The 56,598-nt window shown below is 44.3% G+C and carries 60 protein-coding genes and 2 riboswitches (2 of these 62 running past the window's edge); of the genes, 23 read left to right on the forward strand and 37 right to left on the reverse strand.

From position 1 onward, the window contains the following. Positions 1-484, forward strand: the final stretch of a protein-coding gene (locus tag ACF8CV_RS01690; RefSeq protein ID WP_086677604.1) for a D-alanyl-D-alanine carboxypeptidase family protein. It extends 686 nt beyond the left edge of the window; only the last 484 of its 1,170 coding nucleotides appear in the window; its start codon lies beyond the left edge, outside the window; the stop codon is at positions 482-484. A 286-nt stretch (positions 485-770) separates the two neighbouring features. Next, entirely contained in the window at positions 771-1,175 is a 405-nt protein-coding gene (locus tag ACF8CV_RS01695; protein WP_140109037.1) for an SPOR domain-containing protein, read from the forward strand. A 44-nt stretch (positions 1,176-1,219) separates the two neighbouring features. On the opposite strand, the gene ACF8CV_RS01700 is transcribed toward ACF8CV_RS01695, so the two are convergent. The 5 genes from ACF8CV_RS01700 to ACF8CV_RS01720 all read right to left on the reverse strand — a co-directional run bounded on the left by ACF8CV_RS01700 (position 1,220) and on the right by ACF8CV_RS01720 (position 4,142). After that, a complete protein-coding gene (locus ACF8CV_RS01700) occupies positions 1,220-1,693 on the reverse strand; it encodes a peroxiredoxin (RefSeq protein WP_005477269.1) in 474 nt (157 codons plus the stop codon). A gap of 94 nt (positions 1,694-1,787) precedes the next feature. Next, on the reverse strand, positions 1,788-2,801 hold the full coding sequence (locus tag ACF8CV_RS01705; RefSeq protein WP_024700052.1) for an adenosine deaminase: 1,014 nt from the start codon (positions 2,799-2,801) through the stop codon (positions 1,788-1,790). A gap of 89 nt (positions 2,802-2,890) precedes the next feature. Then, positions 2,891-2,990, reverse strand: a riboswitch (purine riboswitch). Between the two features lie 297 nt (positions 2,991-3,287). After that, on the reverse strand, positions 3,288-3,428 hold the full coding sequence (locus ACF8CV_RS01710) for a PA3496 family putative envelope integrity protein (protein ID WP_025634044.1): 141 nt from the start codon (positions 3,426-3,428) through the stop codon (positions 3,288-3,290). A gap of 50 nt (positions 3,429-3,478) precedes the next feature. Next, positions 3,479-3,688 carry a hypothetical protein gene (locus tag ACF8CV_RS01715; RefSeq protein WP_021484467.1) on the reverse strand — a complete coding sequence of 70 codons (210 nt, stop codon included), beginning with the start codon at positions 3,686-3,688 and terminating at the stop codon, positions 3,479-3,481. A 241-nt stretch (positions 3,689-3,929) separates the two neighbouring features. Next, positions 3,930-4,142, reverse strand: coding sequence for a cold-shock protein (locus tag ACF8CV_RS01720; RefSeq protein WP_005463371.1), 213 nt, complete (start codon positions 4,140-4,142; stop codon positions 3,930-3,932). Positions 4,143-4,603: 461 nt separating this feature from the next. On the opposite strand from ACF8CV_RS01720, the gene ACF8CV_RS01725 reads away from it, so the two are divergent. Further along, positions 4,604-5,452: a pirin family protein gene (locus ACF8CV_RS01725; protein WP_025634680.1), complete on the forward strand. Its 849-nt coding sequence runs from the start codon at positions 4,604-4,606 to the stop codon at positions 5,450-5,452. A gap of 166 nt (positions 5,453-5,618) precedes the next feature. On the opposite strand, the gene ACF8CV_RS01730 is transcribed toward ACF8CV_RS01725, so the two are convergent. Beyond that, complete coding sequence (locus ACF8CV_RS01730) at positions 5,619-6,467, reverse strand: patatin family protein (RefSeq protein WP_017447337.1); 849 nt, start codon at positions 6,465-6,467, stop codon at positions 5,619-5,621. A gap of 235 nt (positions 6,468-6,702) precedes the next feature. Between ACF8CV_RS01730 and dmeF the strand changes: the two genes are divergently transcribed. After that, positions 6,703-7,617 carry a CDF family Co(II)/Ni(II) efflux transporter DmeF gene (dmeF, locus tag ACF8CV_RS01735; RefSeq protein WP_169609039.1) on the forward strand — a complete coding sequence of 305 codons (915 nt, stop codon included), beginning with the start codon at positions 6,703-6,705 and terminating at the stop codon, positions 7,615-7,617. 2 nt (positions 7,618-7,619) lie between these two features. After that, positions 7,620-8,036, forward strand: coding sequence for a MarR family winged helix-turn-helix transcriptional regulator (locus ACF8CV_RS01740; RefSeq protein ID WP_005463375.1), 417 nt, complete (start codon positions 7,620-7,622; stop codon positions 8,034-8,036). Positions 8,037-8,105: 69 nt separating this feature from the next. On the opposite strand, the gene ACF8CV_RS01745 is transcribed toward ACF8CV_RS01740, so the two are convergent. The 13 genes from ACF8CV_RS01745 to ACF8CV_RS01805 form a co-directional block, all read right to left on the reverse strand. Then, positions 8,106-8,234, reverse strand: coding sequence for a hypothetical protein (locus ACF8CV_RS01745; protein WP_005477316.1), 129 nt, complete (start codon positions 8,232-8,234; stop codon positions 8,106-8,108). Between the two features lie 36 nt (positions 8,235-8,270). Then, on the reverse strand, positions 8,271-8,612 hold the full coding sequence (locus tag ACF8CV_RS01750; RefSeq protein WP_005485142.1) for a hypothetical protein: 342 nt from the start codon (positions 8,610-8,612) through the stop codon (positions 8,271-8,273). A gap of 649 nt (positions 8,613-9,261) precedes the next feature. Next, positions 9,262-9,693, reverse strand: a complete 432-nt coding sequence (locus ACF8CV_RS01755) for a YccF domain-containing protein (RefSeq protein WP_005485025.1) — start codon at positions 9,691-9,693, stop codon at positions 9,262-9,264. A gap of 187 nt (positions 9,694-9,880) precedes the next feature. Beyond that, entirely contained in the window at positions 9,881-11,095 is a 1,215-nt protein-coding gene (locus tag ACF8CV_RS01760; protein WP_169609028.1) for an MFS transporter, read from the reverse strand. Between the two features lie 12 nt (positions 11,096-11,107). Continuing rightward, positions 11,108-11,257: a hypothetical protein gene (locus ACF8CV_RS01765; RefSeq protein WP_005499370.1), complete on the reverse strand. Its 150-nt coding sequence runs from the start codon at positions 11,255-11,257 to the stop codon at positions 11,108-11,110. Positions 11,258-11,411: 154 nt separating this feature from the next. Then, positions 11,412-12,347 (reverse strand): Gfo/Idh/MocA family protein, encoded by a 936-nt coding sequence (locus ACF8CV_RS01770; RefSeq protein ID WP_023585612.1) that lies wholly within the window; start codon positions 12,345-12,347, stop codon positions 11,412-11,414. Positions 12,348-12,468: 121 nt separating this feature from the next. Further along, the gene (locus ACF8CV_RS01775; protein WP_169609026.1) at positions 12,469-14,124 is read right to left on the reverse strand and encodes a phosphoethanolamine transferase; all 1,656 of its coding nucleotides are present in this window, start codon (positions 14,122-14,124) and stop codon (positions 12,469-12,471) included. 21 nt (positions 14,125-14,145) lie between these two features. Continuing rightward, positions 14,146-14,502, reverse strand: coding sequence for a diacylglycerol kinase (locus ACF8CV_RS01780; protein ID WP_005463392.1), 357 nt, complete (start codon positions 14,500-14,502; stop codon positions 14,146-14,148). Positions 14,503-14,679: 177 nt separating this feature from the next. Beyond that, a complete protein-coding gene (locus ACF8CV_RS01785) occupies positions 14,680-15,069 on the reverse strand; it encodes a hypothetical protein (RefSeq protein ID WP_005463395.1) in 390 nt (129 codons plus the stop codon). A gap of 172 nt (positions 15,070-15,241) precedes the next feature. Next, on the reverse strand, positions 15,242-16,528 hold the full coding sequence (locus tag ACF8CV_RS01790; RefSeq protein WP_392415906.1) for an ATP-binding protein: 1,287 nt from the start codon (positions 16,526-16,528) through the stop codon (positions 15,242-15,244). After that, complete coding sequence (locus ACF8CV_RS01795; RefSeq protein ID WP_017447344.1) at positions 16,529-17,242, reverse strand: response regulator; 714 nt, start codon at positions 17,240-17,242, stop codon at positions 16,529-16,531. Positions 17,243-17,418: 176 nt separating this feature from the next. After that, on the reverse strand, positions 17,419-18,138 hold the full coding sequence (locus ACF8CV_RS01800; protein ID WP_005485124.1) for an SDR family oxidoreductase: 720 nt from the start codon (positions 18,136-18,138) through the stop codon (positions 17,419-17,421). A gap of 239 nt (positions 18,139-18,377) precedes the next feature. Further along, positions 18,378-18,674 carry an isoamylase early set domain-containing protein gene (locus tag ACF8CV_RS01805; RefSeq protein ID WP_005477072.1) on the reverse strand — a complete coding sequence of 99 codons (297 nt, stop codon included), beginning with the start codon at positions 18,672-18,674 and terminating at the stop codon, positions 18,378-18,380. A gap of 182 nt (positions 18,675-18,856) precedes the next feature. Between ACF8CV_RS01805 and ACF8CV_RS01810 the strand changes: the two genes are divergently transcribed. Next, entirely contained in the window at positions 18,857-19,231 is a 375-nt protein-coding gene (locus ACF8CV_RS01810) for a hypothetical protein (RefSeq protein WP_015313451.1), read from the forward strand. A gap of 83 nt (positions 19,232-19,314) precedes the next feature. Then, a complete protein-coding gene (locus tag ACF8CV_RS01815) occupies positions 19,315-19,914 on the forward strand; it encodes a thiol:disulfide interchange protein DsbA/DsbL (protein ID WP_005477286.1) in 600 nt (199 codons plus the stop codon). Between the two features lie 52 nt (positions 19,915-19,966). Here the strand turns inward: ACF8CV_RS01815 and ACF8CV_RS01820 are convergent, their stop codons facing one another. The 8 genes from ACF8CV_RS01820 to ACF8CV_RS01855 form a co-directional block, all read right to left on the reverse strand. After that, positions 19,967-20,212, reverse strand: coding sequence for a hypothetical protein (locus tag ACF8CV_RS01820; protein WP_005463406.1), 246 nt, complete (start codon positions 20,210-20,212; stop codon positions 19,967-19,969). Between the two features lie 153 nt (positions 20,213-20,365). Next, positions 20,366-20,812 (reverse strand): DUF3429 domain-containing protein, encoded by a 447-nt coding sequence (locus ACF8CV_RS01825; protein ID WP_138937151.1) that lies wholly within the window; start codon positions 20,810-20,812, stop codon positions 20,366-20,368. Between the two features lie 10 nt (positions 20,813-20,822). After that, the gene (locus ACF8CV_RS01830) at positions 20,823-21,368 is read right to left on the reverse strand and encodes a glutathione peroxidase (protein ID WP_025552514.1); all 546 of its coding nucleotides are present in this window, start codon (positions 21,366-21,368) and stop codon (positions 20,823-20,825) included. Positions 21,369-21,473: 105 nt separating this feature from the next. Further along, positions 21,474-22,130: a 3,4-dihydroxy-2-butanone-4-phosphate synthase gene (gene ribB / locus ACF8CV_RS01835; RefSeq protein WP_005477276.1), complete on the reverse strand. Its 657-nt coding sequence runs from the start codon at positions 22,128-22,130 to the stop codon at positions 21,474-21,476. Positions 22,131-22,243: 113 nt separating this feature from the next. After that, positions 22,244-22,384, reverse strand: a riboswitch (FMN riboswitch). Positions 22,385-22,488: 104 nt separating this feature from the next. Next, the gene (locus ACF8CV_RS01840) at positions 22,489-23,106 is read right to left on the reverse strand and encodes a hypothetical protein (protein ID WP_015313450.1); all 618 of its coding nucleotides are present in this window, start codon (positions 23,104-23,106) and stop codon (positions 22,489-22,491) included. A gap of 117 nt (positions 23,107-23,223) precedes the next feature. Beyond that, positions 23,224-25,077: an MFS transporter gene (locus tag ACF8CV_RS01845; protein ID WP_138937150.1), complete on the reverse strand. Its 1,854-nt coding sequence runs from the start codon at positions 25,075-25,077 to the stop codon at positions 23,224-23,226. Between the two features lie 146 nt (positions 25,078-25,223). Further along, positions 25,224-25,982 (reverse strand): helix-turn-helix transcriptional regulator, encoded by a 759-nt coding sequence (locus ACF8CV_RS01850; RefSeq protein WP_015313448.1) that lies wholly within the window; start codon positions 25,980-25,982, stop codon positions 25,224-25,226. Next, on the reverse strand, positions 25,983-26,621 hold the full coding sequence (locus ACF8CV_RS01855) for an HD domain-containing protein (RefSeq protein ID WP_025626017.1): 639 nt from the start codon (positions 26,619-26,621) through the stop codon (positions 25,983-25,985). Positions 26,622-27,054: 433 nt separating this feature from the next. Between ACF8CV_RS01855 and ACF8CV_RS01860 the strand changes: the two genes are divergently transcribed. After that, a complete protein-coding gene (locus ACF8CV_RS01860; RefSeq protein ID WP_005463425.1) occupies positions 27,055-27,237 on the forward strand; it encodes a hypothetical protein in 183 nt (60 codons plus the stop codon). Between the two features lie 59 nt (positions 27,238-27,296). On the opposite strand, the gene ACF8CV_RS01865 is transcribed toward ACF8CV_RS01860, so the two are convergent. The 5 genes from ACF8CV_RS01865 to ACF8CV_RS01885 all read right to left on the reverse strand — a co-directional run bounded on the left by ACF8CV_RS01865 (position 27,297) and on the right by ACF8CV_RS01885 (position 34,315). Further along, positions 27,297-28,574 carry a cytosine deaminase gene (locus ACF8CV_RS01865; protein ID WP_020838070.1) on the reverse strand — a complete coding sequence of 426 codons (1,278 nt, stop codon included), beginning with the start codon at positions 28,572-28,574 and terminating at the stop codon, positions 27,297-27,299. A 9-nt stretch (positions 28,575-28,583) separates the two neighbouring features. Next, positions 28,584-29,822: a cytosine permease gene (gene codB, locus ACF8CV_RS01870; RefSeq protein WP_025554949.1), complete on the reverse strand. Its 1,239-nt coding sequence runs from the start codon at positions 29,820-29,822 to the stop codon at positions 28,584-28,586. Positions 29,823-30,628: 806 nt separating this feature from the next. Beyond that, positions 30,629-31,975 carry a magnesium transporter gene (locus tag ACF8CV_RS01875; RefSeq protein WP_020838068.1) on the reverse strand — a complete coding sequence of 449 codons (1,347 nt, stop codon included), beginning with the start codon at positions 31,973-31,975 and terminating at the stop codon, positions 30,629-30,631. Between the two features lie 186 nt (positions 31,976-32,161). Further along, a complete protein-coding gene (locus ACF8CV_RS01880; protein WP_025627549.1) occupies positions 32,162-33,484 on the reverse strand; it encodes an AarF/ABC1/UbiB kinase family protein in 1,323 nt (440 codons plus the stop codon). A 159-nt stretch (positions 33,485-33,643) separates the two neighbouring features. After that, a complete protein-coding gene (locus tag ACF8CV_RS01885) occupies positions 33,644-34,315 on the reverse strand; it encodes a pyridoxamine 5'-phosphate oxidase family protein (RefSeq protein WP_025627551.1) in 672 nt (223 codons plus the stop codon). A gap of 110 nt (positions 34,316-34,425) precedes the next feature. On the opposite strand from ACF8CV_RS01885, the gene ACF8CV_RS01890 reads away from it, so the two are divergent. After that, on the forward strand, positions 34,426-35,862 hold the full coding sequence (locus tag ACF8CV_RS01890) for a PLP-dependent aminotransferase family protein (RefSeq protein ID WP_031381390.1): 1,437 nt from the start codon (positions 34,426-34,428) through the stop codon (positions 35,860-35,862). A gap of 2 nt (positions 35,863-35,864) precedes the next feature. Here the strand turns inward: ACF8CV_RS01890 and yjeH are convergent, their stop codons facing one another. Next, positions 35,865-37,127, reverse strand: a complete 1,263-nt coding sequence (gene yjeH, locus ACF8CV_RS01895; RefSeq protein ID WP_020838064.1) for an L-methionine/branched-chain amino acid transporter — start codon at positions 37,125-37,127, stop codon at positions 35,865-35,867. A gap of 212 nt (positions 37,128-37,339) precedes the next feature. Here yjeH and ACF8CV_RS01900 point away from each other — a divergent pair, with 212 nt between their 5' ends. The 4 genes from ACF8CV_RS01900 to ACF8CV_RS01915 all read left to right on the forward strand — a co-directional run bounded on the left by ACF8CV_RS01900 (position 37,340) and on the right by ACF8CV_RS01915 (position 40,131). Next, positions 37,340-37,795: an Lrp/AsnC family transcriptional regulator gene (locus ACF8CV_RS01900; RefSeq protein ID WP_138937148.1), complete on the forward strand. Its 456-nt coding sequence runs from the start codon at positions 37,340-37,342 to the stop codon at positions 37,793-37,795. Between the two features lie 19 nt (positions 37,796-37,814). Further along, a complete protein-coding gene (locus ACF8CV_RS01905; protein ID WP_017447356.1) occupies positions 37,815-38,729 on the forward strand; it encodes a LysR family transcriptional regulator in 915 nt (304 codons plus the stop codon). A 93-nt stretch (positions 38,730-38,822) separates the two neighbouring features. Beyond that, on the forward strand, positions 38,823-39,437 hold the full coding sequence (locus ACF8CV_RS01910) for a LysE family translocator (RefSeq protein ID WP_005463452.1): 615 nt from the start codon (positions 38,823-38,825) through the stop codon (positions 39,435-39,437). A 352-nt stretch (positions 39,438-39,789) separates the two neighbouring features. Continuing rightward, complete coding sequence (locus tag ACF8CV_RS01915; protein ID WP_021484180.1) at positions 39,790-40,131, forward strand: hypothetical protein; 342 nt, start codon at positions 39,790-39,792, stop codon at positions 40,129-40,131. A 118-nt stretch (positions 40,132-40,249) separates the two neighbouring features. Here the strand turns inward: ACF8CV_RS01915 and ACF8CV_RS01920 are convergent, their stop codons facing one another. Both ACF8CV_RS01920 and ACF8CV_RS01925 read right to left on the reverse strand, forming a co-directional pair. Then, entirely contained in the window at positions 40,250-40,477 is a 228-nt protein-coding gene (locus ACF8CV_RS01920; protein ID WP_025985260.1) for a hypothetical protein, read from the reverse strand. A gap of 235 nt (positions 40,478-40,712) precedes the next feature. Next, on the reverse strand, positions 40,713-42,146 hold the full coding sequence (locus tag ACF8CV_RS01925) for a glyceraldehyde-3-phosphate dehydrogenase (RefSeq protein WP_005463456.1): 1,434 nt from the start codon (positions 42,144-42,146) through the stop codon (positions 40,713-40,715). A gap of 613 nt (positions 42,147-42,759) precedes the next feature. Between ACF8CV_RS01925 and ACF8CV_RS01930 the strand changes: the two genes are divergently transcribed. Together ACF8CV_RS01930 and ACF8CV_RS01935 are read left to right on the forward strand one after the other, a co-directional pair. Further along, a complete protein-coding gene (locus tag ACF8CV_RS01930; RefSeq protein WP_069489262.1) occupies positions 42,760-45,396 on the forward strand; it encodes an ATP-binding protein in 2,637 nt (878 codons plus the stop codon). A gap of 58 nt (positions 45,397-45,454) precedes the next feature. Then, the gene (locus ACF8CV_RS01935; protein WP_005477354.1) at positions 45,455-46,432 is read left to right on the forward strand and encodes a Gfo/Idh/MocA family protein; all 978 of its coding nucleotides are present in this window, start codon (positions 45,455-45,457) and stop codon (positions 46,430-46,432) included. Positions 46,433-46,505: 73 nt separating this feature from the next. On the opposite strand, the gene ACF8CV_RS01940 is transcribed toward ACF8CV_RS01935, so the two are convergent. Both ACF8CV_RS01940 and ACF8CV_RS01945 read right to left on the reverse strand, forming a co-directional pair. Then, positions 46,506-47,843: an MATE family efflux transporter gene (locus tag ACF8CV_RS01940; protein ID WP_025610161.1), complete on the reverse strand. Its 1,338-nt coding sequence runs from the start codon at positions 47,841-47,843 to the stop codon at positions 46,506-46,508. Positions 47,844-47,965: 122 nt separating this feature from the next. Beyond that, positions 47,966-48,280, reverse strand: coding sequence for a DUF496 family protein (locus ACF8CV_RS01945; RefSeq protein ID WP_005453573.1), 315 nt, complete (start codon positions 48,278-48,280; stop codon positions 47,966-47,968). A 327-nt stretch (positions 48,281-48,607) separates the two neighbouring features. On the opposite strand from ACF8CV_RS01945, the gene ACF8CV_RS01950 reads away from it, so the two are divergent. The 8 genes from ACF8CV_RS01950 to ACF8CV_RS01985 all read left to right on the forward strand — a co-directional run. Continuing rightward, the gene (locus tag ACF8CV_RS01950) at positions 48,608-48,823 is read left to right on the forward strand and encodes a hypothetical protein (RefSeq protein WP_005477197.1); all 216 of its coding nucleotides are present in this window, start codon (positions 48,608-48,610) and stop codon (positions 48,821-48,823) included. Positions 48,824-48,999: 176 nt separating this feature from the next. Further along, positions 49,000-49,650, forward strand: a complete 651-nt coding sequence (locus ACF8CV_RS01955; protein WP_017447360.1) for a YceH family protein — start codon at positions 49,000-49,002, stop codon at positions 49,648-49,650. Continuing rightward, positions 49,647-49,967 (forward strand): GIY-YIG nuclease family protein, encoded by a 321-nt coding sequence (locus ACF8CV_RS01960; protein ID WP_005463466.1) that lies wholly within the window; start codon positions 49,647-49,649, stop codon positions 49,965-49,967. Before ACF8CV_RS01955 ends, ACF8CV_RS01960 begins: the two co-directional genes overlap by 4 nt. A 350-nt stretch (positions 49,968-50,317) precedes the next feature. Continuing rightward, positions 50,318-51,415, forward strand: a complete 1,098-nt coding sequence (locus tag ACF8CV_RS01965) for an autoinducer 2-binding periplasmic protein LuxP (protein WP_005463467.1) — start codon at positions 50,318-50,320, stop codon at positions 51,413-51,415. Further along, positions 51,415-53,991: a quorum-sensing autoinducer 2 sensor kinase/phosphatase LuxQ gene (luxQ, locus tag ACF8CV_RS01970; RefSeq protein WP_005477121.1), complete on the forward strand. Its 2,577-nt coding sequence runs from the start codon at positions 51,415-51,417 to the stop codon at positions 53,989-53,991. The genes ACF8CV_RS01965 and luxQ overlap by 1 nt, the downstream gene beginning before the upstream one ends. Before the next feature lie 211 nt (positions 53,992-54,202). Continuing rightward, a complete protein-coding gene (locus tag ACF8CV_RS01975; RefSeq protein ID WP_171055842.1) occupies positions 54,203-54,658 on the forward strand; it encodes a MarR family transcriptional regulator in 456 nt (151 codons plus the stop codon). A 38-nt stretch (positions 54,659-54,696) separates the two neighbouring features. Then, positions 54,697-55,752, forward strand: a complete 1,056-nt coding sequence (locus tag ACF8CV_RS01980; protein WP_025525186.1) for an HlyD family secretion protein — start codon at positions 54,697-54,699, stop codon at positions 55,750-55,752. Positions 55,753-55,764: 12 nt separating this feature from the next. Further along, on the forward strand, positions 55,765-56,598 hold the 5' portion of the coding sequence (locus tag ACF8CV_RS01985; RefSeq protein ID WP_138937145.1) for a DUF2955 domain-containing protein. 204 nt of this gene lie beyond the right edge of the window; the window shows 834 of its 1,038 coding nt (coding positions 1-834); the start codon lies at positions 55,765-55,767; its stop codon lies off the right edge, out of view.

Raw genomic sequence — 56,598 nt, forward strand, 5'->3', positions numbered from 1 at the left:
GAAAACGGGCTATACCAGTGGTGCAGGTTACAGTTTGGCGACGTCAGCCACCAATGGCGACATGCGCCTTATCGCAGTTGTTATGGGGGCGAAGAGCCAAAGTGTGCGTGAATCAGAAAGTAAGCAACTTCTTAGTTATGGTTTTCGATTCTACGATACCTTGATGCCAACGGCCGCAGGAACTGATATCGCAAACGCTCGCGTTTGGATGGGGCAAAAGGATGAGTTAAAAGTTGGTGTGAACCGCGATGTTTATCTCACTCTGCCTAAAGGTGACGTAAACAAACTTAAAGCGGAAGTGGAATACAACGGTGATTTACTTGCGCCAATTGCTCAAGATCAGGTAGTTGGTACTTTGCTATACAAAGTGGATGGAAAAGTCGTGAAGGAGACCGAGCTAGTTGCACTCGAACCAGTGGAAGAAGGTGGGATTTTTAAACGTATTATGGATTGGTTTAAGCGACTGGTAGCAAGCTGGTTTTAAAGGTTTTTTATAAAATCAATTTACTAAGGCGGCCTAAATGGTCGCCTTAGTTTTTTGAACAACTCGTAATGTCCAAAGAAGCTAAAACGTGTTGTTATTCTTGCTCTCCCATCGCTTTTTATTAAAAACGACGTCAAAGAATAACGATGCTGTAGCTTTCGATATTGGATGTGATCCCAATCCTCACAAATCGTTGTTAGTCCAAGCCTTCAGTGATGTTTTTGCACAACCATTTGTGCGTGATGGGTATGAGAGAAAACAAACCAGAACAAAAATGGAGTGACACGTGCACAAGATTTTATCTTTGACATTGATTTTTTCGCTCATGGGCTGCGCTATGCCTCATCAACCTATCGATAATGGGCAGTGTGTGGGTGTGATGTCGTCTCAAGATGCATACGGCTACCTGAATCCCAACCACTACACCATGCAGGTACTAGCACTGAAGAAAGAAAAAGATGTGAAAGAATACATTCGCTATATCGACCCTAAACACCCTGTATGGGTTAACTGGAAAAATAGCCGAGGTACACGTTGGTATACGGTGACAGCTGGTGATTTTAAATCGAAGCAAGAAGCCTACAACGCGCTTTCGTCGCTGCCAAACCACGTGAAGCAGTCATCTCCGTTTGTCCTGACTTTTGCAGAGATGCAACGTAAGCAACAAACTAGTGTCGTGAGAATGCGCTAATCGCCTGAAAAAAACGGAAGCTTGAGCTTCCGTTTTGTGTTTTCTTAAAGTGCTGCAAGAATGGTTTCTGCATTACTTACTTCAAATTCACTTGGCTTTTCAACGTTAAGTGTTGTTACTACGCCGTTTTCAATGATCATCGCGTAACGTTGTGAGCGAACGCCGCCAAAACCGCCAGTATCCATTTCCAAGCCTAGCGCTTTAGTAAAGCTAGCATCACCGTCACCTAGCATCAAAATCTCAGAAGCGTTTTGAGCTTCACCCCATGCGTTCATTACGAATGCATCGTTCACCGCCACACAAGCAATTAAATCAACGCCTTTGGCTTTTAATTGATCTGCGAGTACTACGTAGCCTGGTAGGTGAGCTTCTGAGCAAGTTGGAGTGAATGCGCCAGGAACCGCGAATAGCACCACTTTCTTGTTCGCGAACAGTTCGGTCACATCGTGGTTGACCATGCCATCGGCAGTCAGTTCACTTACGGTTGCAGAAGGTAGTGCTTGGCCTTGTTGAATCATGATTTTCTTCCTTTATTAAGTGCTTTGTTGAGCTTTTTCAGTCTAGCGCTTAAGTCCCGTTTTAACCACAGAGGGTTTGTAAGGGTATACCGCATTACATCGATAAATGTTGTGCAACATATTGTTCGACTTGATGACGATATTGAGCCTTCAACTCGTTGTCGATGAAGCTTGCATCGATAGCGTTGAGCGTGAATTTCGCCAGTTCTTCTTTGCTCATTGGATGTGCTTGATTTACTGCAAGGAAGTTATCGGTCATGTAGCCACCAAAGTAAACGGGGTCATCAGAGTTAATGGTTACCGCCACGCCTTTACGCAGAAGTTCTACGATGTTGTGTTGTCCCATTTCATCAAACACGCAAAGTTTGATGTTAGACAGCGGGCAAACGGTCAGTGGCATTTTGGTTTCAATTAGAGATCCCACTAGAGCTTCATCTTCTACGCAGCGAACGCCGTGATCAACGCGGCTCACTTCCAACATTTCAATCGCGTCGGTAATATTTTGCGCAGGTCCTTCTTCTCCGGCATGTGCCACGGTAAGCAAGCCTGCCTCTTTCGCTTGCTGGAAGACACGTAAAAACTTAGCTGGTGGATGGCCTTTTTCTGATGAATCTAGCCCCACACCAATGATTTTATCGCGATGCTTTAAAACAGATTGCAGTGTTTCCATCGCGCTTTCTTCTGACAAATGACGAAGGAAACAAGCGATGATCTGCGATGTGATGCCTAATTTTTCGCGGCCATCTGTCAGCGCTCTAGAAATGCCGTTGAGTACGGTGTCGAAGTCAATGCCACGTTCAGTGTGAGTTTGCGGGTCGAAGAATATCTCGGTATGAATCACATTGTCTGCTTTGCAATGCTCCAAGTATTCCCATGTTAGGTCATAAAAATCTTGCTCTGTGCGTAAAACATTTGCGCCTTGATAATAGAGGTCGAGAAAAGATTGCAGATCTTCAAATTGGTATGCCTCTCTCAATTCGCTTGGTGACGAATAAGGAATATCTATGCCATTGCGCTTGGCAAGTTTAAACATGAGTTCTGGTTCGAGTGAACCTTCGATATGTAAGTGCAGCTCTACTTTTGGAAGACCTTGAATAAATGCGTTCATATTCCACCTTATGTGTATTGTGGATCCAGTTACTCTAAGAATAGGTATAGATAGGAATAAATCGAACGCTATCACAAAGAGTAAGATCCACAGTGATCTCAACTCTTCGTAATCAGCACTTTGCGGGAACTGGTAGAGACCCCCAAACCATATCATTGGGGTTATACGAAGCAAACGCTTGCGATTATACGTAAATTTATCAATATATCTAGACCCGTCAGAAAATGAGAGTGCGATACGTTTTTAGAGCTTGATAGATATCGAGTGGATGTTTGAACTTGGATTGTTTTTCAGCGCACACTAAAGTTGGCTTACAGTGATGAAGCAAAGCGTGAAGCTTAAGATGAAGAAAAATATGGGTGTGGAGAAGGTTATTTTAAGAAGTGTATTTTTTGGCTAAGAGATAGCAAACTGATTGGAAAGCGGAGTGGAAAGGTAGGTGGCGGTTACCTTTGCACAATAAGCTTGAAGAGGTAGGAATCAGAGTTAAAGAACAAACATTTTATCAAACGCTCTTTGCTCCATAATATCTTCGATACGGCGACGCGTTCGTTGTTTTACAGCGGCAGCATTTTCCTCAGATTCTTTCTTTTCCTTATCAATTTGCTTTTTACTTTTTCTAGCCATTGGATATCTTCCAAAATATTGATGAGAATTATTAATGCCTTAAAAAAGCATTATTTGATAATAAAACTTCCTAACTTTGAACCTGAGTCACACAGAATAGTGCCTGAGCAGGTTTTTTCACAATATTGGAAGTCAATCAGATGACTACGATATTGAAGTTTTGGCAATATATGTCGCTTCAGTATATCGCTATTCAATTGATATATTTTAGCTCTCCAAGTGGTTTTAGGTTGATGTAAATTAAATTCAATTTCTAACATTTATTCTCCTGTTTTTTGACGATTTTTTCTTTGTTAAGTAATTGATACCAATGCCTTTGACGGCCTGTTCTTCTTGAGGACATGATTTTTCCTTTAAATAATAAGTTAAGCGGTACTGACCCATTTATTTTGGGTAGCACTAAGCAATGCCTGAAATTAGGCTGAGTTTATGTTGAGAGGATATTTTTTGAAGGAGAGAGATTTGGTGCAGCATGGACATGCTGCACCAAGAAAAGCAGTCTTATAGAGGAGTAACTTCAGTCGCTTGAGGACCTTTTTTACCTTGCTCTACGTTGAAGCTTACTTTCTGACCTTCAGTCAGTGTTTTGAAACCGTCAGCAACGATAGCGTTGAAGTGTACGAATACATCTTGGCCGCCGTTGTCTTGAGATAGGAAACCAAAACCTTTAGTTTCGTTGAACCATTTTACTGAACCAGTTACTTTAGCAGACATAAAAACCTCTGAATTAAAAACATTAATGATAAATTATTGGTGGATCTTTTTTTAAGCTATTGAATGTCAATCAAGAGGAAGTTGTACGCAGGTGTCTGAATGGGGATTCAAGATTTTACTGAGAAGGAACTTAAACTAAATGTAGCATTAACAGCTCTCTTCGAAGAGCCAAGCGCTACTATACACCTTGTTTAAGAAATAGCTACATTTATTTTCAAATAAATTCAAAAACGTTTATGTGATAAGAGAGAACTTATCATCAATCGCCGGGGATTTGGTCAGGATAAAAAATAACCAATAGTGCTTGGTATTGATTTCCTATTGTTCGAAAAACTTGAATAAGTAGCTCGAATCGCTCTGCTCATGATTATTTTTCTCCAAACTAAAATAAAACCATGTCGATAGCCATGAGCTGAAACGCGATTTGCAGACAGCCACCAAGGCGAACGAGGAGAAGAAGTATGAGCACATTCAGAGAAATTCGTCAGTTGATTCCATCGCAACCTACCGCTGACGGTGATGGTGTTAAAATTCGTCGAGTTGCAGGTTTTAACAACGCGAGCTTTTCACCATTTTTAATGATGGATGAGCTGAAATCCGATCAACGTTCTGACTACATTGGTGGCTTTCCTCCTCATCCTCATCGTGGGATTGAAACGCTGACTTATATGCTGAAAGGTCATTTTCAACATCGTGATCACATGAACAATGTCGGCGAATTGCGTTCTGGTGGCGCACAATGGATGGCGGCAGGTCGCGGAGTAATACACAGTGAAATGCCAATTATGCAAGACGGTGAGCTGCATGGTTTTCAGATATGGATTAATCAACCAGCCAAAGACAAAATGAAACCCGCTCAATACCACGATTTTCAACCAGAAACGATCACGGAATTTGACAATGCAAAGACAGGGCTTGTTCGTGTCATTGCTGGTGAGTTGATGATTGCGGGAGAACGAATTGTTGGGCCGTTGACTCAAACTGGTGTTGTGGCAACTGTTGCTGATTGGCGGCCTCGTAGAGGAGCCACGCTTGAGCTAGCTTTGGACGCTGACCATAACATGATGATTTATGCGTACCAAGGCAGTGTCGAGATAAATCAACGCACTGTAAAGCAAGGTGAGATGGCGCTGTTATCAAAAGGAGAGGCCGCAAAGTTTACTGCGGCAGACAACAGTGGGGTCCTGCTCTTTATAGGTGAACCAATCAATGAGCCGGTGGTTCACTATGGCCCATTTGTCATGAACAGTATCGAAGAAATTGAACAAGCGATTCAAGACTACAACTCAGGGCTGTTCGAAACCTATTAAAGCGAACGACAGCGAACAGCCAATTTTGACCGATGTCTTAGTATTACGCTGAATGTATTTGAGCCTGCTTATTGGGCTCGTAGCGAAGCAAATCGATAATCCACTGCCATCGAGTTTGCATTAGCCACCTAGATTAACTTGCGTTTAATCGAGGTGGCTTTTTTCTTTACATTGAATTCCAACGTTCTATGGCTTGTTTGCCAGCCTCAATTCCCAGTTCATATGCTTCTCGCAAAGGTTCTGGTGAGCGGCTTAAGCGTTTTAACTTAAACGTTTCTGGTGGGCACACTTGGATTATCTCAACGCCTGGTGGCGGGTTGTTTATCAGTTCCAATGTTTGGTTGTAACGAACGTCACGTGTCAGCATAGGCTCAATCAGAGCTGGCGTTTCCTTCAGCATACGTTTTGTGATGGCACTGAACTTTGATCTTGGTTTCCGGTAACTGGCGATCTGGCTGCGTAGGACCATGATTTTCGTCGCTCCTCTCTTGATGGCTTCGGCAATTGGCAGGGCATCTGCAACGCCGCCATCCACATATCGAGTGTCATTAAGGAGCACGCCATTACGATAGAGTACGGGCAGGGCGCTGCTGGCCTTCATGGTCTCCGCTAACATATCGACGTCCGGAGTGAGGTATTCTGCTTGTCCAGTATCTTGACGAGTGACGACAAGGAAAAAAGGACGCGGATCAGCAGCGAGCACTTCTTTATCAATGCCTAATTCTTCAAGTGTCACTTGCCACATCCAATCCAAATCCATGACATCACCACCGCGTATGAGCTGGCTGGGGGTGATGAACTCATTTCTTAGGCTGTAATCGAGATAGATTTTTAGGTTTCTGCCCGGCATTTTTGCCAAATAGGCGGCAAGATTACTTGCGCCAGCCGATACGCCCCAAAAGCTGTCGAAGGGAGAAAAGTCCGCAGCTAAAAAATGGTCGAGTATTCCGCAAGAAAATACCCCTCGCATTGCGCCGCCTTCAACAATCAGTGCACGAGAACCTACATGTTCCATCTGCTTATCCGCTTTCTATCTTTTATTTGAGTAACAGCAGCTTAACGTATAAGCGGCTGATTCCCAAACAACGCCGCGTATGTTCATGCGGTGAGGCATCAGATTGGCCAACCTTGAGTGCAGTGATGAACGCCTTTCTTAGTTTTCCATGTTGACTTTGTTTGATAGTCAAACTAAATTTAAATCAAATATTTTGATTATCAAACAAACTAAGCAATAGGGATATGATTTATCTATGGCAATAGCACAACACACGCACGATTTTGTTTCTCATAACCATAAAGGTGAAAAGCGAACTTTTTATGTTCTCATTCTGACGCTTGTCACTATGGTGGTTGAGATTGCTGCGGGCACGCTTTTTGGCTCTATGGCCTTACTCGCCGATGGATGGCACATGGGCACTCATGCTGCGGCATTTTGCATCACCTTGTTCGCTTATCGCTATGCTAAGCAAAATGCGAACAATGAGCGTTTTTCGTTTGGTACCGGGAAGGTCAGTGTTTTAGGTGGTTTTACGAGCGCGATTGCTTTGGGCATGGTGGCGCTAATGATGATGGTGGAATCCGTTCACCGTTTGTTTAACCCTGAGAGTATTCAATTCAACGAAGCGATTATGGTCGCAGTGATTGGTTTGGTGGTTAACTTAGCAAGTATGTTGCTGCTGCATGATCACCATCATCATGATCACGACCACCCACATGATCATAACCATTCGCATGGACACTCGCACGAGCACCAGGACCACAATCTTGCCGCCGCGTATTTTCATGTCTTGGCAGATACCTTAACGTCACTGTTAGCGATCGTCGCACTTATTATTGGTAAGTTTTACGGATGGATTTGGTTAGATGCCATTATGGGGATCGTTGGGGCTTTGGTGATTGGTAAGTGGACTCTCGGTTTGATGAAGCAAACCGCACCAGTCTTATTAGATGAGAATATTAATCACGAGTACCTACAGGCAATCAGAGAGACGCTTCAGCCATACGCAGACGTGCTGGATCTGCATGTTTGGAAGGTGAGCGGACATCATTACTCGGCTGCGATTGTGTTACATAATCACAGTGATAAAACGTTGAGTGAATTTAAGCAATTACTGAGTAAGTTTGATAAGATTCATCACCTTACTCTAGAGTTACAAAATAGCTGACGATGAGCGAACTAGAAAAGTTGAATCAAATGCTGACCGAGTTCTATGACAAGATGTCTTCTTGGGAACAGTCAGTCGTAAAAGAAACCGGTTACTCTTTGGCCCAAGTCCATACCATTGAAGTGTTGGGCGGCCATGGTGCGCTGCGCATGAAAGAACTGGCGGAAAAGTTAGGCATCACGACCGGAACGTTAACGGTACAAATCGAAAAGTTAGTGAATGCGAACTTGATAGAACGTTGCCCTCATCCGGAAGATCGCCGTGCTATCGTTGTGAGGCTCACACCAGAAGGTGAGAAAATTCATCGCCATCATAACCAGTTGCACCTTGATCTTGTGCGTGATCTTACTCGTCATATTGAGCCAGAGCAGCAATCAACCTTTCTATCGTGTTTGGAAAAAATGAACCGGGAATTCTAGGTTTCATCCGAGTTACGGCCAAATAAACAATGAAAAGCAGAACTCGCATCGAGTTCTGCTTTTTTGTATTTATGGGTTTAGAAACCAGCTTTCTAACGGTAACTGAGTAAATGCGTAAGTCACACCAACACAAAATGCAGCGCCCGTAATGCCAATACCAATTGTAGTGGCCAGCAGAAGTAACGTTATCTTAGGCATGATGATTCTCATCCCTCTTGGAGTGTATTTGCGTGCTTAGTTCGAAACAGAGCACACAAACACAATCCAAGCGGTGGCAAGCATAATTAATGGCGTAAAGACTTTTTGAATGGCTGCGCCATCGGTCAAGTTGTAGATCTCAATGGATTCGTTGTAGAAGGCGCGTTTGAAGGCTTTAAACGAAATGTCGTTTTTTACATTGGATTGCTCGTAACGCTGACGCGCAGCATCGGCCATCTGATATTCAAGATCTTGAAGTTCAAACTCTTGGTTAAAAAACGAATCCCAAGCGCAAAGGCGAGCTATTGCCTTAGGTGAACTGTTATCACTTTTTAGTTTTGAGAGACGCTTTGCGTAAGCCGCTTGATATTTATCCACGATATATTCCTGCATGAATAGATGCTGAGTCATTGAATGACTCAGAACATTCTGGTCGGTTGTAAAAGCAAAATTGTGGGATGAAAAGGCGTACTTTTACGTCGGTGGCAGAACTACAAATAAAAATATCAAAGAGCGTTTGTGGTGGGGATGATATGGGGTGGTAGGGGAAGAGGACAAACAAAATAAATTAGTCTACGTCACAATCAATGTTTGTTGATTTATTCAATCCTTAGTGTTCTTTGCCTTTTGATGTGCACATTTTGTAGTTAAAAAAAGATACGACCATAAGTTGTTCTTGGGCCTGAAAAAGTAAGATTCCTGACCAATATTCTTCTGTTTACCGCGTAGATCTCTCCTCAAAGTCGATTACTTTTGGCTACGCTTATAGTTCGGCTTTAAAAATTTGTAAGAGGGAAGTTGAGTTGAGATGTTTGTAGTTGAAGCGTTGAATAACTCAAGTGATGGGCAATAAAGGTAATTGATTATAAAGGATAAATTGGAAGCAGTGCAGAGCTAGGTAAGATATAAACCTAAAGGTGACGGTATGAGCTTACAATCAACCATTATCGAATACGCTGTAGCAATAATAGGCTTACTTTTAACAGGCGTTGCCCTCTGAGCTCGAAAGCTCAGAGGATACATAACCTTAACGATTAATGTTGTAACGAGCGATTGCCGCTTCTTCTGACGTTACAACAGTTTTACCGATAGGCGCGAGGGAAATTACGGCCAGTTTCAGGTGTTGAAGTGCAAACGGAATACCAATAATGGTAACGAAACACGCTGCGGCGGATAGGATATGACCGATTGCCAGCCACAAACCTGCAAACACAAACCAAAGTACGTTGCCGATGACGCCTAGCGGACTCGTGCCAATATCCATTTCATTGGTTAGTTCATCACGCGAAACGGCTTCTTTGCCGAATGGGAAAAACGAAAAGTTACCCATGACGAAACAAGCTCGCCCCCACGGAATCCCGATGATGCTGATGAACGCAAGAATACCGAATAGCCACCACAGCAATCCCATGAATACGCCACCGAATAAAAACCAGATGATGTTGCCAAGTGTTCTCATCTAAAACCCTTTTTGATTTATAACTTTCTACAAAGTATGTCACACAAATCTTAACAGAGGATGAATGGGTGTGCTTTATCTTAAATAAGAAATCATTGATGAGAATACTCATTTGATAAAGGAAAGCGGAGATCATTGGGCTGCTGAAAAAAAGGCTCTCAACGTTAGACGTTAAGAGCCTTTCTGGCTAGGCGGTTGCCAAATTCAAGCGCGATACTGGCTTGTCATTGATCGGTAAGTGAATCAAAGCGGCGAGGAGTGCCAGAACGACGGTTGACCACCAGATTGGATCGTATGAACTGTAGTAATCGTAGATGCGACCACCGACCCAAGCCCCCAAGAAGCTTCCTACTTGGTGAGTAAAGAATACCAAGCCATAAAGTGTTGATAGGTAACGAGCACCAAAGATCTGGCGGACTAATCCAGATGTGAGAGGCACGGTGCCTAACCAACAGAAGCCGATTGCACCACCAAAGATGACTGCGGTGTGCTCGGTGACAGGTAGAGTCACAAAAGCACCAATCACTACCGTGCGGATTAAATACAGCGCAGACATAACATGGCGTTTATTGAAGCGGTCCGCCATAACACCCCAGAAGTACGAACCAAAAATGTTGAAGATGCCAACATACGCCAGTGCCATTGCGGCGGTTGAGGCTGGTAAATCTTTATCTGCTAGATAACTTGGTAAGTGAGTTGCAATGAACATCACGTGAAAGCCGCACACAAAGAAACCTGCATGAATCAGCCAATAACCTCTGTGAGAGAAAGCTTCTTTTAATGCTTCTTTTAGAGTTTGTGTGTCTTCCTGAACATTTGCAGGGTTACTTGCTTGTGGCTTCGCAGTTCTCATGAACAATGCAAACATCACCATAAAGCTACACAGTACAGCGAATGCTTGAAGTGCGCCTTGCCAGCCAAAATCACTCAAAAGCGCTTGTGCTCCAGGGATCATGGCGAACATACCGAACGATCCCGCAGCGGTAGTTAAACCAAATGCTTTTGCTGCATGTTGTGCAGGGACTACCTTTGCTACCGCCCCTAACACAATGACGTAGCTGGTTGCGCTCAAACCAAAACCGACCAAAATGCCAAGTGATAGATACATCATGGTTGGCTCAATGGCGATAGAAGTAAGGTAAAGACCTAAAGCGTAAGAAAAGGCACCTAAAATGATAATACGCTTCGCGCCCCAACGGTCTGACGCCATGCCGACAAAAGGTTGGAATACGCCAAACAACAAGTTTTGCAAGGCAATAGCAAAGCTAAAGAACTCGCGCCCGGTCTGAAAGTAGTCTGAAATTGGCATCATAAAAATACCGAAAGATTGTCTGATCCCTAGGCAAATAATCAAAATCCCTATTCCAAGCCAAACAAGAACTGGAAATCGGAAAATACTCATAGTTTGCTCTTATTAATGATGGTGGTGATGAGAATGATCATGGTGTTCGTTGTCTCCCGTTGTTTGGTGACAACCGCTGTTGATGGCTTGTTCTGCTAATATTTCCAGCAACTTCGGAGAGTTATGGACGATGATTAGAGATAGCCCCAACATGATAGACATTCTCAACACCTGAGCGAAAATGGATTGAGAAAAAAGCATGCATTGTGCGCTCATATAGAAAAATGAGCGCGAAGTTTAGTGACGATTAGTCAATGAAACAAATGACAAAAAGTGAATTAATGTATGCGTTTTATGCATAGATTGGTTCTAGGGGTTAATTGCAATGCACGGCTTGTTCTATGCGTTGACAGATCTGCTCTGCAAGCTGGTGGCTCGCTATGTTGCGTTGCACTGTGCTTGTAGCCAGCTTGCCTGATTCAACAACCTTAAACCAATCGAATAGCATAGCGTGAAAACCTTTACTCGTGAGCATTGGTGTCCAATCTTTTAAGTTCAACTTACGTTCTTGATTGTCCTGCCACAATTTACCTTCCACGAACGATTCAAACTCAAATGCTTGGTTGGCATAACATGCCTGAACGCGTTCGTTTGTGATGCCAAAATGACGATTCATTGAAGCGTGTAGTAGGGTATCACCGTGTTGCCATTGCACATCCAGACGTGCGAGTTGTTGGCCGTCAAATTGGTGAGTGATGTAGACGTCTTGCAAATCGGCTTTTGCTACAACATTTACGCTGTCCAGCGGGTGAATAAAATCGTCAAAGATGAACGTTCGGAGTTCTCCCGGCAGATTGTGGCGATTTTTCTCCCAACGCAGTGACTTCAAATTAGCGACATCGCCTTTTTGTACGTTTGGCAAATAGTCGTTGTAGAGCGGAATGTGTCGGCGATTAAAGCCAACATAAAGTGGTTGATTGGCGATAGCTGCAATCTCATAGAGTTGCTCTACCTGTTGGGCACTGTCCGCCAGAGGTTTGTCGACAAAAGTAGGAATGCTTTGTTTTAGAAAATATTCAGCGATTTGAAAGTGAACATGAGTTGCGGCATGAATCATCACCGCATCTACACCAAACGCAGGAAGCTGTCGGTAGTCCTGACAGCTTTCCTTAATGCGATATTGCTGAGTTAGTGAAGAGAGGGCTTCGGCGTCTCGGGTACAAAAGACCAGCTCAACATTAGGAAGTTGAGTAATGACAGGAAGGTAAGCCTTTTGCGCAATATCGCCTAAGCCAATAATACCGATTTTCATGTTGTTCGCTCTGTTTCGATTTCATTAGGCGTTGATTATAACGAGCGAAAAAGAGGTTGGCAGAAACGGCTTGTCATAAAAAAGCCTGACTCACATTTTGAATCAGGCTTTTTCTAACTACTTAGGATACGGTTCGACAGGTTTTGAAGATATCTAACTGGCCGTCGTAGGCTTGGGTTTTTACATCCATAATACCAAGCAAAGAGTGGAACACATTGTCATGCGAGTACTTACCTGCATTTTGTGCTTCTTTGGACAAGCAATCCGTGTTGATGTGTTTTGCTTGCTTAAAGCTTGGCGACATCCACATGATAAGCGGTACTCGTTTTTGGAAATCCGGAGCAAGTCCGTAAGGCATACCATGTAAGAACATGCCGCTTTCACCAAGCGATTCACCGTGGTCAGAAACATAAATCAACGCAGTGTTGTATTTGTCTTCTAACGTCTTAAGTTTGTTGATAGTTTGTTCCAAGACAAAGTCTGTGTAACGAATGGTATTGTCGTAGGAGTTTACGATCTCTTCGACGCTACAGTTTTCAATGTCTGCACGTGGGCAATCCGGTTGGAAAAACGCTTTCTCTTTCGGGTAACGTTGGAAGTAAGTTGGGCCATGGCTGCCAATAAGGTGCATGGCTACCACTCGGTTACCGTTCATGTTCGACACTTCTTGGTCAAAGTCACTCAGTAGTGCCATGTCGTAACAAGTTTGACCGTTGCACAGTGCGTTTTGTTGCTTTCTGTCTACTTCGATTTTTTTGATCTTATGCGCGACTTCTTTATCGCCACCATCGTTTTCTTTCCACAGTAGGTCGATACCTGCACGTTGCATGATATCTAACGCGTTGTCTTGGTTATCAGCTTGTTTACGGTCAAATTGATTGCGCGTTAACTGAGAAAACATGCATGGTACAGATACTGCTGTCGCAGTGCCGCATGACGCCACATCTTTAAAAGAAATAACATCTAATTGGCTGGTGTAGGGGTTAGTTTCACGCTCGTAACCGTTCAGTTGATAGTTTTGAGTACGTGCGGTTTCACCTACCACAAAAACGAGTAACGTCGGTTTGTCCTGCGCTTGCTGTAAAGCGGTCGAAGATTGCTGTGCATCAGTACCGATTTCACGATATGGCTGTGGCGTAGTTAAGTAATTTTCTTTTACGTAACTTGTCGCGCTGTAGACATATTGCGTTGGGATGATCATTTTTTTCAGGTAGCTGTTATTGCGACCCACAGATGCGTAATCTTGATAGTACAACCCCGCAATCACGGCAATAACTGCTAACGAAGCGAGCATCGCGACCAGTTTTGTAAGCACAAAGCGTAGCCATTGTCCGCGTTGTGGTTGCAGCTTTACTTTGAACACAATCAGGGCAGGAATCACACCCATTAACGTCGTCCAAACGACCGAATACGTGCTGAGATAAGAGCTTGCTTCACTCGAGTCGGTCTCGACGATGTTGGCGATCATCCCAGAGTCAAACAGCGTTCCGTAGTTATAGCCTGCGTAGCTTACTAAGCTAGAGACCACTAGCAGCAAGATAAAGAACGGCTTTCCAACCCATGGCCAGCTAAATAGGTTGAATAAGAAATTAAGCGCGGCAAAAAAGAAAATCGGAATAGTTATAATGAAACCGATTTTGACTTCGTCTAACTTAGAGAAAATCCCAATGAGTTCTTTATAGATTGGGATGTTCACCACGAGAGCGAAATACAGCGCGAGTAGAACAGTAAAGGCAACGTATGGGATACCTTTCTTTGGAGAATCAATAGTCTTCATAAGTTACTTTCTTGAATAAAACTAAAGCAAGAACGACGCCCAAACAAATAGGGCAAGAAATAGCGCAACAAATACTGCTGCAGAGCCAATGTCTTTGGCTCGACCACTGAGTTCATGCCAGTCATCGCTGACACGGTCGACAACCGCTTCTACGGCGGAATTAATAAGTTCGACGATTAAAATCAGCAATAGGCTGCTGATCATCAATACACGTTCAAGCGTGGTAACTGGCAGAAAAAATGCGCTGATAGAAAGAACCAAAGTCAGTACGAGTTCTTGTCTGAAAGCGGCTTCATGAGTCCACGCGGCTTTTAGTCCTTTAATTGAGTAACCGGTCGCATCCATGACTCGGCGAATTCCTGTTTTACCTGGCTTCAAAATTGGGCCTTAATTCTTATTATTGGTTGATTGATGTGTGTTAGTACCGAAATGCACCAAATTGCGATCTGAGACTAATCGGTTAGACGTGAAACATTTGTGAATATGGGTGCAAGCAAAAAACGTCACGTTTGGTTTGATGAGTAAGTACTTTGGTTGTGTGGTTTAGACTAATGCTTAATCAAGGTCGTAAACGGTGTAACCTTTATTTTGTAGGCATTTGCGTAGCACGAGAGCTTGTGTTTTGGTGGAATCATTCGCGCCACCTAAAGCGCCTGCACCAGCACCGACTGCGCTACCAGCTACTGCGCCAACAGCTGCACCGCCAATACCATCTTCAAGAGCACCTGCCGCGGCACCGATTAATGCGCCAGTCATTGCACCATTGGTTGCATCAGATTTAGCGGCTTCTGTTTTGTCGACTTTCTCTGCGTAACCTTGGCAGTAGGCAAAATCTTGTTCATATTGCGCTTGGTCAACATTCGTCATGTCTACAACAGGCTTTTGGTTGTATGCACATGCTGCAAGTGAGGAAGAAAGGACAACGAGTAAAAGTGGTTTATACATGGGGTGAATCCATTATCTCTGTGAATTGATGGATTAAATGTACACTGTTTTATTACTTGTCTCTGTCTATGGATTGTATCGAAATGTCGTCTTATGTAATAAAAGCGGATGAGGAAGAAGATAGCGCAGAAACTAAGCGAACTGCGCTTTAACTTTTATCGTTGTTCGCCCGTTATTTAGGCAGAGATACGGTGAAGCAGGCGCCACCAAGAGGACTGTGTGAAATAGAAACATCGCCGCGTTGCAATTCCATAATTTGTCTTACGATGGCAAGTCCTAAACCAAAGCCGCTGGTGCTTTTATTACGAGATTTGTCGGCGCTGTAAAATGCCTCAAACAGGTGAGGCCAGTCTTTTTCATCAATACCGTTTCCATCGTCATGAATACTTATCATGCAGTGTTCTTCATCTTCGGTCATTTCTAACATGATTTGGCTATCGGCATAACGCATGGCATTGCGAAGTAGGTTGTCTAACGCGCGCTTGAGCAGTTTGGGGTCGGTCTTAATTTGGGCTTCTTTGCAATCCGTATCTTTAACGGTGATTGGCAATGGCGTCTCTTGCTGCCATTTGTCTTTTAGGTCAGAAAGCAGGGAGTTAAGCTCAAGACTTTCGGTCCGAAGCTCTGTTTCTGGGCGCTCCATTTTTGCGTAGTAAAGGAGTTCTTCGACCATTTCTTCCATCTCATCAATGTCTTCAACGATGCTATTTACGTACTTTGTCTGTTGTTCATTTAGAGAGGAGTCGGCGAGTAAATCAGCCTGCCATTGCAAGCGAAAAATTGGTGTGCGTAGCTCGTGAGCAACCGCATTGGTGAGCATTTTATTGCTGGTAATGAGTCGAGAGACTTTATCGGCCATGTTATTGAAGCTTTTGTTCAATGTGCCAACCGATTTGGCGCTGGCCGTGCTTGCGCGTGCTTTGAAATTACCAGACGCAAATTCGACGGTGACTCTTTCTAGTTCACGAATTCTGCGGCTTAAAAACCAGATCAGCAAAACACAGTAAAGCGCGAAACCAGCGATGAAGAATATCCACACCATGTTGTCGTCGAAATTGACGGCTTGAATGATGGGACTATTCGGGTTATCGCTAATTTTGAAAAAGGGAGTGCTCTCGTCGAAGCGAAACCAAAAATCCCGCTCATCATCAAAGGCGATGTTAGCGTTAGGATCTTCATCGAACACTTCCTTCACCTCGGGTGGGAGCTCATCCATAGTGTGAGGTTGCAACAATCGATGGCTTGCCGTGGCAAACTTTTCTAGCTCGCTTTTGGTGTATTCAAGCCCTTTTTCTTCATAGATAGGGGAGAGTAAATCGTAGAAAGCTTGCGAACTGTGTTCTTGAAGTAGGTAGTCATAATCAGTATTGAGCTCATACACGATGAGCTCATAACCTTTCAGACTGGCGAGAAAAAGAATGATCAGACCTAAAAAGCTCTCTAGATATACCCTTCTCATTTATGCGTTCCATGCATCCGGCATTAGTAGGTAGCCTTTGCCGCGTACCGTAATGATTTTTTGAGGTGAGCAAGACGCGTCACCCAATTTCTTTCTAAGCGTTACGATGCGGTTGTCAATGGTTCTATCTGTACCGTCGTACTCAATCCCGCGTAACGTTTTGGTGAGCCATTCACGCGACAAGGTTTTCTCGGCATGAGTGGCGAGTACCCACAGCAAGTCAAACTCACCGTCGGTTAATGCGACAGGCTGTTGGTTCATAGTACAAGATTTACGTAGTCGGTTTAAACACAACACGCCAATTTGTAAGCCGTTTTCTGGCGCTGGAGCGGTGCTTTCTTTCCTGCGCAATAACATACGGATACGAGCAAGTAACACGCGCGGTTTAATAGGTTTCGTGACAAAGTCATCGGCGCCAATTTCAAGCGCAGCGACGTGATCAAAATCGTCATCGCTTGCGGTAAGCATCAGAACTTTGCCTTTGTAACATTCGCGGATTTGACGACAAACGCTCAAACCGTCTTGGCCCGGCAGCATCAAATCTAACAAAACCAAATCGGGTTGAGTGTCTAAAATGGCGTTCGGCGCGTCGGTGCCGTTATCAATACAGCGGACGTCGAAGCCTTGTTCTACAAAGTACTCACCGAGCATATCTTGTAGTTTTGGATCGTCTTCGACAATGATAAGGGATGGCTTGATTTCTTGTTCGTTCATGTAAGTGATGTGTGCTGTATTTGATATCACTGAAAGTTAAACAAATTTGCGAGTTATTTCAAATAAAGCTTGTAAAGAATAAGGTTATCCGATGAGTTAATAATATAAAAAAAGCAAACGTTTTGATATAGAACAAATCGTTTGCTTAGTATATGGGAAATTAAGTTGTCACCAGATTATGGTTGCTGCTTGGTCGGCGCGAGCGCAATTTCTCGGATACAGACATTTTGTGGTTGTTGGTAAGCGAACATTACTGCACGCGCGACATCGTCTGCGGCGAGTACACCACCCATATCCACTTTCCAAGCATCGTATCCATCTTTAATGTCTTGTGAAGTGGTGTGAGAAAGCAGTTCCGTCTCTACTGCGCCCGGTGCAATAGTCGTAACACGCACATTTGATGCGGCCACTTCTTCGCGCACATTTTCTGAAATTGCATGAACTGCGAACTTAGTCCCACAATATGCAGCGTGGTCAGGGAACGTCTTTTTACCTGCAATAGAGCTGATGTTAATTATTGTGCCACTATTGCGCGCTTTCATTGATGCAAGTACGGAGTGCATACCATTAAGCAAACCAAGCACGTTAACGTCGAACATACGCTTCCATTCAGCGGCGTCCTGCGTGTCGATCTGACCAAGCAACATTACACCCGCATTGTTGACTAGCACGTCAGCTGGACCAAATTGAGCTTCTGCTTTTTCAATCGCTGTTATCAAACTCGCTTGGTCAGTGACATCGACTTTTTCACATAAGGTGTTTGGTAAATTTAGTGCCTCTAAACGTTCTACGCGACGAGCCACAAGAAGGAGAGGGTGGCCTTCTTCACTAAAACGACGTGCGATAGCTTCACCAATACCTGAACTTGCACCAGTAATAACAACCAGTTTTTTCATTTGTTACTTCCTCAGTTTTCGTTGAAAGCAGCGGTCTGCTGCGATGAACTCATACTAAGGAAATAACTTTTGTTGATATATATCACTTTAGGTAAAACACTGTTGTTCATTAGCAACAATAATTGCTGCTTGAGTTTGTCTTATTGGTAGGAAAAAGGCGCAACTCGTGCGCCTTAAGTGAGAAGAGTGCGCTGTTACTACGGTGAAATCCGTACTAATCAACCCATCAAAGTTACCACTTATTCAACGGTGCAAACAACGCTGTTGTCGCTACCAAAGCCATTTGGAACGTAAGCATCTGCTTGAGGATCGTTCTCCCATTCAACTTCATCGAGGAGATAACGAAATTGGATGTGTTGCTCTTTGGGTAGACGTGTTTTGAACTTAAATTGGCCGCTTTTTTTCACCAGTTTCATTGGCTCTGGTTGCCAGTCATTAAAATCTCCAGCGATTTTAATGGATTCCCATTGGTTTTTATCGAGTTCAAAAGTGACTTCAACTTCATCTTTAGTTTTGAAAAATCTCTTTTTAAGCATGAATCTTTCCTTGTTAGTACAAAAACTGCTCTAACTATTACTCGTGTTTCATAAGTATTTCAAGCGTTATCGGATTCATGCTGGTATAGCTCGTGAAATAACCGTGAACTGTTCGTGCTTCAAACTTGTATGAATATGATCTTTCTGTATGATGAAAATCAGTGTGTTGTGAAGAAATTGATATGTTGAAGTTGAATCGTACATTGATGACTACTCTGGTTTGTTTGGTGGCTATGCTGCTAACCAGTGTTTCATCGAGCGTTCAAGCATCGACAGCATCAATAGAAGCACAAAGCTTTCCCATGCAGCAAACTGCACTTCAAGAAAAACTCGGCGTAAATACAGATTGTGTTGAGCCGCACCACAAAGAACACATGATGGAAAAAGGGCAAAAGTCGCACACCAGTTGTAGCTCTTCTTGCATTGTGAAAATTCCCACGACTTTGTCGCAAAATGGCTTGATGCTACTGCCTTATAGCTTGGCGCTTATTGATAAGCTTCCTACTGAAAAAGCCGTGGTTGTGATTTATAAACCTTACCGACCTCCGATTGTTTGATTTCTTCTTTATTTATCTCCAGCACTAGCTGGCTCTTAGCTATATTTAAAAACGGCACTGTTGTGCCCGAAGGAAAACAAACAATGAAGAAATTACTTGCACTATGCAGCACACTTTTACTGGCTTTCAGCGCTCACGCTGCTCAATTTGAAGAAGGTAAACACTACAAAGTGTTAGACGTTGAGAAAGCGACTAAACCAACCGTTACAGAGTTTTTTTCGTTTTACTGCCCACACTGTTATAAGTTTGAATCTGTGATTGAAAACTTAAAACCGGCTTTGCCAAAAGAAGCACGCTTTGAAAAAGTGCACGTGGCGTTTATGGGCGCAGACATGGCAGTGCCAATGGCAAAATCTTACGCAGCCATGGTATCGCTAGGTGTTGAAGATAAAATGGTGCCTGCGATGTTCGCGCAAATTCATCAAAAGCGCCAAGCACCGAAAAACGAAGACGAGTTAAAGAAAGTCTTCACGGACAACGGTGTCGATGGCAACAAATTTGACGCGGCGTACAATAGCTTTGCGGTTAGTTCGATGCAAAAGCGTTTCGATAAGCAGTTCAAAGAGAGCACTCTGACCGGCGTTCCTGGCGTCGTTGTGAATAACAAGTACATCGTTATTCCTAATGAAGTCCGTAGCTATGCCGAGTACAGCGAATTGGTGAACTATCTGCTAACGCTATAAATTAAAAGAAATGAAAAATGGCGGCCAAGTGGTCGCCATTTTTTTGAATTCGTTATCTCAGTACGGTTGTACAAGCTTGAGTTGGTACGCTAGTCATGAATATCGCGTGCGGATAAAACAAGCTAGCAACGGTGATAGCGACATTGCACGGTTGTGCGATGGTGTTTTTCACCACATTGGTGAGAACAATGCCCGTGTTGTTTACTGTTTGAGTGGCAGCTTGTTGCGCTTGGTAAGAAACGCAGCCAGAAGTCGCATTGATAATTGCAGTGCTAAACAGTAGTTTGCGGAAAAACATATTCATATCCTTTGTGAATGTTTGCGGACATATATATTTAGGTTTGCGCTGCTTTAAAACAAAACGGTGTTCAAAATGTATGTGTATTCACGAAATGAACAATGTTTTATATGGGTTGATTGGTTTTGTGATCTGAGTACTGGACAGACCAGATTATGCAATCAAAACCAATCCATGCATCAAAATGACGCCGCAGGTGAGCTTATTCCTCATGCCTTGATAGCCTTTGGGATCAACTTCCAGTTCGACATTCCGTATCAGCTTTTCTGCATACCAAACGGCCGCGTATTCGATTGCGAGCAATAATATTGCCGCGATGTAATGTGTATTCCCTTGTAACAAGGCACCCCACGCAAGCAAAACAAACAAATTACTGAGAACTAGGATATTACGGCTCAAGCGGTGGTAGTAATGGTCGATACCATTTCCCCAGAGCACTCCCGATAGAAAACTCAAGATAACGGCGCTGTAGGCAATAAAAAATTGTTGGCCGCTTAGGTTAAATAAGGTGGTGTCAGACACGATAAGCAGCAAGCTGAACAGAAAAGGCACTAAGCCCAAGTACCCAAGGCGTAACATGGTTAAACGTGTCGTGACCATAACTGCACTCCTACAGTTGTTGCTCAATCATATTAGTAAGCGTAGTACTCGTCGGAGAGGTTGAGCTTGGAAATGTGGCGATGACTTTGCCTTCTTTACTGATGAGAAACTTGTAAAAGTTCCACTTCGGAGTCACACCGGCTTGAGTGCTGATTTCAGAAAAGACAGGGTTGGCATCGTTGCCCAATACAGAGCTTCGAGCCATCATAGGGAACGTCACGCCGTAGTCGAGATAGCAGATCTTTGCGGTATTTTCTTCGCTTCCTTTGTCTTGTCGAAAATCGTTACTGGGAAAACCGATGACTGCGAAGTTTTTATCTTTGTAAGTTTGGTATAGCGTTTCTAGTTGCTCATATTGAGGTGTAAAACCGCATTGGCTGGCAGTGTTTACGACGAGCAATGTTTTCCCTTTGAATACTTCACAAAGCTCAATTTCTTCTGTTGAATTTAACATGCGCTGTTTGCCTTGCAGAATGTCGGGGCACTCAGACGCAAGAGCAAACGAACTCATGGAGATAAAGCCAAGGTACGCGGCGAGTTTCAGTAATCCTTTCATGATATCGTTCCTTTTGTTTTGAAGTAAGTATAACTACTCAAACGTAAAGGGAATCGATCAAAAAAAGCCGCACAAATGCGCGGCTTTTTAATGTGCTTTGAATTTTTATGCCAGCTTCAAATCGAACTGATTACGATACGCGACCATGTCTTCGATAGTCAGCACTGGCATGTTGTGCAGGTGACCAAATGCAACGATCTCCGGTGCTTTTGCCATCGTACCATCTGGATTGGTCACTTCACACAGTACGCCAGCAGGTTGAAGCCCTGCCATTTGCATCAGATCAATCGTACCTTCCGTATGACCACGGCGAGTCATTACACCACCTGGACGTGCGCGCAGAGGGAATACGTGACCCGGGCGAGCAAGATCTTCAGGTTTCGCATGCGGGTTTGCCGCCGTTTTAATGGTCGTCACGCGATCTGCTGCTGAAACCCCCGTTGTTACGCCAACTTTCGCTTCAATAGAAACCGTAAATGCAGTTTGGTTCGCGCTGTTGTTGTTTACCACCATTGGAGGCAGTTCCAGTTTGTCTGCTTGAGCGTCTGTTAAACATAAACAAACGATGCCGCTACATTCGCGGATCATCAACGCCATTTGCTCGTTGGTGAGGTGCTCGACTGAATAAATGATATCGCCTTCGTTTTCGCGATCTTCATCATCAAGAAGAAGTACGCCACGGCCTTCTTTTAGAGCGATAAGTGCGTTTTCAACGCGAGTAATTGGGTCGCCGAATTCGGCAAGTAGTGATGACTGATTCATGGTTAACTCCTAAATATCACCAGAATCAGGGCGGTATGAGAGATCGTCGTAAAATACGATCAAAAAGAAGCGCACCAGCATTCAACGCGATCTTACTCGCAATACTGGTGTATTCTTATTCTCTTTCATCCGGACTATAACCGTCGGCTCTGGCATCTCACCAGATCTGCTGACCTCGACGAATCGAGCGCTCGCGGGCTCACTTGAAAAAGTATACCGCCGGTGGGGAATTTCGCCCCGCCCTGAGAACAATTAAAAATGTGCCACTTCATTCAAGTTGTGAAGAAGTGGAGCTAGGATAGTACTGCGAACTGAATAGCTTGGAAAGTCGATTCCATCTGTATGATGGAAAAGTGTGCTATCGACGGAAATAATCTGTGCGAATAAAGTGATCAATCTGCTGCGGCACGAAGGTGTTGTAAATCAGACTCGTATGCGTTTGCTTCACTTCGATATGATCTTGCATACCGTCCAGTCTTGTCTCTTCTACGGTAACCGTACCGTCCGACATGGTGTTGTCATTACGGATCAACAATGGGCGGGCACCAATCGGTACCGTTCCTGCGATACTGCCGAGTTTTTGCGGAAAAGCCCACGCATCATCATGTTTGTTTAATCCGTGGTGTGGCGAATTGCCTAAAATTGCACCTAACCCGAGATCTTGAATCCGACCTACTATGGACGCGCCTTTAAGAGGTGAACCGATAGCGACAACATGAGAGATTAAACTGGTGGTTGGCTTTCTGTTGGCGAGATAGCGCTTAATCATCAAGCCTCCCAAGCTGTGCCCCACGAGCACGTTTGCGGTCAGTGGATTAAGCGAATGGTCAATAGAATCAAACAGTGAAGACTCATCGATAGCAACAGTGTTATAGCTGAGCACTTGCGTTTCGTATCCGAGCTTTCGCAGCTTTTGGCTAAGAGGCTGCATGACCAGCCCATGCATATAAAGACCATGTAAGATGATGATTTTCATAATACCTCCTAGATTTATGACGTCGTAGATATCCTACTCTAATTAACAAAGAACTACTTGTGCTTTGTGGTGCATATTTACGTTTTGCTGCAAAGTTTGATCGGTATAGCAAGCGTATCAGCCCAGTAAATCCTGTACTTGTTGTTGCAATTGATGACGATTTAAAGGAGCTGGGCTTAACACTTCACCGATTACAACATCCACTTTTGACCAAAAACGAGTCGGTCGTTTTGTGAGAGCATGTCCGCCTTTGTGGCTGAAAAAAGAACCCCAAAGCCCTTTTAACGCCATAGGGATGACAGGAACAGGGTTACGTTCAAGGATTTTTTCCACTCCAGGGCGAAACTCACCCAATTCACCGTTAGACGTTAAACGACCCTCAGGGAAGATACAGACAACCTCACCGTCGTTAAGCGCTTGTTCAATCTGTTCAAATGCTCGTCGGTAAGTATCGGCACACTTACGTGGAGAACAGATCGGGATAACACCGGCATGACGGAAAACATATTTAAGAACAGGCAACTCGCTGATGGATTTGTCCATCACAAAACGAACCGGGCGAGTAGAGGTTCCCATCAAAATCAACGCATCGACATAGCTAACATGGTTAGCCACAATTAACGCAGCACCTTGTTCAGGAATATGTTGGCGCCCCTTTACAGACACACGATACATACAATGGCTGAGTAAATAACTGATAAAGCGTTGTGTAAATTCCGGTACTTGACGATAGACATAGATTGCCACGAAGAAGTTACCTATTGCCATCATGGCAAACAGTTCCACAATAGAAAGCTCTAGTACGCTGAGTACAACGATCGAAACCAAAGCAGACACCACCATAAACAACGCATTCATGATGTTGTTAGCAGCAATGGCACGTGCACATTCACCTTTGTTTGAACGAGATTGGATGAACGCATAAAGAGGAACAATAAAGACACCGCCGCTTACACCAACAAGGAACAGGTCAATCATGACGCGCAGATGTTTGGATTCAGCAACGAAGTTTTGCACATCATAAAAGTGCACCGGAAGTGATGGATAACTTGGGACTGCCCATAGCAAGTCGACGCCAAAGACTGTCAGACCAAGGATACCGAATGGCAAAATACCAAGCTCAACGTGGTTGAAAGAGAGCTTTTCACACAACCAAGAGCCTGTAGCGATACCAATGGAAAACAATGCCAACAGTAAAGAAACGACAGTGCTGTCTGCAAACAAATGTTCACGCGCAAAGTTAGGGAATTGAGTCAGGTAAGTCGCACCCATGAACCAAAACCAACTGATGGCTAGAATAGACATCCAAATGCCTCTCTGTTTTTTTGCCATTTTTAACGTGTTTTTTAAACCAGAAATCGGTTCAAACTTCGCTTTGTCAGTCGATTGGCTAGGCATCGTTGGAATGTTCACACTGCTCATAAACCCGAGCAAAGACAAGGCAATCACGACGCAAGAAGCAATCAAGGTGCCATTAGGAATAGCTAACAGCAGGCCTGCGCTAAGCGTACCTATAAGAATCGAAAGGAACGTGCCCATTTCAACCCAAGCATTTCCTTTAACAAGCTCATTTGGTTTGAGCGCTTGTGGTAGCAAGGCGTATTTCACGGGACCAAAATAGGCCGATTGAGTGCCTGTCATAAACAGCAGAACCAGCATCAGCATGGCACTTTGGGTGGCAATAGCGGTTGCTGCGCAAGACATGATAGCCAGCTCGATGAGCTTTAGACGTCGTATTAATTTGGCTTTGTCCATGCTGTCAGCGACGGCACCAGCATGCGCAGAGAATAGAAAGAAAGGTAGGATGAATAAGCCTGCCGCCAAATTAACAAATAGATTAACGGATATTGGTAAGTTATCAATTTGGCTGTATGTCACCATCAATAACAGAACGTTTTTGTAGATGTTGTCATTGAGTGCGCCAAGACACTGCGTCACAAAGTAAGGAAAAAAGCGTTTTGAGAAAAACATGCTGGCTCCGATTAAACAAAGTCGAATGAGATGGGAGCACTTTATGCTCAATGGACGATTAAACCAGCTTTCTCTGTCAAGTGACGTTGCATGCCACCAAAAGTAACTAAATGCGTTACTTTCATTTCCATTTGTTTATTGAGTTACTAATTTCGAGACTTCTGTGTAGGTTTTCTTTCCCATGGTTCAAACAGAGGGAACGTCCAGCGACGCATCGCAATAATCAGAGAGGTGCCGTGCTTTTCGTCCATATCGAGAGAGCTATCACTTTGGCAAGCCTGATAAAACTCATCGATGACCTTTTGCAGTTTCTGTTGCAGCTTCTTGTTGGTTGGTACGCTCATCAATCCTGTTGCCATGGACAACTGTTCATCTTCACCAGAAAAGTAGCTTTGGAAAAAGGCGTCTTGAACTTGCTGTTGGAAGAACCGTTGAATAGGGCCGCCCATCTGCCACTTAAATGTCGGAGATATACGCAAACGAATTTTGTTATTTGGCTGTAAGTCGATGATGTTCAGGCGATCCAAATGAGCAAGCTTTTGTACCAGTTCCAACTCATTGAAGGTATATTGCTGAACGATTTGTTCAAACTGATAGCCATTTACAACACAGATCGCCACGAGTAGCAGGGCTTTATCGTCAACCAACTGCTTTTCTTGCTCTAACGTTAGCGACTCTAGACCTTTATTGTGCGCAGCCGCGAGCTTAAACAGTTCCGCCATTTCTAAACCAATCAGTTGGCAAATTCGTTCTAAGCGCTCAAGGCTAATGTGTTGACCTTCCGCAAGTAAACGTTTGACGCTTCCTTCACTTAAATCAAGGTGTTGTGCAACATCGACATAATGCAGCCCGGCTAACTTTAGCTGGCGCTTAAGCTCTTTAATTAGCGTATAGCTTTCAGACATTTACGCGGTTACCTCATCGTATAACTGTTTTAGGTACGTTTGCATAAAGGCTTTCCGTTTATTGGCTTCAAGTTTTGCAGACTCCGTGTTCATGGTGTCGACAATTTTAAACAACTTGGTTTGGAAATGATCTACGGTGAATTGTTTGTCGTTGAGTTCGCGCTCTTTAGCAAACATGTCGTTATCGTTGTAAAGCTGAGCGTTAAACTGAGTGCTGACTTGAATGCATCGCGTAACGCCAATTGCGCCTAAAGCGTCCAGACGATCAGCATCTTGGACGATTTGTGCTTCCAACGTGTTTGGCCTGATTTTGGCGCTAAAGCTGTGCGCCTCTATCGCATGAGCGATGGCATCATGGTAGTGCTGAGGGTATTGAATACTCTCTAAATACGCGATGGCTTTTTTGGCTGCAATTGCAGAGCTTTGCTTGCGATTTGGATGATCTTTCGGGTAGGTGAAACAGTCATGCAAATAGGCTGCAGGTAACACAATTGCTATGTCTGCATTTTCTTCGTCGCAGAGCTGTTTCGCTGTTTTGACCACGCGTTTTACGTGTTCAATATCATGGGCCGCATCAACTTGCATCTCTTGCTGCATAAATTCCAAAAACAGCGGCTCAAACTGGCTTAATGACGTCATGGTTAATATCTACAACTAAAATGAAGCCAGAAGTATGCCCAACGCTAAGAATAATTTCCAAGTGCGATGGTGTAATTGAGAATTAGCCACCAGATTGTTGAATACCTGAGTGATGTCAAGAAGTGGGATTAAGAGCGCTGTCACTGATTCCATTTGAAAGGTTAATACGCAGTGAAATGACTGAACTTTTCGAAGGTTTCTCTCCAGACAAGACTATTTCAAACAGACATTTTTATCAGTGTTTCTATGAGTCATTAATTTTATAAATGTGACTCAGTAGCACAGAAAACTTGGGTCTATAGATTGCATTTTTGAGTGATCTCAATTCCATTTTTATAGTTGTTTAGTGTGGTTTTTGTGATCTTGATCATGATATTTTTGCTTTCAGAGCGATAGGATTCCGCGCAAATGGTGAGTTAACTGAGTCGATGATATGCAGGATTTATATGAGCTAGAGCGTAAACTGGTCGAAAATGGCGCAGATATGAAAGGCTTAAAAGTGGTACCCGCGGTCGTTGATGAAGAAGGGCATGTTGTTTATCTGGGTAATAGTCCATCCATGATCAGAAACATCATTAGTTGTCGAAGACAATTAACGCAACGTACTAAAAAATAGTAAAAGGGTCTGACTAAATAGTCAGGCCCTTTTCGTTTCGGTCGGTCTTTTTAAGAACTTTAGCGCTTGAACGTCACTTGTTCTGATTGTTCAAGATGAATACGAGTTGTCGCAGGTTGTGTTTCTGCAATGACTTTTCCGTGACGAACCGAGTAACGAACAGGTACTTGGCGACGTACTGCATCAAAGCCATTTTCAGCAGGAAGAATCAGTAGGCTACCTGGTTTGCCTTCTTCAATTCCGTACTTGTCTTGAATGTTCAATGTACGCGCTGAGTTGGTGCTGATGAGATCTAGCGAGTGATTAATTTGTTCGTAACCCATGACCTGACATACATGCAGGCCCATGTGCAGCACTTGCAGCATGTTTGCTGTACCAAGTGGATACCATGGGTCGAATACGTCATCGTGTCCAAAGCAAACGTTGATGTTTGCATTTAGCATCTCTTTCACTCGTGTTACGCCGCGACGTTTTGGGTAATCATCAAAGCGGCCTTGTAAGTGAATGTTCACCAATGGGTTTGCCACGAAGTTGATACCGGACATGCGTAATAAACGGAACAGGCGAGATGCATACGCACCGTTGTAGGAACCCATTGCCGTTGTGTGGCTTGCCGTGACTTTATTCCCCATATCAAACTTGTGCGCTAATGCTGCCAGTGTTTCAACGAAGCGAGATTGCTCGTCATCGATTTCATCACAATGTACGTCGATCAGACGGTCATATTTTTGCGCTAATTCGAACACGTAGTGCAGCGATTCAATGCCATATTCGCGTGTGAATTCAAAGTGTGGAATCGCGCCAATCACGTCCGCCCCCAATTTGACGGCTTCTTCTAGCAGCTCTTTGCCATTTGGGTAAGAGAGAATACCTTCCTGCGGGAAGGCGACGATTTGGATGTCTACCCATTCTTTCATCTCTTCACGTACTTCTAGCATCGCTTTGAGAGCTATAAGTGTTGGATCAGAAACATCGACGTGAGTACGAACGTGTTGTACGCCGTTTGCTATCTGCCATTTTAAGGTTTGTTTTGCGCGCGCTTTCACGTCTTCAATCGACAGCATTTCTTTGCGCTCAGCCCAACGTTCAATACCCTCAAACAATGTGCCAGAGATGTTCCAGCTTGGCTCGCCAGCGGTTTGCGTTGTATCTAGGTGAATGTGTGGCTCGCAGAAAGGCGCAACCGCCATGCCGCCTTCAGCATCGATGGTGTCACCGTTGTGATTAAGCTCCACATCGTTGCTTTCAATGCGCTTGAATTGACCATCTTCAATCAAAATTTGCTGCAGACCTTCTTGTCCTTTTAGCGTTACGTTTTTGATCAGTAGTGTTGTCATGATGGTTCCTTACGCTGGCTGTGTAGCCAGTGCTTTTTTGTTGAGAATAGGATTAAGAATTAGGAAGCTAATTGCGCCGCCAAGTACAGCGTTAATCGGTACTACGCCAGGAAGGAAGTGTCCCGCACCAACGCCAATCGCTACAGCGATAATGCCAGCCCAGTTTACGCTTTGGAACTGGGCGGTTTCAAAGTTTGCGTAGCGTTTACGGTTTGTGAAGAAGTCAGCGATGATCACGCCGCCAATCGGTGGAATTGCCAACGATAAGAAGGTCAGCCAGCCAACAAAGTTATTGTAGAGCCAGAGAGCGCAAAGTGTGCCAACAAGACCGTTCGCCATCGAGATGTATTTACTTGGTAAGCCTGTGATGTTGGAAAATCCAAGACCTGATGCGTAGAGCGCGTTGTCGTTGGTCGTCCAAATGTTTAACCCAAGTACGATGATGGCAGGAATCAATAAACCTTGCGCAATCATCACTTCAGAGATGTCTGATTGACCAGTCACCGACGCACCTGCCGCGCCAAAGATAAACATTAACGAGTTACCGATGAAAAATGCCACCATGGTGATCATCACGGCGCTGCGCGGCTTTTTGCCAAAGCGTACGAAATCTGCCGTTAATGTGCCTGCACTAACAAAAGAGCCTACAACCATCGCGAGAGCCATTGAAAAGTCGAGTGGTTCGGTTGGTTGAACTTGTTGTAGTTCGCTAATACCGCCAACGCTATTTACTGCTTCTACGACAGAGTAACCGCCAAGTAGCGCAATGGCAGGAACGGCGATTGCTGACAGCACCATCAGTGCTGAGATTCCAAAGTAAACGGTCGCGGTCATGAGCAAACCGGAGACAAGGATCAAAGTATTGGTATCGATGCCCGTTGCTTTATGCACCGGAATCGCAAACATCGCGACACCAACTCCAAACCACCCAACTTGAGTTCCGCCAAGAAGAGCAGAAGGAAGCCAAGAGCCTTTAGAACCAAAAGAGAAACGAGCAAGAAGGTGGGTAGAGAGACCAGTAGAAGCGCCGATGTAACCGAGGAAAGAAGTGTAAATACCGAGGATTAGGTTACCGATGAGAACAGCGAGGAAAAAATCATTAAAGGAGAGCCCAGTACCGAGAGAACCACCTGTCCACATACTTGCGGAGAAAAAAGTGAGTCCTAACATCACCATGGTTAGTGACGCCACGCCTTTTCTGGCCGTGTTGGGAACTGGTCCAAGACTGTAGTTATTGTCTCCAGCCATTATTACCTCCGCAAAGTAAAAGATTAAATTATAGCACCTGATTTTCAGGTAAACGGCGCGTATTATCGTGATGTAAATTCGATAGTCAATGATAAAATTGAAATTTAAACGTTTACTTGGGTTTGTTTGTATTTTTTATTGTTAAATAACAATAGGTTGAATGAGTTATTCTAAAAATGAAAAATGTATTTTTACGTGTGTTTTTATGATTTCTTGACGAGTTTTCTGTGTGAAATGAATATTTTTTACTACTATTTGTGCTTATGGATAAAATTTATCTATAACTCTAGATTGTTCAGTCGATTTCTATGAAAAGAAAACGATTTCATGATGAGTGTTTTGGTTTGGGCGTTATTTGTTCTTTTTTTGGTGTGTTTTCTTGGTTTTATTTATGTTAGGTAGTTTGTTTTTGTTGAAGTCGGTATTTCTGATGGTTTATTGAAGGAATTTTTGAATTTTATAAACAGTAAACAGTCGGTTGAGGGCAAGATAAGTACAATAGAGATCGGTCGGAGGATAAAGGAGAGCAGTAGCCGCATAAAAAAATAGCCAACCGCAAAGAGTGCGATTGGCTTATATACATGTGAACAAAATCAAGTTCACTAACAACGTCAGTTGGCTAGGTGACCCTCGGCTTAAGAAGGGTCAATTTATATAATGCAGTTACTGTGCCAACTTTTATATGCCCGAAAATCGTGGTTTCTGTGACATATGTTGCTTAAACTTTGACTGTTTTTGCAATTTGCAAGTGCGTTATGCAATTTGTCTCTATTATGCTAATGATTGATTAATAAACAGTGGACTTTTTAGAGCATGACTAAACTCGCCGTTCCCAAAAAGGCGAAAAAACCAACCACATCTGTCACTGTCGTTAGAATAACCGAGCCTGCTAAGGCTGGATCCAATTTGAACTTATCCAGAATAATGGGTATCAACACGCCAAACAAAGCAGCGGTAATAATGTTGACGATAATGGCCAGTGCGATGGTTCCGCCTAAAACTGGCGATTGGAACCACAATCCGGCTAACCCGCCGATAATCAGTGCCCAAGCAATGCCGTTCAGAGAGCCAATACCCAGTTCATTTTTCAATAGCTTGAAACGGTTACCTGGAGTGATCTGATTAAGCGCCATCGCACGAACCATCAGAGTGAGCGTTTGGCTGCCCGCGATGCCACCCATCGATGCAACGATTGGCATGAGCACGGCCAAAGCCACCACTTGAGCAATCACATCTTCAAACAGTCCGATAGTGACAGAGGCTAAAATTGCAGTCAGCAAATTGATGCCCAACCACACGCCACGTTTTTGTGAGCTTTTTAGTACTGGCGCAAATAAGTCATCGCCTTCATCCATACCAGTACCGGCCATTAAGCGCGCTTCGTAGATTTCTCGTTGAGTACTTAATGCAAATTGCCAATCGACCTCACCAATGAGAGTTTGGTCAGCATCTGTTACGGGGAGCGCGGGTAGGGCGCTGTGCTCTAACGCCTCTACCGCTTCTGGCAGTGTCATTTTGCTGTCCAACACGGTAACGGTTTCAATCTCAAGTGTTTTCAAACGCACGCCTGAATCACTTCTTAAGATCTCGTAATAGTTTACTGCGCCACGGAACTGTTTGTTTCGGTTAATCAGGTACACTTGCTGCGGCGTATCGTAGCTGTAGCGTTCCATCAACTGCTTTGCGGTTCCAACCGTTATATTGAACGGCAGCGTAATGATTTTACGCTCCGCCCAGCGACCTAGCTCATCGTCTTCATATTCATTCGCTTGGTCGTACAGTTCAAGCTCGTCTTTTTCAATTAAAGCGAGCGCTTCATTGATGATGGCCTCTGGTAACGAGTCTGCCCATTCGATCAACGATAAGTTGTCGAGTTTAGCGAGGGTGAGTTTCAGTTCGACTTCAGATAACGCATTGATGATAGAGAAACGTACATCGGCACGCATCTCTGTCAAAACGTCGATATGAAGTTCTAACGGCAATGCTCTCCATAACCGAACACGGTCTTCGATAGGGAAAGCTTCGAGGATAAGCGCAACCGCGCCGGGTTCGAGACCCGCTTCGATAGATTCATTGAGCGTTGCGACTTGATCCGATTCTTCGGCTTGGCCAATTTGTTGGATTAGAGTGGAGAGATCTTGAAACTTGCTCACCGAGCCCCCGATAGTTAATTCGTTTTCATGGATAAAGTTGTGGCGTCATACGTGACACATCAGCCAGCTAACTTTGGTTATTGACCTTATGTTCATTAACCATAGTCAATAAATCTCAATAAAGTGGGCTGTTGATAACGCAGAATAACTGCTCAAGGTACTTGAAAGTGACAGAAAAACAATAGGCTATCCACTATTGATCTTGAGATATGGTTGTACTAATCGACGAATGTTTACTTTTGCACCGATTCGAGCGGCGAGCAAATACATGCCACCAATTTTTCGGTGCAAGAATATGGCATCGGCTGGTGGGGTATGCCAATAATCTTGCTCCATACTAAGAATTGTTCCAGCTTCTCGCAGTTTTTGCGCCAGTCCGCTGGCTTTAAAGTCATAAGCTTCATCAATTAGCATGGGTTCGCATGCCATTTTGACCAAATCTAAAATCGCCGTTCTCTGCTCTGGTTTGATGCTTTGAGCGAAAAAGCCTATTTGCTCTAAAGCATCGTTTAGCCCTTGTTCGTCATCGTTCACAACAGATGAAAAGGCTTGGCGATAACCGGAACTAAAACGTTCACTGTATTCGCGAGTTGCGCCAAAATCTAACAGCCCGATTTGTTTACTTTGTTCAAGATAGAGATAGTTTGCGAAGTTTGGATCGGTTTGCACCATTTTGAATTCGAACAGTTCTTTAAACAGCAGTACCAACAAATTGTGCATTACAAAGTCGCGAGTTTCTTGGTCGTAGTTTGCGATTTTCTCTATGGGCGTCCCTTGAATGAACGCCATAGCCAGAACGGATTGGGATGAAATTTCCGGGTAGATTTTTGGTACCACAAAATGCGGATGGTCTTGTAGAGCCTCGTGATATTTACAGGCAAACTGAGCCTCTCGCTCATAATTGGCTTCGTCGTGCAGCTGTTTTTTCGCCTCTTCCAACAGTCCTTTATAGTCAACTGACTCAGGGATAAGGCCAACAATTTTCAAAAGCGTACCGACATTATCGACGTCGCTGTCGATGCTCTTTCTGATACCGGGATATTGCACTTTGACTGCCAAATTATCGCCAGCATCGCTGTAGGCTTGGTGAACTTGCCCTATGGATGCACTCGCAATAGGTTTGAAGTTGAAAGCAAGAAACGCGGATTTCCACTGTTCACCAAGTGCATTTACCATCACGCTGTTGAGCTGCTTTGATGGCATTGGATCGGCGTTTGAACGCAATCTGGCTAAAATCTCGGCCAACTCGGGTTCAAGAATATCTCCGGCATCCATCGACAGCATTTGACCAAGTTTCATGGCTGCGCCGCGTAAGTGCGCCAGTTGATCGGTCAGTCGTGCAATATTTTGAGGGGTGAGCAAAAGGTCTTTTGCTTTCGGTCGGTTGCCTTTGGCGATTTGCTTGGTGCCTTCAGCAATAACATTGCCCGCAACTCTTGTTGCGAGCGAGGCAAATTTGCTGAATCTAGAAATACGGTGTGTTGGTAGGTTTCTTTCCTTTCCCGACATAACTCTCTCCTATTGCTCATGGTTTGTTATACGGGAAATTGAAGCCTTTGGATACAAAGTTACGAGCACCGCTGGCAGGACCAGCGGTGATTTAGGAGATTGGATGAAAGTTGCTATTGAGAGCGTTAGCAAAAGTGAGAGGGTTAGCAACAGGAGCTCTTAGCTGAGTTTCTCCGAAGCGCACCAGCGGTTAGGATAGGCGCTGCTGTAATCGGGTTCTTCGATGCCTTCATACAAATCCGAACATGGTTCAAGAGGCCCCACGACGGTTCGATATGGCAGTACCCCCGCCCAAACCGGAATATCCATATCTTGCGCGTCGTCGTTGACACCAAAACGACTGATTTTTACCGATGCTTCCTCTAAAGAAATACGCAGAAGCATGGTGGCGCTGAGCTCTTTCTCGTTACTCAAACGGACATGCTCTGTTCTTCCCGGCGCGATTTGTTCGAGAAAGTGATTCAGTAAACGATCTTTTTCCTGATTGTCTTCAACAGTTTCAAACTGACCAAACACAACCGCACTGCGATAATGCGCGCTGTGGTGAAATGCGGAACGCGCCAATACCCAACCATCAAACAAGGTGAAGGTGAGACATGTCGGTTGGCCTTGTTTGAGGGAGCGTAACAGTCGGCTGTTATTTGCGCCGTGGATGTATACAAAATCATCGACGCGCCAAGCTAACATAGGGATAACCACTGGCCCTGACTCGTTGGTGATTGCAATATGGGCAATTAGGCTTTCATCAATAATCATGTGCAGCTTTTCAACTTCAGTCACCGCTTTATGAGCGCCTTTTTTGATTTCTGTTCTTTTTGTATTCGATAGCATGGTGGTCTCCCTAACCAACTCACAGTAATGAGAAATAGTCATTTTCTTCCTAAGCGTGTCGTTGCAATGTAACGTTTAACTGGTAGCTTAGAGAGAGCCACTTTTAAACTATGGATGGATCCAATTTGTCGTTAATCGATGTGGGTGATTTGTGCGTAAAAACAGGCCGCGGTACGCGCCAGCAGTCTGTATTTTTTGCAATAAGGGATAAGATTGTTCGAGGGCTTTGGCCCAAGAACGGCAAGCTACCGTCGACTCGTAAACTGGCACAAGAGTTGAACCTTAGCCGCAACACGGTTATTTCTGCCTACGAACAGTTAGTTGCTGAAGGGTACTTGGTCAGCCAGCGTGGTTCAGGCTTTTTTGTTGCTGTTGAGTTGCCAGAACAATACTTGCCTGAAAAGTTGCCAACTCAAGCTGCCAACCTTCCGCCAGCGGCGTTGGATGTGAATGCCAGTTTCGCGCCTGGTGTACCCGATTTATCGCTTTTTCCAACCGCTTTATGGCAAAAATATCTCAATCGTCATTTATCCCGTACGTGTCTGCTAGGCAATCAAGACATTCAAGGTTTCTGGGAGCTTCGATGCGCTTTGTCGGATTACTTAGCGTCGAGCCGTTCAGTGAACTGCACGCCTAGTCGAATCATCATCACGTCAGGCGCGCAGCAAGCGTTGTGTATCGCCACCATGGCAACATTAACGTCAGGAAGTAGAGTGCTAATGGAACAGCCAGGTTATGCGCAGATGCGCAAGTTGATCCTGTTTCAGCAATATCAATTTGAACCGTTATTCGTAAGACAAAAAGTGGGTTTTGATATTGATTCCGTCACGCAAAGTACTGCAGATGCACTCTATATCACGCCAAGTAACCAATATCCGATGGGGACGACTTTAAACACTGAGCAGCGAGCACAAATCATTGAGTGGGCATCGAACCAAGAGGCTTGGATTCTTGAAGATGACTACGACAGTGAATTCCAATTTGCACATCGTCCATACACCAGTTTGCAAGGGTTAGCCGCACAAATGGGCCGAGACGAGCGAGTGTTATACATCGGCTCTTTTAGTAAAGTCATGTTTAATGGTTTGAGGCTTGGCTATCTCGTTGTGCCTGAATCGCTGGTAGATAAATGTTTGATGGTGAAAGACGCACTTAGTGGTGACACACCAAGTCATATTCAAGCCGCGATGGCGGACTTTATCTCAGAAGGAAGCTTGCTGCGACATATTCGTAAAATGAGGCGAGTGTACAAGTCGAAGCACGAACAAGTCTGTTTCTCTATTCAGCATTATTTTGGTGACAAAGTTCGAGTTGTTAGCCAAGCGGCGGGGTTGCACGTTACGTTGAGCTGGCAACAAGGGATTGATGAAAACACGTGGACGCAACGAGCCAAAAAGGCGGGCATCGTGATGCGCCCAGTCAGTTTTTATGAGCATCCCGATTTTAAAGCACGAGATTGGCAGGGTGTCGTGATCGGATATGGGAATGTTCGTCTTGATAACATTGACCCGTTGATTAAACGCCTCTTTGAGCTATTTGACGTCTGAAGTTATTCGACAATGCTCGAGTGTCGTTTTTGTCGCCATTGTTTCCACGGCAGAGAGAGCAGCGCAAAAATGCCAAGGGCGTAAAGCATAGACCAACCTAAACAGATGAACACACCTGTACATAACACTAAGGAAATCGCCGCGAGGGCTTTTCCTAGTCCGTGCAGCAATTTGTATGCAGCTAGCATTGCCAATAGATAAACCAAAACAAAAATACTGTTGGCCAGCTTAAGGAAAAACTCTAAATCGAGTTTGGATAACGACCCAATCACACAAGACGCAAGTAGCACCGCACCGACTAAAACCGTTGCTGATGAAGGTACGCCTCTACGCGAAATTTTAGCCAGTGGACTGTTTGGACGATGTTCGCGCGCTTGAGCCCAAACCATTCTTGATAGGCTTTGGGTGTATAAGTTAACGCTGGCAAAGCACGCAGAAAATCCGATGATACTGATGAGCCACTTTGCGCTATCTCCCAATAAATGGGCGCTTAACCAAGGGATGGAAGCATTATCGAATTGTGCGCTGCCATAAGCACCAAACTTTAAGATGACAACAGAACAAGCCCAGTAAGTTGCACCAGCAACAAAACAGCCGACGATAATCGCGATCGGGAAGTCCCGTTGCGGATTCTTAAACTCTTCCCCCATGTGAGCAAAGGCTTCGATGCCAACAAAGCACCAGAACATCACGCCAAGTGCTGCGGTGATCGGCCAAATGGACTCTGTTGTGAGAGTAGGCATTGAAAGATCTGCGCTATTGATTTCGCCTTTAAACAAAAATGCACCAACCAAAGCAAAAACACTCAATGCGATGATGGTTTGCAAGCGCCCTGATGATTTGGTGCCCAATAGGTTGACCAAGATGAGCAGAAAAACCGTCAATACTTGCGCAAATAAGTGGTTGTTGATTGGGGTAGGAAGCAGTTGTTGAAGAAAACCTGCTGCAAGAGCAATCGCGGCAGGTACGCCAACGGGAATCACACTGACAAATAGCCAAGCGACGCTGCTTTCCAATCTCGAGTTAAAAGCTTGACGCACAAAGAATGCCGTGCCGCCAGCATTCGGGTAGCGCTTACCAAGTTGGGCAAAAGTCAGCGCAATTGGACAAATCGCGATGAATAAAAGGACCCAAGCCCACAAAGAAAAATGGCCAGCGATTCCTGCCGCGATAGCGGGAATCATAAACAAGCCTGTTCCCATCAAGGTTGTGGACAACTGGGCGATACCGGAGATAAGAGAGATGTCTTTTTTTAGCTGTTCCATGCGTTTCTCGGAGGTTTTATTTAAGTGCGCGTTCCATGCTGCGCCTTAATTGGACTTTGGGTTGAAGATAGAATATCTGAACTCCAAAAAACAAAATGCGCTTGTTCACCGTCAATATGACGGTTGTTTTAAATAAATCCAACAAAATGTTGGTTTCTTATGCATTTAGAATCGGTATAGAATAAGAAAATTAAGGGACGCTTGGTATATTTATGGACAAATTTGATCACAAGATCATTGATATCCTCCGGCATAACGCGCGGTTGTCGGTCACCGAGATTGCGGAGAAGGTCAATTTATCTCGCTCAGCCGTCACGGCTCGTATTCGCAAGTTAGAAAATGACAAAGTCATCTTAGGCTATCACGCTGAAATTGCGCCTCCAGAGGGGGATTCGATCTGTGCCTACTTCGCATTGAAATTCGACACATCCATATCATCTTACTACTGTGAATCCTATGCTGATGAGTTGTATAAAATTGATGGTGTGAAATGGTGCCATGCAATCAGCGGCGAAACTGACATAATGGTATTTGTGGAAGTCCCTAACATGAATCGGCTCAATGAAATCCGAGATCAAATTCAACGCTTTCCTGAACTGCGTCATTTGATGACGCATACGGTTCTGACCGAGTTTTTTAATACGACCGGAAACAAGTTCGTAAAGTGAAGCATCAAGTGGGTCGAGTATGTTAAACAACATCAATTTAAATCTGCTGAGGTCGTTGCATGTGCTGCTTGAGGAGTGTCATGTAAGTCGCACTGCCGAGCGCTTGCACGTAACTCAATCTGCGGTCAGCCGCCAATTAGCCCAGCTTAGAGAGCTTTGTGGCGATCCATTGCTTGTCCGTCAGGGGAACTTGCTCATACCCACACCTCGAGCGTTAGCGTTAAAAGCTAAACTTGATGATTTGCTGTCTGAGTTTGATCATCTGCTTGATGATAAACCGTTCGAACCGGCAGATTGGCAAGGTGAATTAGTTGTCGCGTCTAGTGACTATGTTGCTCAGTACGTCCTTCCAGATATCGCTTCTCATTTCAGTCAACTCGCGCCGCAATTGGATATGGCTTATCGCTTATGGCAACCAGATTTTCTCGATAAGTTGCATGAACTGGGTATCCACATCGCATCGTCCATGTACCCTTCAAAACCAGAAGGTGTTTCAAGCGTGAATATCGGTTCTGATACCTCGGTGTGTTTGATGAAAGCGTCTCACCCGCTAGCGAGTTGTAAAGAGCTAACGGTGGATGCTTTACTCAGCTATTCGCACATAAAAGTCACGGGGGGCGGCGATAAAGACTCAAGCACCGACACGGTTTTAAAAGAGATGGGGTTGGCGCGACATATCACATTTAAAGTCCCATTTTTCTCGGCGGCGGTTAATCGCCTAGTCTCAAGTGAACATTTGATGGTCGTCCCTGAGCATATCGCGGTGAACCTCGCTAAGCATTGGAGTTTGGCACATAAACCTCTGCCATTTGATACTCAAATCCATCAATACTGGCTGATGTGGCATCCAAAGTACGATAACGATCCTGCGCATCGTTGGATTCGGGAAACGATGCAAAGCGTTATGCAGCAATCAGAATACTCTATTCACTAGACTATGAGTTTCAATCATGACTTTCATGATTAACTTTGATTTCAGTTTATATCACCTCTATTGATAAATTAACGTCAAAGAGGGGAGATTTTTATGACACTAACAGTTTGGTTATCACTTTTTACAGTCTGTTTATTAGGGGCTATGTCGCCAGGGCCTAGCTTAGCGATCGTTGCTAAACATGCTTTGGCTGGTGGACGAATGAATGGTTTGGCAACGGCGTGGGCGCATGCTTTTGGGATCGGGATTTATGCGTTTATCACGTTGATCGGTCTTGCGGTTGTGCTGCAGCAGAGCCCAATGCTGTTCAAAACTATCAGTTTAGCGGGCGCAGCTTATTTGGCTTACTTAGGTTTTAACGCGCTGCGATCCAAAGGTGGAGTGGCCGCCAAGTTGGAATCTGGTGAGGAAACGACCGTACTTCAATCTGCTAGAGAAGGTTTCCTTATCTCTATTCTAAGTCCTAAAATCGCACTGTTCTTTATTGCTTTGTTTAGCCAGTTTGTCGCGCTTGGGAATGATCTGAGTAACCAAATGATCATTGTTGCGACACCTTTTGTTGTCGATGGCTTGTGGTACACCTTTATTACGTTGGTGTTATCAAGCTCCAGAGTGGTCGATAAAATTCGCTCCAAAGCGGTTCTCATTGACCGACTATCTGGCGTTGTTCTTATGCTCTTAGCACTAAGAGTGGTGGTTACGGTTTAGGACTTTCAAGACACTCGATATAACAAACCCAAAGGCAGCGAATGAGCTGCCTTTTTGTTATCTCAAGTGTTGTTTATGAGACATTTACTTATAGTAAATGTGGCTTATAATTAAAAATTATTTTTATCAATAAATGTTACTTTGGTTCATTTTAAAGTAAACAAAACGTCAATTGCAGTTATGACTTGGAAGTCATAAGTTATAATCAAAGCAAGAGCTCACTTAACTTAACACTTATTGCGAATCAGTCGCTTATTAAGGTGAGAAAACTTGTTTAAGTAAACGGATTTTCCTCTTACTTATCCCTACTTGGGATAGATATTTTACAATTGTTGAAGAAAGTGAGAGAAAAGTGCAAAAAGTAACTAGCTTGATTCCGATCGTTGTTTTACTTGGCCTATTTAGTGCTGGGTGGATATTTTTAACTGGAAAAAGTGCATTTGAGTTCTTCACTCTTCTCGCATTTATATTAGCTGGTATAGGGCTTCTGGCTATGGTTTTGCTGAGAGTGGATCCTAAGCACTTCAATTTCGTTCTAGATAAAGTGAGCGAGATTAAAAATGAAGGTAGAGACGCTTTTTTAGAAGGACGCTCTAAAGAGTCCAACCCGTACGCTGGAGTCGATGGAGAGCTTTGGGATACTGGCTATGATGAGATGAGTAGACGTGCTTCTGGCGAGAAAAAATCTAATTAACTGTGTACTGGGAAAATACGCCTGAAAAATAAAAAAACACCCAGCTTGTGGGGCAAGTCTGGGTGTAAGCAAGAAGTTTCTCAGGAACATTAGGGGGAAGAGAAACACAGTAATTTCGTTATCGGCGAACCTCTTCAAATTCACCTTCGATGGCATCGGCTTTGCCAGTATTAAACTCATACTCTTCATGCATTTTTTTTTGCATTTTCCGTACGCGTTTTTCAATTCGTTTACCTGTGATCAGGGCTGCGATGGTCAATGGAATCGCCATGATTAGGCTAAATACTAATGCGAAAAAGCCAGTAATCAGTGCCAGTGCAGTAACAATAATTCGATTCATAATCATGACCTCTTTTCAATCTATGTGTTCAGATTAACGCTGCGAACATGAACAAAACATGAATGGTTCTGTTTGCTTTGTCCGGAGATTGTCAAATGATACGAACGAAAAAGCGCCTGAGGGTCATCAGGCGCATAAACGGGGAATCAATATTAGTACTGCGCAAAGCGCTTATTATCAGAACAAATGTTGGGTTATTGCTCGTTACCCATTGTGGTTAACGTTGTGGAGCAAAGTTCACCTATCGAGGGAATGTTTGGTAACGGACGCCCATCATTTGTTCCATACAGTGCACAACTTGGCAGCTGTATCCGAATTCGTTGTCGTACCAAATGTACAGTACGCAACGCTTGTCTTGTGCGATAGTCGCTTGACCATCTACAACGCCAGCATGGCGAGAGCCCACTAAGTCTGTAGAAACGATTTCAGTTGAATCTGTGTAATCAATCTGCGCTGAAAGCTCAGAGTTGAGAGCCATTTCGCGTAGGTAATCGTTCAGAGAGTCGCGATCAACATCTGTTCCTAGGTTAAGGTTTGCAACCGCCATTGATACGTTTGGCGTAGGTACACGAATTGCGTTACCTGTTAGCTTACCAGCTAGCTCTGGCAGTGCTTTTGCTACTGCTTTAGCTGCGCCAGTTGAAGTTAGAACCATATTCAAAGATGCACTGCGACCGCGACGGTCACCTGAGTGGAAGTTATCGATCAGGTTTTGGTCATTCGTGTAAGAGTGAACGGTTTCAATATGGCCCGAAAGTACGCCGTATTTGTCGTTCAATGCTTTTAGAACTGGTGTGATTGCGTTGGTGGTACAGCTCGCTGCAGAGATGATGGTGTCATCTTCTTGAATCACAGATTCGTTAACGCCGAATACAACGTTCTTGATGTCGCCTTTACCCGGAGCCGTTAGTAGTACTTTCTCTGCGCCTTTACATGCTAAGTGTTGGCTCAGACCTTCAGAATCACGCCACACACCTGTGTTATCAACAACAAGTGCATTGTTGATGCCGTACACAGAGTAATCTACATCACTAGGATTGTTTGCGTAGATGATTTGAATGTAGTTTCCGTTAACGATAAGCGCTTTGCGCTCTTCATCAATCACGATGCTGCCGTTAAATTGACCGTGTACAGAATCACGACGAAGTAGGCTAGCTCGTTTTTCTAAATCACCTTTCTTACCGCCACGAACAACAATTGCGCGCAGTCGAAGTGGGTAACCTGGGCCACTCTTTTCAATAAGAAGACGAGTCAGTAGGCGACCAATACGACCGAAACCGTAAAGCACAACATCGCGAGCGGCTAGAGAAGAGTCGGCATCACGCGCGCCTTGAAGTGCAGTTTGTAGGAAATCGTTTAGTGCTGCTGTATCTTCATGCTCATTCCAATACTTAGTTGCCAGTTGACCAACATCAACGCGACATGAAGAAATGCTCATTTCGCACAATGCTTGGATGATCGGCATTGTGTGCTCTAGAGAAAGAGGGTTTCCAGTGTATCGTCTTGCTACGCGGTGAGTTTTGAGAATGTCGATAGTAGTGGCGTTGATAAGCGTCTTACCAAACAGAACCACTTCGATTCCTTTTTGACGATATAGCTTACCAATAAGAGGGGAGATAGATTCAGCAATCGTTTGGCTCGTTTGCCAGTCTTGGAGATATTTCTCTGGACTCATTGTTGTATTGGACCTTTCACGTTTTGAGGGCTAACCATCCTCACTACTGTTACCTCAACGGTAGAGTGTGGAGTTTGGTGGGTTATGTAATCGGGTTGTAATAATTATGTGTGCGAATTCTAAGGTGAGAGTTCTTATTCTGCTAGGAAAATTAATACCAGTTAAAACTGCTAAGTAGGGCATTATTTCTGGTTGATTAATGTGACTAAAGCGGGGTGTTTGTACTATTGACTTTTAATAACTTGCTGACTTTTTTTGTAACGATAATGAATAGCTTCAAAATCTAAATGTAAATAGCCTCGATTCTTTTCTAGATTAATGTGATCTCACTCGATAAGACAACGGGAGTGGTAAACATTCAAATGATAAATGTCTGTTTTACATTTTTCTGCTTAGGTATGACTTGGATTTGAGCGTTTAGGTCATTTTTTGATGATCAAAAAACTTGCTTTGAATCACAGTTTAAAACAGGCACCTAAACCCGCCATAACCCTATATCCCTAGTGTTACTAGGTGAAATGAGAGTGTTTTTTAACTCATCAATATCCATTATTAATGTGTGAAACTAGTCTAGTATTAAATCAGTAGGCGTTCGTAACACATGGAAAGATGGATGCTGAGATTATCAATCAAAACACGTTTAGCGTTGTTAGCGTTATTACCCGCAGTGGTGATCGTTGCTTTTGCGATCCACCAGTTTTATGCCAATTCGGTGCGAGTCGATCACCTCAATCAAACCGTAAGCAACATACAGGGATTCCAGCTGATATCTCAGGCTTCGCACTTTATCTACAGCATGGAAAAAGACAGACGCCAATACGGTCAGGAAACGCCTTTAAGTATCGAAGTGGATGTCCAAAACAATGTGGTGCTCTCCATGCATCATAAATTTTCCACTAATCCACACACTTCCGAGTACGCCGATGATTTAAAAGAGGCGATGCTTGGTATGGTGTCTGGGGATCTTACCAACACAGATGAAGTGGGTGATTGGGCATTTCAGTTGTTGCAAGAAATGTCGCTTTCCTTGCTACAAAACTATCAGCTGTATGGAAATAGCGATGGGCACGCCATGCAGAACTTTATTGCTTACCTTGCTCAATTATCTTATTGGACGCAAAAAGAGGCTTGGCTGACCTACCGTTTAGTGATGGATCCAGATGCGAAGCTGAACCAAAGCGTTTTTTTTCAAACCATTGATCGTCAGCAGCAAAATCTAGATGCATTTTTGCATTTGGGGGCATCTTATGCGCATGTCGATAAACTGCTTGGCCTTTTCAGCTCCCCCCGCTATCAACGTAATTTGGAATCAAGAGCGAGGCTGATGAATGGCGACATGCCACGCAGCGATTATGCGGCTTACCTTGACGAACTCGATTTTCGGGTTCAGCGATTGCAAATGATGATTGAAGGATTTACTCGTCAAGCTGAGCAATCCCTACTTACTCAAGTCAATGAGCAAAAACGAAATGTATTGCTCATTACCTGTGGTGTTGCGGTAGTTCTTCTCTTGCTTGGCTGGCTGGGGGTTGCCACTTGGTATCGTGTTAACAGCAAGATTGGCGCTATCATTCATGCTCTTAATGCCCTAGTTAATGAGGAAGAAAAAGAGAAAAAAGTCGCAGTCGATGGTAGTGACGAGTTCACTCTCTTTGCGCAGCAAGTCAATCGTGTGGTGGAAGAAAAGCAGAGACAAACTCACGAAATACTGCACGCCAAAGAGTCGGCAGTGGCAGCCAATAGAGCAAAATCTGTATTTCTGGCCAATATGTCCCATGAGATTCGAACGCCGTTGAATGGCATCATGGGGATGACTGAAATTTTGTCGCAAAGTGAGCTGTCGCCTCATCAGCAAGAAGTCGTGGATGACATCGATACCTCTTCCCACACTTTGCTTGCATTGCTAAACGATATTCTAGATTTGTCTAAGATCGAGTCGGGGCGCCTCGAATTGTCGTTGGTTGAAGCTGACATTCGCGAAGTCGTTTATCAATCGGTGATTTTGTTTCAATCTAAAGCCACGTCTAAACAGCTTGAACTCGATATTTCATTGGATGAAAACATTCCGGCTCGCGTAATGGTCGATGATCATCGCATCAAACAGATCATTACTAACCTGGTTTCCAATGCCGTTAAGTTTACTGAACAAGGCTATATCTCAGTCGACGTGAGTTACGAAGAAGCGTTAGAGCAAGGGCGAGGTTCGCTCACATTCCTTATCAAGGATTCGGGCATCGGCATTGAAAGGGACAAACTGGCGACCATTTTTGAACCGTTTACTCAAGAAGACGAGGGTGTTTCGAGACAGTTTGGCGGAACAGGGCTAGGGCTTGCGATTTGTCGCCAACTAGTGTCAATGATGGGAGGCAAGCTAGTGGCAACCTCGACCAAGGGGGTGGGCACATGCTTTGGTTTTTCAATAGAAGTAGAGGCGTTACCTCTCTTTGGTTGGCATTCCGATGTGGTCAAAAGAGGGCTCTTTATATGTGATAACTATGCTTATGCAGAGCAAATTGTCCAAGAGTGTCGTTTAGCTCAAATTAAGCTGGTAGGCGTTAACTCACTTTCGGAAGCAAAAGCGCTAGATGAAGATTTCGATGTCATTTTCTTATGTAATGACGGTCAGATGGATATCGATAGCTGTTTGAGTGAACTGGCTGAAGTTTATGATGTTCGTCGAGTAGTAGTGTGCCAGCACCATTTGACGAGTTCTTACACAAACGCGGAAAACGTGCATGCCGTGTTGACTCAACCATTCTTGGGTAATCGATTCAAACATGCCATCGAAGAGCTAGCTAAGCTCGAAAAGAATACATTGCGTGACAATGTCACAAATATTGCATCTCGCGCTGAATCTAAAATATCTCGAACTCATCGAAGAATATTGATTGCTGAAGACAATCTAATGAACCAAAAAATCGCAAGCTTTTTCTTAGATAAAGCAGGGTACGACTACTTAATTACGAGTAACGGGCAAGAAGCGCTGGATGCCATCACCAAAGGTGAGCAGTTTGACGCCATTTTGATGGATTGTATGATGCCAGTGATGGATGGCCTAACCGCGACAAAAGAGATTCGCCGTTGGGAAAAGAAAGTGGGCTGCAAGAAAACAACCATCATTGCTTTGACCGCGAGTGTGTTGGAAGAGGACATTCACAATTGTTTTGCTGCGGGTATGGATGCGTATTTGCCAAAGCCGTATAAATCTAACCAGTTATTTGAGTTGTTTAATGAACTAAAGCTTGCTTAAATCGCACTGATAAGCCGAATTCATTACGGCTTTTTAGAACGAATATAAAGGAAGTGACATGTTTAAACTCGCTGTTATCGGGACTAACTGGATTTCGCAACAATTTGTTGAAGCGGCAATCCAAACCAAGCAGTTTTGCCTTAAAGCTGTGTATTCGAGAGATATAGAAAAAGCGCGTTTGTTTGGCACGCCTTACGATGCAGATACTTATTACGACAGCCTAGAAACATTAGGTCAGGATGCAGACATTGATGCGGTGTACATCGCCAGTCCAAATTCGCTTCATGCTCCTCAAGCTATTCAAATGTTAAAAGCGGGCAAACACGTCATTTGTGAAAAGCCAATGGCTTCGAACTACGCATTGGCACAACAGATGTTTGCCTGTGCTGAGGAAAACAACGTTGTGTTGTTTGAAGCGTTTATGTCGCCTTACACACCAAACTTCCAAGTATTGAAAGAGAGCTTACCGTCTATCGCTCCGTTACGACATGCGACGATTAGCTATTGCCAGTATTCATCGAGATACCAAAAATATCTAAATGGAGAAAATCCAAACACATTCAATCCTGCGTTTTCCAATGGCTCCATCATGGACATCGGTTATTACTGCGTGGGTTCTGCGATAGAGTTGTTTGGTGAGCCGAACTCTGTTCAAGCCAGTGCACATGTGCTTCCATCAGGCGTTGACGGATGCGGCAGCGTAACGCTGGCGTATGATGGCTTTAACGTAAATCTTCTGCACTCGAAAGTCAGTGATTCTCTTATCCCAAGCGAGTTTCAAGGTGAGCAAGGCAGTGTGTTGGTCGATATGATCGCCACAGGCCGTGGTGTAGAGCGTATTCTTCGTGGTGAAGAAAAAGAGACCCTAACTTTGCCTCAAACCGAGAATCATATGTTCTACGAAGCAGAAGCATTTGCGAAGCAGTTAAAGCTTGGTGTGATTGATGAACAAATGAAACAACGTTCGTTGACCGTTGCAAAAGTATTGACTGAAGTACGCAAACAAACTGGCGTAGTATTCCCTGCTGACCAGTAAACTTGTGCATGGTATAGCCAAAAGCTGATAGTAAGAAGCCCTCAGTTGAGGGCTTCTTTGTTAATACTAAAACTTAGGCTGTAGCTTGCTTTATCGCAAGTTTGTGTATGGTTTTACGGTAAGTAAGGTAAGCAGAAATACCCGCCATAATATTACCCACACACGCACCAAACAGCAGACCTCTGATACCGCCCAGTTGTGCACCCAGCCATAGGCAAGGTAGGAAGAAAACAAACAAGCGTAATGCCGAAATGGTTAATGCTGTGTACGATTTCCCTAGCGCATTGCAAATCGACACCATCAGCATACAAACGCCAAGAGAGCCCAAACTTATCGGCACAATCATTAGATGCATGTGGAGCACTTGTTCTACTTGGGTATCACTTGTCATTAACAATGCGAGCGGGTTTGCAAGCAAGAAGGTAATCGCTGCAATCAAAAGCTGGAAGCCAAGAATGAACTTAACCGCTATTCCAACCAGAGATTGAATGTCTCGATAGTTCTTTGCGCCTAACAAGCGCCCCACCATTGGGGGCATCGACATGGTCAGTGCCAATACAGACACAATGGCAAAAAACTCGTAACGCGAACCTAGCGCCCAAGCAGCGACTGCGGCAGTTCCAAAGCTGGCAAGCAACTTGGTCGCTAACATTGAAGAGAGCGGCGGTAGCAATTGACTGACCATGGCTGGCCCCATGATATTACCTATCGAAGTGACGCTTTTCATCACATTCAGATCTTGCCATTGCGTTGTAGCCCAGTGGTTGCGCTTCACTCTTGGCGCAACGACAAGGATACCAAACCCAAATGCAACTAAGGTTGCCAACGCTGCACCATTAATGCCGAGATCGAGCGTGAAAATCAACAGTGGGTCTAATACCAAGTTCACACCACTTGTCACCATCATCATCGTGCCCGGAAGCATAGTGTTGCCATTGGAACGACAAATACTGTAGTAAAAATAAAGGACTGCACCAACCCATGAACTCAGCAGCCACCAAGGCCAGTAACTATCTATGATAGGCATAACAGTTTCTGGCGCGCTGAGCAGAGATAAAATCGGGTAACGCAGCAGCCAAATTAAGAGGCCGAATACCGCAACACCGATTGAACCAATCATTAAGACCAATCCGCCAAGTTGTTTGGCATAGCGAGCATCATTCGCGCCCAAGGCTTTAGAGATCACTGCGGTAGTCGCGATGCCTAAGCCTACTTGAATGCCGATAATGACCATTTGAAGCGGTAGGGTGAAACCTTGAGCGGCAAGCGGTAAAACGCCAAGCTGACCGATAAATGCACTGTCGACAAGCTGAAAACTCATTAAGGACAACACACCAAACAGCATTGGCCATGTCATCGTAAACAGTTGTTTTGCTAACGTAGGTTGTGCGTTAGTAGAAGTTGAAGGCATAGGAATTAGAGTGTGTTGGGATTCGAGAATGGTTTTATTGTACACACTGGACTACAAAGTGACAAAAAGAAACCCCGAGTAAGGAATGCTCACTCGGGGTTTGAAACTTGAACTAATCGGGCCTATTTTTTGCCGCTAGTTTGCTTGTCTTCTTCAGTCAATTCGCGAATGCGACGGCTGATGTCACGACGTGCTTTAGAAATCTCTGCACTTTTGATGATGTGATCATCAACGCGGTCTTCGTAGTCAGCTTTCATGTTTTTGATGATAGCGACGATTTCATCGTGAGACATTTCTGGTTTGATGTAGTCTAGTAGGTTTTCTAGAAGGTCTACACGTTTACGGTTATCACGAACTTTCTTTTCGTTATCAAGTAGCTCACGTTTTAGTTTGTTTTTACGACGAGCTTGGTTAACGATTTCAAATACGCTACTCATGGTTCCCTTTCCTAATTTGTGAATATCTGCCTCGATTAAAGCACAACATCCCGTGGCATAACAGTCTTTAGATCAATCACAATGCAGAGTTGACCAAATCTCAACCAATTCTCATATCTCGCTGACAAACTGCCCTTTGGTCGGGTCACTAGAGGGGAGCGAAGATGAAAAAATTTGCACCATGAACGCGTTATTGAGGGGATACGGATGCGTCTTTCTGCGACGGTTATTGTCGATAAGTGGATAGCATTTTGCATTTATGAACAAATCGATACGTTGTCATGGCGAGACCTTCGCTATATCATCAGCGTCATTAAATGAAAAATGATGAAACTTGATATGGACTCTGGTAACACTGCGGAGCAAGCCGACAGTCAAGAGAATGAGAAAGTCACCAGCTCTTTGGCTGAAAAGTTAAAAGCGGCGTACATTGAAGAGAGAAGCCAACTTGAAATCACGGAAGTCGAACTGAATCGTTCGAAAATCATGATGATTGATGAAGACGGCAATATGAGAAAAGTGCCGATTCTCTCGGAGCATTGAGACCGACCCCGATTCGCGATGGGTGCCAGGTCTTTGCGCTATGCTTTAGCCTGACACCTATACCTAAACAGCTTCAAGTCGTGCAGCGTTTTGAATCGACGGTGCAAAGTAGACATAAAAGACTTAGATGCGGTTTAGGTATAAATTCAAATGCAAAAATAATAAGGAAATGCATTATGAAAGTTGAGCTAACGGCAATTGAAGCACGAGTAATTGGTTGCTTGATTGAAAAAGAAGTGACCACCCCCGACCAATATCCCCTCAGTTTGAACGCGTTGACCAACGCATGTAACCAAAAAAGCAACCGTGAGCCTGTGATGGCATTGTCAGAATCTGACGTCCTTGATGCTGTTGATGCGTTGATTGAGCGTCGACTTGTCAGCGATGAGAGCGCTTTCAATAGCCGTGTTAGCAAGTACCAACATCGTTTTTGCAACACCGAGTTTGGCGATCTTAAATTGTCGGAGCAAGAGAAGGGCATCATCTGTTGCATGTTACTGCGCGGAGCGCAAACGCCAGGCGAGATCCGCACTCGAACTAACCGCCTTGCCACTTTCCACGATGTAAAAGAAGTAGAAGCTGTACTTGAGCATCTTGCTAGCGAAGAGAAAGGTCCGCTTGTGGTGAAGTTACCTCGTGAAGCTGGTAAGCGTGAATCTCGTTACATGCACTTGTTCTGTGGTGAAGTCGATGTGTCAGCAATGGCTGCGGCAGTTCCAGCTACTTCATCAAGCTCAGAACGTGTCGCTCAGTTAGAGCAAGAAGTTGCCGAGTTAAGAGAAGAACTCGATGCATTGAAAGCACAGGTAGAATCTCTACTTTCATGAGTGAAAGCGTTGAGCAGCACTGGAGCGTTTATCTGATCCGCAATAACCGTAATGCACTGTATTGCGGTGTTACCAATGACATCGAAAGGCGATTTAAACAGCACCAACTTGGCAAAGGCGCAAAAGCGCTCAAGGGTAAAGGGCCTCTTGTTTTAGAGTGGTCGACTAGCTTCGACTCAAAAGTAACAGCAATGCGCGCTGAGTATTTCATCAAACAACTAACCAAGAGCAAGAAAGAGCAGTTGGTTGAACTCAAAGCTTTGATTGCCGTGGATGACAATCAGCAAGTGATGTTTGAGTCTTGCTCTCAAAGTTAACGGTTCATCGTGACCGTTTGAGTGCCTGTTTTTCGGATTCTTAAATTTCAATTGTCTTTTATAAGCCGCCAACATTGGCGGCTTATTTATATTTATTGATACAGCTGACTAATACGGCCGAGCCCGATACATCCAAGCTTCTTGAGATAAAAGCAGAATACCATATGGACTTTGGGTATATCATGTATGGCTATTCTGACGCATAATGGCCCGATGTTCTGTTCCAAGTAGACAAATTTACTATTGAAACAAACACTCAGTGGAAGGTAGATTACAAGAGTAAAGGATGACTCGGCTAGGTCAAAAACAGAGCTGAAGTAGGCTCAATAAAAAAGCTAAAAGAGCAATAAATGAATAAAGCGTTAGTATTGTCCCTGATTTCAATTGCCGGCATGTCTCCGGCTTCACAAGCCTCTCAGGTTCTTAACGGCTACTGGGCGTATCAAGAATTCTTAAATGAATTTCCAGAACAGAAACACTTAACGGATGCTCTGGCTGCGGCCGTGAGAGACGATCCTGTGCCTATTGCCCCTGAAAAAAGACACCCATTAAAAATCTCCGTTGTTTATCCAGGGCAGCAGATTTCCGATTACTGGATAAGAAACATCGACGCGTTTGAGAAGCGCTTAGATAAACTCAATATTGATTACCAAATCAATCAAGTGTTTACGCGACCAAACGCCGATATCAAACAACAAAGCCTTTCTTTGATGGAAGCACTGAAAAGCAATTCCGACTACTTAATTTTTACACTCGATACGACCCGACATCGTAAGTTTGTCGAACACGTTTTAGATTCCACCAAAACCAAACTTATCCTGCAAAATATCACGACGCCAGTCCGTGAATGGGAAACTCGACAGCCTTTTATGTACGTCGGTTTCGATCACGCTGAAGGCAGTCGCGAACTCGCTGTGGAGTTTGGCAAGCAGTTCCCGAAAAATACCCATTACAGCGTTTTGTACTTCTCTGAAGGCTACATTAGCGATATCCGTGGTAACACATTCATTCACCAAGTGAACCAAGACAGTCAGTTTGAACTACAATCTGCTTACTATACAAAAGCGACAAAACAGTCCGGGTATGAAGCTGCAAAAGCCAGCTTGAAAAAATACCCAGATGTGGAGTTCATTTATGCTTGTTCTACCGACGTTGCGTTAGGTGCCGTCGAAGCACTGTCTGAACTTGGCCGTGAAGACGTAATGATTAATGGCTGGGGCGGTGGTTCTGCTGAGCTAGACGCTATCTTAAAAGGGGAGTTAGATATCACCGTCATGCGTATGAATGATGATACTGGCATTGCGATGGCAGAGGCGATTAAATGGGATTTGGAAGGTAAGCCTGTACCAACGGTGTACTCTGGGGACTTCGAAGTTGTGACCAAATCAGATTCCCCTGAGCGAATTGAAGCTCTCAGAAAACGTGCATTTAGATACTCAGACAATTGATGACAATTACATCAAAGCTAAAAAAGCGTCGCTCGCTGTCGACGCTTATAACTAAAATTATTATTCTCGTTCTTGCTCCGATCATTTTAGGCATTTTCGTTCAGAGTTATTACTTCTCCAAACAGATCATTTGGCAGGAGGTCGACCGAACCAAGCAGCAAACGTCTGCGTTGATTCTGAACATTTTTGAAAGTCATTTTGCAGCGATTCAGATCCATCACGACAGCAATTCGAAAAGTGATGTGATTTTGGATTTTTACTCGGAGCGAAATGAAGAAGCCTTAAATTACTTCTTTCTCAGCATTGATCAGAGTGATCCTTCGCACACGCCTGAATTTCGTTTTCTCACCGACCATCAAGGTATTATTTGGGACGATGGGAACGCGCATTTTTATGGCATCAACGACTCAATGCTGGACGGCCTGACTAGCAAAGTCACGTTCAGTAATAATTGGTATTACGTCACGTCAATCACGTCAATGGGTGCTCGTCACTTGTTGCTACGCCGCGTTCCTGTGTTAGAGCCGAAAACGGGCGAAGTGATGGGGTATTCGTACAACGCGGTCGTCTTGGATAATAACTTCGCCTTGATGGAGAAGTTAAAAAACGAAGGCAACGTCGACAATGTTGTGCTGGTGGCGAACGACATTCCTGTAGCAAGTTCACTAGCAGGGGATGAGTCATACAAAATCTTCGATGTGTTGAAACGCAAAGAGACCCAGAAGAAGTTAGATCAGTTGTTGATCATCCAAACGCCGATTGAAGTGAACGCGGCCATCACCAACTTGAAGTTACTTACCGTGCAAGACAACCAGAGTGTTGTTACGCTGCAAATTCAACACTTTTTGGCGATGTTAGCCTCTGTTATCGGCATGATCATGATTGCGCTGATGACCAAAGAGTGGATTGAAAACCGAGTTGTGGAAGAGCTGGGTTCGCTCATGTCTTACACGCGTTCTGCTCGCGAAGAAAAAGGCTTTGAGCGTTTTGGTGGGTCGGATATTGAAGAGTTTGACCACATTGGTTCGACGCTGGAAAGCACGTTTGAAGAATTAGAAGCTCAGAAGCGATCGTTTAGAGACCTGTTTAACTTCGCGTTATCGCCAATCATGGTGTGGTCAGAAGCGGGCGTGCTGATCCAAATCAACCCCGCAGCTCGCAAAGAACTGGTTATCGAAAATGACATCGAAACCATGCATCCTGTATTTAAAGGATTCAAAGACAAACTGGTACCACATTTAAGAATGGCAGCGCAGGGCGCGACACTGACGGGAGTGAACGTGCCGATTGGTGACAAAGTCTTTCGTTGGAACTTATCGCCAATTCGTGTCGATGGTGATATCAGCGGCATCATTGTCCAAGGGCAAGATATTACAACGCTGATCGAAGCTGAAAAGCAAAGTAACTTAGCACGCAGAGAAGCCGAAAAGTCCGCGCAAGCGCGAGCTGACTTCTTGGCTAAAATGAGCCATGAAATTCGCACACCAATTAATGGTATTTTGGGTGTTGCGCAGCTACTCAAAGATTCCGTGGAAGCGGAAGAGCAGAAGAACCAAATCGATGTTCTTCGCCACAGTGGTGAGCACTTACTTGCTGTATTGAATGATATTTTGGACTTCTCAAAGATTGAACAAGGCAAGTTCAATATCCAAAAACATCCTTTCTCCTTCGCTGATACCATGCGAACGCTAGAAAACATCTATCGCCCTATTTGTGAAAACAAAGGAGTTGAACTTGTCATTGAAAACCAGCTTGATGGCAATGTAGAGATTTTCACCGACCAAGTTCGCCTGAATCAAATTCTGTTTAATTTAGTCAGTAACGCGGTGAAGTTCACGCCATCGGGCTGCGTGCGTTTACATGCCGAGTTAGAGCAGTTTTATGGCGCAGACAATAGTGTGCTAGTGGTTGAAATCAGCGATACGGGTATCGGTATTGAGTCCGACAAGTTGGATGAAATGTTCGAACCTTTTGTTCAAGAAGAAGCGACCACAACTCGCGAATACGGTGGCAGTGGCCTTGGTTTGACCATCGTGAAAAACTTGGTCGATATGCTCGACGGGGATGTACAAGTTCGCAGTCAAAAAGGGCAAGGAACCACATTTGTTGTTACGCTGCCAGTAAAAGATCGTGAGCGAGTTCTGGCTCCGTTGGATTCGAGCCAACGCGTAAAACCTGCAGAGTTGTTTGATGAAAGTCTGAAAGTGTTGCTGGTGGAAGATAACCATACTAACGCCTTTATTCTTAAAGCGTTTTGTACCAAATACAAGATGCAGGTTGATTGGGCGAAGGATGGGCTAGAAGCCATGGAGTTCTTAAAAGATCACTCTTATGATTTGATTTTGATGGATAACCAACTTCCGCATCTTGGTGGCATCGAAACCACGAAAGAGATTCGTCAAAACTTGAAATTGGGGACGCCAATTTACGCCTGCACCGCCGACACTGCGCAAGAAACCAGTGATGCATTTATGGAAGCAGGCGCGAACTATGTTTTGCTGAAACCCATTAAAGAAAATGCACTCCACGAGGCTTTTGTTGACTTCAAGCAGCGCTTCTTGATTGAACGGACATAGTCTGCTGCCACATTTACGGTAGTTTCTTTGTTTACCTAGCCCAACTTAGCTTTTCTGAGTTGGGCTTTTTCTTTCCTGCAATCTGAAGATCTTAATTCTTCGCAACCTTTTAAATGCGCAAAAATTCATTGTGATTTAAATCACAAAAATATTTACTTAGCGTGCTAACTAAATTATATTACTTAGCACGCTAAGTAATAGAGTGCATCTTATGATTCAAGACATCAACGTTTTGAGAGATCTGTCCCTTGCCGAAAAACTGTCTCGTGTCGCTCGTTTATGGAAGATGGTTGCCGACCGTGAGCTCGAACCGCTAAACCTAACTTACCCGCGCTGGACGGCGCTTTGGAAGCTGTATCGAATGGGCGACAACATCAGTCAAAAGCAACTTGCTGAAGCGCTTGAGATTGAGCTTGCCTCGTTGATGCGCACGCTAAAACTACTCGAAGAGCAATCGCTCATTACGCGACGTTGTTGTGAGCATGACAAGCGAGCACGAATTGTCAGCTTAACGGACGAAGGCAAAGAGCTGTTGATACAAATGGAAGAACGCATCTTGCAGGTTCGTCGAAAACTGCTCTCAGAAATCAATGACCAAGAGCTAAAGAAATTGGGCTTGGTCCTAGAGCAAATTGCTCACAATGCGCTCGATTCACTTGGCGAATAAAGTCAGAAATCCTAATAAAAAAAGAGAAGTAAACGCCTATGACTCCAGACCAAAAGTTCGCGCGTTGGATCAAATATTCTTGCGTCGTGTTTGTCCTTGTCTTTGCCTATTTTCTTGTTGCTGATTTAGCAATGCCGTTAACTCCTCAGGCGATGGCTACCCGAGTGGTAACCAAGGTCGCCCCCCGTGTTAATGGGCAAATCACCCATCTTTATGTGGCAAATAACCAAGAAATTCAAAAAGGAGACTTGTTGTTCCAAATCGATCCGCAGCCATACAAGTTAGCGGTAGAAAAAGCGCAATTAAACTTACAACAAGTGATCCAAAACAATGAGCAGTTGGATGCCTCTATCACGGCAGCCAAAGCGGATGTGGAAGCGAGTAAAATCGTCGCTGAGCAAAAAATCCGTGAAGCCAATCGACTGAATACATTGTTCAGCCGAAACGGTACGTCTCAACAACAACGTGATGATGCGCAGAGTAGTGCAACAGCGGCAAAAGCGAATTTGCTAGCAGCAAAAGCCCGCCTGAAAGAGCTAGAAGTAAGCCGCGGCGAGCTCGGCGAAGCTAACGTCAACGTGCGTGTTGCCCAGAACCAGCTAAAACAAGCTGAGCTTAACCTTTCTTACACTCAAGTAAGTGCCGAGCACGATGGTGTTATCACGAACTTGCAGTTAGAGACAGGTGCTTACGCCGCTGCGGGGACGCCACTTATCGCACTGGTTTCGGATCAAGTTGATATTATTGCGGACTTTCGCGAGAAAAGTTTGCGTCATTTTAACCGAGATAGTCGAGCACTGGTGGCCTTTGATAGTTTGCCAGGAGAGGTTTTTGAAGCCCGCATTACCAGCTTGGATGCCGGGGTAAGCTCGGGTCAATTTGATGCAGACGGCCGCCTCGCGACACCAACAGATTCCAACCGCTGGGTGAGGGATGCTCAGCGTTTGAGATTGCATTTGTCTATCAACGAACAGCCACAAGCTTTCCCGGCGGGTGCTCGTGCGACGGTACAACTATTGCCTGATAGCACGATTTCAGGTTGGCTGGCTCGTCTGCAAATTCGTTTTTTGAGTACTTTGCATTACATCTATTAATTGGGAGGTGGTATGAAATTATGGGACCACCCCATGTCTGAGAACGATTTCAGACAATGCCTACGCATAGCAACTGGCGCAACCATCGGCTTTACACTGTGTAAGTTGTTTGGCTGGAACTACGGTGTGTTTTTCACCGTAACACCCATGCTTTTGCTCGGTATGGTACCAGTAGTGAACTTGCATGCATCAAGACAGTTAATCTTCTCCGCTGTTGTTTGTGGGCTAGAGGTTGGCATTTTGGGGGGCTTGTTTGGTAGTCATCCGGTGTTGATGACCTTGATTGCATTCTGCTTGTTTCTTTACAAGTTTGCTTGTATGTCAAAAGGGAGTTTGTTTCTATTTGGCGCGAACAGTGTGCTTAGTTTGAGTATCATGCTGCACTTTGCTAGTTACCCGACAACGGATCTGAATGATCTTATTTTTAGTAACTTACAGGCGAACGTTTTGTCCATTATTGTGGCGTATTTAGTGACGTTTTTGATTCCAGATGCGGAACCTCGTCAACCGCTGCCAAAGCCTTCACAAGCCAAACAAAGCCATCGGATGCGACATGAGGCTCTTATGGGGGCGAGTATTGCAACCATGTCCTTTTTGGTGTTTCAGATCTTTGATTTAAACGATTCCATGTCAGCGCAGGCGACAACCTTGTTGCTCCTGTTTCCAATGCACTGGAATGGCGCCTTAGGTTACGCTCGTAAACGGGCGATGGGCACATTGCTAGGCGTGACCTTTGGTATCGTCGGGCAGCTCATTTTGTATGATTGGTCAGATACTTTGCTGTTTATTGTGCCGTTACTTTGGATTGGCGCGATGATATTCAGTTACATGCATGTGAAAGAATCC

This window comes from Vibrio sp. zbq_1 (genome assembly GCF_043102935.1).
Classification (GTDB): Bacteria; Pseudomonadota; Gammaproteobacteria; order Enterobacterales; family Vibrionaceae; genus Vibrio; species Vibrio parahaemolyticus.

Excerpts from the sequence above, each read along its gene's own strand:
- ACF8CV_RS01700 (WP_005477269.1), bottom strand. The coding sequence starts at position 1,693 with ATGATTCAACAAGGCCAAGCACTACCTTCTGCAACCGTAAGTGAACTG.
- ACF8CV_RS01705 (WP_024700052.1), bottom strand. The coding sequence starts at position 2,801 with ATGAACGCATTTATTCAAGGTCTTCCAAAAGTAGAGCTGCACTTACAT.
- ACF8CV_RS01710 (WP_025634044.1), bottom strand. The coding sequence starts at position 3,428 with ATGGCTAGAAAAAGTAAAAAGCAAATTGATAAGGAAAAGAAAGAATCT.
- ACF8CV_RS01715 (WP_021484467.1), bottom strand. The coding sequence starts at position 3,688 with ATGTTAGAAATTGAATTTAATTTACATCAACCTAAAACCACTTGGAGA.
- ACF8CV_RS01720 (WP_005463371.1), bottom strand. The coding sequence starts at position 4,142 with ATGTCTGCTAAAGTAACTGGTTCAGTAAAATGGTTCAACGAAACTAAA.
- ACF8CV_RS01725 (WP_025634680.1), top strand. The coding sequence starts at position 4,604 with ATGAGCACATTCAGAGAAATTCGTCAGTTGATTCCATCGCAACCTACC.
- ACF8CV_RS01730 (WP_017447337.1), bottom strand. The coding sequence starts at position 6,467 with ATGGAACATGTAGGTTCTCGTGCACTGATTGTTGAAGGCGGCGCAATG.
- dmeF (WP_169609039.1), top strand. The coding sequence starts at position 6,703 with ATGGCAATAGCACAACACACGCACGATTTTGTTTCTCATAACCATAAA.
- ACF8CV_RS01740 (WP_005463375.1), top strand. The coding sequence starts at position 7,620 with ATGAGCGAACTAGAAAAGTTGAATCAAATGCTGACCGAGTTCTATGAC.
- ACF8CV_RS01745 (WP_005477316.1), bottom strand. The coding sequence starts at position 8,234 with ATGCCTAAGATAACGTTACTTCTGCTGGCCACTACAATTGGTATTGGC.
- ACF8CV_RS01755 (WP_005485025.1), bottom strand. The coding sequence starts at position 9,693 with ATGAGAACACTTGGCAACATCATCTGGTTTTTATTCGGTGGCGTATTC.
- ACF8CV_RS01760 (WP_169609028.1), bottom strand. The coding sequence starts at position 11,095 with ATGAGTATTTTCCGATTTCCAGTTCTTGTTTGGCTTGGAATAGGGATT.
- ACF8CV_RS01765 (WP_005499370.1), bottom strand. The coding sequence starts at position 11,257 with ATGTCTATCATGTTGGGGCTATCTCTAATCATCGTCCATAACTCTCCG.
- ACF8CV_RS01770 (WP_023585612.1), bottom strand. The coding sequence starts at position 12,347 with ATGAAAATCGGTATTATTGGCTTAGGCGATATTGCGCAAAAGGCTTAC.
- ACF8CV_RS01775 (WP_169609026.1), bottom strand. The coding sequence starts at position 14,124 with ATGAAGACTATTGATTCTCCAAAGAAAGGTATCCCATACGTTGCCTTT.
- ACF8CV_RS01785 (WP_005463395.1), bottom strand. The coding sequence starts at position 15,069 with ATGTATAAACCACTTTTACTCGTTGTCCTTTCTTCCTCACTTGCAGCA.
- ACF8CV_RS01790 (WP_392415906.1), bottom strand. The coding sequence starts at position 16,528 with ATGAGAAGGGTATATCTAGAGAGCTTTTTAGGTCTGATCATTCTTTTT.
- ACF8CV_RS01795 (WP_017447344.1), bottom strand. The coding sequence starts at position 17,242 with ATGAACGAACAAGAAATCAAGCCATCCCTTATCATTGTCGAAGACGAT.
- ACF8CV_RS01800 (WP_005485124.1), bottom strand. The coding sequence starts at position 18,138 with ATGAAAAAACTGGTTGTTATTACTGGTGCAAGTTCAGGTATTGGTGAA.
- ACF8CV_RS01805 (WP_005477072.1), bottom strand. The coding sequence starts at position 18,674 with ATGCTTAAAAAGAGATTTTTCAAAACTAAAGATGAAGTTGAAGTCACT.
- ACF8CV_RS01810 (WP_015313451.1), top strand. The coding sequence starts at position 18,857 with ATGTTGAAGTTGAATCGTACATTGATGACTACTCTGGTTTGTTTGGTG.
- ACF8CV_RS01815 (WP_005477286.1), top strand. The coding sequence starts at position 19,315 with ATGAAGAAATTACTTGCACTATGCAGCACACTTTTACTGGCTTTCAGC.
- ACF8CV_RS01820 (WP_005463406.1), bottom strand. The coding sequence starts at position 20,212 with ATGTTTTTCCGCAAACTACTGTTTAGCACTGCAATTATCAATGCGACT.
- ACF8CV_RS01825 (WP_138937151.1), bottom strand. The coding sequence starts at position 20,812 with ATGGTCACGACACGTTTAACCATGTTACGCCTTGGGTACTTGGGCTTA.
- ACF8CV_RS01830 (WP_025552514.1), bottom strand. The coding sequence starts at position 21,368 with ATGAAAGGATTACTGAAACTCGCCGCGTACCTTGGCTTTATCTCCATG.
- ribB (WP_005477276.1), bottom strand. The coding sequence starts at position 22,130 with ATGAATCAGTCATCACTACTTGCCGAATTCGGCGACCCAATTACTCGC.
- ACF8CV_RS01840 (WP_015313450.1), bottom strand. The coding sequence starts at position 23,106 with ATGAAAATCATCATCTTACATGGTCTTTATATGCATGGGCTGGTCATG.
- ACF8CV_RS01845 (WP_138937150.1), bottom strand. The coding sequence starts at position 25,077 with ATGTTTTTCTCAAAACGCTTTTTTCCTTACTTTGTGACGCAGTGTCTT.
- ACF8CV_RS01850 (WP_015313448.1), bottom strand. The coding sequence starts at position 25,982 with ATGTCTGAAAGCTATACGCTAATTAAAGAGCTTAAGCGCCAGCTAAAG.
- ACF8CV_RS01855 (WP_025626017.1), bottom strand. The coding sequence starts at position 26,621 with ATGACGTCATTAAGCCAGTTTGAGCCGCTGTTTTTGGAATTTATGCAG.
- ACF8CV_RS01860 (WP_005463425.1), top strand. The coding sequence starts at position 27,055 with ATGCAGGATTTATATGAGCTAGAGCGTAAACTGGTCGAAAATGGCGCA.
- ACF8CV_RS01865 (WP_020838070.1), bottom strand. The coding sequence starts at position 28,574 with ATGACAACACTACTGATCAAAAACGTAACGCTAAAAGGACAAGAAGGT.
- codB (WP_025554949.1), bottom strand. The coding sequence starts at position 29,822 with ATGGCTGGAGACAATAACTACAGTCTTGGACCAGTTCCCAACACGGCC.
- ACF8CV_RS01880 (WP_025627549.1), bottom strand. The coding sequence starts at position 33,484 with ATGTCGGGAAAGGAAAGAAACCTACCAACACACCGTATTTCTAGATTC.
- ACF8CV_RS01885 (WP_025627551.1), bottom strand. The coding sequence starts at position 34,315 with ATGCTATCGAATACAAAAAGAACAGAAATCAAAAAAGGCGCTCATAAA.
- ACF8CV_RS01890 (WP_031381390.1), top strand. The coding sequence starts at position 34,426 with ATGGATGGATCCAATTTGTCGTTAATCGATGTGGGTGATTTGTGCGTA.
- yjeH (WP_020838064.1), bottom strand. The coding sequence starts at position 37,127 with ATGGAACAGCTAAAAAAAGACATCTCTCTTATCTCCGGTATCGCCCAG.
- ACF8CV_RS01900 (WP_138937148.1), top strand. The coding sequence starts at position 37,340 with ATGGACAAATTTGATCACAAGATCATTGATATCCTCCGGCATAACGCG.
- ACF8CV_RS01905 (WP_017447356.1), top strand. The coding sequence starts at position 37,815 with ATGTTAAACAACATCAATTTAAATCTGCTGAGGTCGTTGCATGTGCTG.
- ACF8CV_RS01910 (WP_005463452.1), top strand. The coding sequence starts at position 38,823 with ATGACACTAACAGTTTGGTTATCACTTTTTACAGTCTGTTTATTAGGG.
- ACF8CV_RS01920 (WP_025985260.1), bottom strand. The coding sequence starts at position 40,477 with ATGATTATGAATCGAATTATTGTTACTGCACTGGCACTGATTACTGGC.
- ACF8CV_RS01925 (WP_005463456.1), bottom strand. The coding sequence starts at position 42,146 with ATGAGTCCAGAGAAATATCTCCAAGACTGGCAAACGAGCCAAACGATT.
- ACF8CV_RS01930 (WP_069489262.1), top strand. The coding sequence starts at position 42,760 with ATGCTGAGATTATCAATCAAAACACGTTTAGCGTTGTTAGCGTTATTA.
- ACF8CV_RS01935 (WP_005477354.1), top strand. The coding sequence starts at position 45,455 with ATGTTTAAACTCGCTGTTATCGGGACTAACTGGATTTCGCAACAATTT.
- ACF8CV_RS01940 (WP_025610161.1), bottom strand. The coding sequence starts at position 47,843 with ATGCCTTCAACTTCTACTAACGCACAACCTACGTTAGCAAAACAACTG.
- ACF8CV_RS01945 (WP_005453573.1), bottom strand. The coding sequence starts at position 48,280 with ATGAGTAGCGTATTTGAAATCGTTAACCAAGCTCGTCGTAAAAACAAA.
- ACF8CV_RS01950 (WP_005477197.1), top strand. The coding sequence starts at position 48,608 with ATGAAACTTGATATGGACTCTGGTAACACTGCGGAGCAAGCCGACAGT.
- ACF8CV_RS01955 (WP_017447360.1), top strand. The coding sequence starts at position 49,000 with ATGAAAGTTGAGCTAACGGCAATTGAAGCACGAGTAATTGGTTGCTTG.
- ACF8CV_RS01960 (WP_005463466.1), top strand. The coding sequence starts at position 49,647 with ATGAGTGAAAGCGTTGAGCAGCACTGGAGCGTTTATCTGATCCGCAAT.
- ACF8CV_RS01965 (WP_005463467.1), top strand. The coding sequence starts at position 50,318 with ATGAATAAAGCGTTAGTATTGTCCCTGATTTCAATTGCCGGCATGTCT.
- luxQ (WP_005477121.1), top strand. The coding sequence starts at position 51,415 with ATGACAATTACATCAAAGCTAAAAAAGCGTCGCTCGCTGTCGACGCTT.
- ACF8CV_RS01975 (WP_171055842.1), top strand. The coding sequence starts at position 54,203 with ATGATTCAAGACATCAACGTTTTGAGAGATCTGTCCCTTGCCGAAAAA.
- ACF8CV_RS01980 (WP_025525186.1), top strand. The coding sequence starts at position 54,697 with ATGACTCCAGACCAAAAGTTCGCGCGTTGGATCAAATATTCTTGCGTC.